The organism is Rhodococcus sp. FG69, assembly GCF_057808915.1.
Window position 1 is genome coordinate 1 of record NZ_JBMDIX010000045.1, and the last position, 42,953, is coordinate 42,953.

At 63.1% G+C, this 42,953-nt stretch carries 44 protein-coding genes, 4 tRNA genes and 1 pseudogene; 12 read left to right on the top strand and 37 right to left on the bottom strand.

Going from position 1 to position 42,953, the window contains the following annotated elements:
* Positions 1–37 precede the first annotated feature (37 nt).
* From ACODSO_RS25490 to ACODSO_RS25565, 16 genes are all read right to left on the bottom strand, one after another.
* Positions 38–1,285, bottom strand: coding sequence for an MCE family protein (locus tag ACODSO_RS25490; RefSeq protein WP_489039493.1), 1,248 nt, complete (start codon positions 1,283–1,285; stop codon positions 38–40).
* The gene (locus ACODSO_RS25495; RefSeq protein ID WP_197481024.1) at positions 1,282–2,574 is read right to left on the bottom strand and encodes an MCE family protein; all 1,293 of its coding nucleotides are present in this window, start codon (positions 2,572–2,574) and stop codon (positions 1,282–1,284) included. Before ACODSO_RS25495 ends, ACODSO_RS25490 begins: the two co-directional genes overlap by 4 nt.
* Before the next feature lie 8 nt (positions 2,575–2,582).
* The gene (locus tag ACODSO_RS25500) at positions 2,583–3,863 is read right to left on the bottom strand and encodes an MCE family protein (protein ID WP_489039494.1); all 1,281 of its coding nucleotides are present in this window, start codon (positions 3,861–3,863) and stop codon (positions 2,583–2,585) included.
* Complete coding sequence (locus tag ACODSO_RS25505; protein ID WP_068381492.1) at positions 3,863–4,855, bottom strand: MCE family protein; 993 nt, start codon at positions 4,853–4,855, stop codon at positions 3,863–3,865. Before ACODSO_RS25505 ends, ACODSO_RS25500 begins: the two co-directional genes overlap by 1 nt.
* Positions 4,852–5,919, bottom strand: a complete 1,068-nt coding sequence (locus ACODSO_RS25510; RefSeq protein WP_068381490.1) for an MCE family protein — start codon at positions 5,917–5,919, stop codon at positions 4,852–4,854. Before ACODSO_RS25510 ends, ACODSO_RS25505 begins: the two co-directional genes overlap by 4 nt.
* On the bottom strand, positions 5,916–7,277 hold the full coding sequence (locus ACODSO_RS25515) for an MCE family protein (protein ID WP_489039495.1): 1,362 nt from the start codon (positions 7,275–7,277) through the stop codon (positions 5,916–5,918). Before ACODSO_RS25515 ends, ACODSO_RS25510 begins: the two co-directional genes overlap by 4 nt.
* Positions 7,274–8,134: an MlaE family ABC transporter permease gene (locus tag ACODSO_RS25520; RefSeq protein ID WP_068376692.1), complete on the bottom strand. Its 861-nt coding sequence runs from the start codon at positions 8,132–8,134 to the stop codon at positions 7,274–7,276. The genes ACODSO_RS25515 and ACODSO_RS25520 overlap by 4 nt, the downstream gene beginning before the upstream one ends.
* A gap of 6 nt (positions 8,135–8,140) precedes the next feature.
* Positions 8,141–8,935, bottom strand: a complete 795-nt coding sequence (locus tag ACODSO_RS25525) for an MlaE family ABC transporter permease (protein ID WP_068376689.1) — start codon at positions 8,933–8,935, stop codon at positions 8,141–8,143.
* Positions 8,936–8,940: 5 nt separating this feature from the next.
* Entirely contained in the window at positions 8,941–10,149 is a 1,209-nt protein-coding gene (locus ACODSO_RS25530; protein WP_489039496.1) for an ABC transporter ATP-binding protein, read from the bottom strand.
* Positions 10,150–10,463: 314 nt separating this feature from the next.
* Positions 10,464–10,850 carry a 50S ribosomal protein L7/L12 gene (rplL, locus tag ACODSO_RS25535; protein ID WP_032380460.1) on the bottom strand — a complete coding sequence of 129 codons (387 nt, stop codon included), beginning with the start codon at positions 10,848–10,850 and terminating at the stop codon, positions 10,464–10,466.
* Between the two features lie 83 nt (positions 10,851–10,933).
* Positions 10,934–11,518 (bottom strand): 50S ribosomal protein L10, encoded by a 585-nt coding sequence (gene rplJ / locus ACODSO_RS25540; protein WP_068376682.1) that lies wholly within the window; start codon positions 11,516–11,518, stop codon positions 10,934–10,936.
* A gap of 389 nt (positions 11,519–11,907) precedes the next feature.
* On the bottom strand, positions 11,908–14,166 hold the full coding sequence (locus ACODSO_RS25545) for an MMPL family transporter (RefSeq protein ID WP_489039497.1): 2,259 nt from the start codon (positions 14,164–14,166) through the stop codon (positions 11,908–11,910).
* Complete coding sequence (locus ACODSO_RS25550) at positions 14,163–15,335, bottom strand: GNAT family N-acetyltransferase (RefSeq protein ID WP_068376676.1); 1,173 nt, start codon at positions 15,333–15,335, stop codon at positions 14,163–14,165. Before ACODSO_RS25550 ends, ACODSO_RS25545 begins: the two co-directional genes overlap by 4 nt.
* Entirely contained in the window at positions 15,332–16,075 is a 744-nt protein-coding gene (locus ACODSO_RS25555; RefSeq protein WP_068376674.1) for a phosphatidylserine decarboxylase, read from the bottom strand. The genes ACODSO_RS25550 and ACODSO_RS25555 overlap by 4 nt, the downstream gene beginning before the upstream one ends.
* On the bottom strand, positions 16,072–16,269 hold the full coding sequence (locus tag ACODSO_RS25560; RefSeq protein ID WP_068376671.1) for a serine/threonine protein phosphatase: 198 nt from the start codon (positions 16,267–16,269) through the stop codon (positions 16,072–16,074). The genes ACODSO_RS25555 and ACODSO_RS25560 overlap by 4 nt, the downstream gene beginning before the upstream one ends.
* A gap of 1 nt (position 16,270) precedes the next feature.
* Positions 16,271–17,509 carry an SDR family oxidoreductase gene (locus ACODSO_RS25565; RefSeq protein WP_068376668.1) on the bottom strand — a complete coding sequence of 413 codons (1,239 nt, stop codon included), beginning with the start codon at positions 17,507–17,509 and terminating at the stop codon, positions 16,271–16,273.
* A gap of 250 nt (positions 17,510–17,759) precedes the next feature.
* On the opposite strand from ACODSO_RS25565, the gene ACODSO_RS25570 reads away from it, so the two are divergent.
* Together ACODSO_RS25570 and ACODSO_RS25575 are read left to right on the top strand one after the other, a co-directional pair.
* Positions 17,760–19,706: a CocE/NonD family hydrolase gene (locus ACODSO_RS25570; RefSeq protein WP_489039498.1), complete on the top strand. Its 1,947-nt coding sequence runs from the start codon at positions 17,760–17,762 to the stop codon at positions 19,704–19,706.
* A 9-nt stretch (positions 19,707–19,715) separates the two neighbouring features.
* Positions 19,716–20,618: an alpha/beta fold hydrolase gene (locus ACODSO_RS25575; protein ID WP_068376660.1), complete on the top strand. Its 903-nt coding sequence runs from the start codon at positions 19,716–19,718 to the stop codon at positions 20,616–20,618.
* Between the two features lie 163 nt (positions 20,619–20,781).
* On the opposite strand, the gene rplA is transcribed toward ACODSO_RS25575, so the two are convergent.
* The 11 genes from rplA to ACODSO_RS25630 form a co-directional block, all read right to left on the bottom strand.
* The gene (rplA, locus tag ACODSO_RS25580) at positions 20,782–21,498 is read right to left on the bottom strand and encodes a 50S ribosomal protein L1 (RefSeq protein ID WP_068376657.1); all 717 of its coding nucleotides are present in this window, start codon (positions 21,496–21,498) and stop codon (positions 20,782–20,784) included.
* Between the two features lie 78 nt (positions 21,499–21,576).
* Entirely contained in the window at positions 21,577–22,011 is a 435-nt protein-coding gene (rplK, locus tag ACODSO_RS25585; protein WP_338886368.1) for a 50S ribosomal protein L11, read from the bottom strand.
* Between the two features lie 63 nt (positions 22,012–22,074).
* Positions 22,075–22,929 (bottom strand): transcription termination/antitermination protein NusG, encoded by an 855-nt coding sequence (gene nusG, locus ACODSO_RS25590; protein ID WP_489039499.1) that lies wholly within the window; start codon positions 22,927–22,929, stop codon positions 22,075–22,077.
* Between the two features lie 67 nt (positions 22,930–22,996).
* A complete protein-coding gene (gene secE / locus ACODSO_RS25595; protein ID WP_068376652.1) occupies positions 22,997–23,461 on the bottom strand; it encodes a preprotein translocase subunit SecE in 465 nt (154 codons plus the stop codon).
* Between the two features lie 69 nt (positions 23,462–23,530).
* Positions 23,531–23,603: transfer RNA gene (locus ACODSO_RS25600), tRNA-Trp, on the bottom strand.
* A 198-nt stretch (positions 23,604–23,801) separates the two neighbouring features.
* A complete protein-coding gene (hadB, locus tag ACODSO_RS25605) occupies positions 23,802–24,227 on the bottom strand; it encodes a (3R)-hydroxyacyl-ACP dehydratase subunit HadB (protein ID WP_068376649.1) in 426 nt (141 codons plus the stop codon).
* Positions 24,214–24,699 carry a (3R)-hydroxyacyl-ACP dehydratase subunit HadA gene (gene hadA, locus ACODSO_RS25610; protein ID WP_231912597.1) on the bottom strand — a complete coding sequence of 162 codons (486 nt, stop codon included), beginning with the start codon at positions 24,697–24,699 and terminating at the stop codon, positions 24,214–24,216. The genes hadB and hadA overlap by 14 nt, the downstream gene beginning before the upstream one ends.
* Positions 24,700–24,869: 170 nt before the next feature.
* Positions 24,870–25,037, bottom strand: coding sequence for a 50S ribosomal protein L33 (gene rpmG / locus ACODSO_RS25615; RefSeq protein WP_068376643.1), 168 nt, complete (start codon positions 25,035–25,037; stop codon positions 24,870–24,872).
* A gap of 60 nt (positions 25,038–25,097) precedes the next feature.
* A tRNA-Met gene (locus tag ACODSO_RS25620) sits at positions 25,098–25,170 on the bottom strand.
* 81 nt (positions 25,171–25,251) lie between these two features.
* Positions 25,252–25,324, bottom strand: a tRNA-Thr gene (locus ACODSO_RS25625).
* Between the two features lie 187 nt (positions 25,325–25,511).
* Positions 25,512–25,594: transfer RNA gene (locus ACODSO_RS25630), tRNA-Tyr, on the bottom strand.
* 151 nt (positions 25,595–25,745) lie between these two features.
* Here ACODSO_RS25630 and ACODSO_RS25635 point away from each other — a divergent pair.
* Complete coding sequence (locus ACODSO_RS25635) at positions 25,746–26,246, top strand: YajQ family cyclic di-GMP-binding protein (RefSeq protein ID WP_068376640.1); 501 nt, start codon at positions 25,746–25,748, stop codon at positions 26,244–26,246.
* A gap of 104 nt (positions 26,247–26,350) precedes the next feature.
* Here the strand turns inward: ACODSO_RS25635 and htpX are convergent, their stop codons facing one another.
* A complete protein-coding gene (gene htpX / locus ACODSO_RS25640) occupies positions 26,351–27,211 on the bottom strand; it encodes a zinc metalloprotease HtpX (RefSeq protein WP_068376637.1) in 861 nt (286 codons plus the stop codon).
* Positions 27,212–27,297: 86 nt separating this feature from the next.
* Positions 27,298–28,317, bottom strand: a complete 1,020-nt coding sequence (locus ACODSO_RS25645; RefSeq protein WP_068376634.1) for a polyprenyl synthetase family protein — start codon at positions 28,315–28,317, stop codon at positions 27,298–27,300.
* A gap of 162 nt (positions 28,318–28,479) precedes the next feature.
* Here ACODSO_RS25645 and ACODSO_RS25650 point away from each other — a divergent pair, with 162 nt between their 5' ends.
* Positions 28,480–29,715, top strand: a complete 1,236-nt coding sequence (locus ACODSO_RS25650; protein WP_489039500.1) for a geranylgeranyl reductase family protein — start codon at positions 28,480–28,482, stop codon at positions 29,713–29,715.
* 13 nt (positions 29,716–29,728) lie between these two features.
* Here ACODSO_RS25650 and ACODSO_RS25655 read toward each other — a convergent pair whose 3' ends face one another.
* The 3 genes from ACODSO_RS25655 to ACODSO_RS25665 all read right to left on the bottom strand — a co-directional run bounded on the left by ACODSO_RS25655 (position 29,729) and on the right by ACODSO_RS25665 (position 32,156).
* Complete coding sequence (locus tag ACODSO_RS25655) at positions 29,729–30,421, bottom strand: demethylmenaquinone methyltransferase (RefSeq protein ID WP_068376629.1); 693 nt, start codon at positions 30,419–30,421, stop codon at positions 29,729–29,731.
* 15 nt (positions 30,422–30,436) lie between these two features.
* The gene (locus ACODSO_RS25660; RefSeq protein WP_197480848.1) at positions 30,437–31,579 is read right to left on the bottom strand and encodes a glycosyltransferase family 4 protein; all 1,143 of its coding nucleotides are present in this window, start codon (positions 31,577–31,579) and stop codon (positions 30,437–30,439) included.
* A gap of 145 nt (positions 31,580–31,724) precedes the next feature.
* A complete protein-coding gene (locus ACODSO_RS25665) occupies positions 31,725–32,156 on the bottom strand; it encodes a DUF3592 domain-containing protein (protein WP_489039501.1) in 432 nt (143 codons plus the stop codon).
* A 58-nt stretch (positions 32,157–32,214) separates the two neighbouring features.
* Between ACODSO_RS25665 and ACODSO_RS25670 the strand changes: the two genes are divergently transcribed.
* On the top strand, positions 32,215–32,727 hold the full coding sequence (locus tag ACODSO_RS25670) for a DUF2505 domain-containing protein (RefSeq protein ID WP_068376623.1): 513 nt from the start codon (positions 32,215–32,217) through the stop codon (positions 32,725–32,727).
* On the opposite strand, the gene menD is transcribed toward ACODSO_RS25670, so the two are convergent.
* Positions 32,724–34,334, bottom strand: a complete 1,611-nt coding sequence (gene menD / locus ACODSO_RS25675; protein ID WP_489039502.1) for a 2-succinyl-5-enolpyruvyl-6-hydroxy-3-cyclohexene-1-carboxylic-acid synthase — start codon at positions 34,332–34,334, stop codon at positions 32,724–32,726. The two genes, ACODSO_RS25670 and menD, sit on opposite strands and share 4 nt — an antisense overlap.
* A gap of 73 nt (positions 34,335–34,407) precedes the next feature.
* On the opposite strand from menD, the gene ACODSO_RS25680 reads away from it, so the two are divergent.
* The 3 genes from ACODSO_RS25680 to ACODSO_RS25690 are packed head-to-tail and all read left to right on the top strand — an operon-like array spanning position 34,408 to position 37,518.
* Positions 34,408–35,004, top strand: coding sequence for a flavin reductase family protein (locus ACODSO_RS25680; protein ID WP_068376617.1), 597 nt, complete (start codon positions 34,408–34,410; stop codon positions 35,002–35,004).
* Entirely contained in the window at positions 35,001–36,041 is a 1,041-nt protein-coding gene (locus ACODSO_RS25685) for an AbrB family transcriptional regulator (protein WP_156520448.1), read from the top strand. Before ACODSO_RS25680 ends, ACODSO_RS25685 begins: the two co-directional genes overlap by 4 nt.
* 58 nt (positions 36,042–36,099) lie before the next feature.
* Positions 36,100–37,518 (top strand): DUF2252 domain-containing protein, encoded by a 1,419-nt coding sequence (locus tag ACODSO_RS25690; RefSeq protein WP_068376612.1) that lies wholly within the window; start codon positions 36,100–36,102, stop codon positions 37,516–37,518.
* A gap of 74 nt (positions 37,519–37,592) precedes the next feature.
* Here ACODSO_RS25690 and ACODSO_RS25695 read toward each other — a convergent pair whose 3' ends face one another.
* From ACODSO_RS25695 to ACODSO_RS25705, 3 genes are all read right to left on the bottom strand, one after another.
* Positions 37,593–38,039, bottom strand: a complete 447-nt coding sequence (locus tag ACODSO_RS25695; RefSeq protein ID WP_068376609.1) for a DUF6918 family protein — start codon at positions 38,037–38,039, stop codon at positions 37,593–37,595.
* A gap of 90 nt (positions 38,040–38,129) precedes the next feature.
* Complete coding sequence (locus ACODSO_RS25700) at positions 38,130–39,101, bottom strand: o-succinylbenzoate synthase (RefSeq protein ID WP_068376606.1); 972 nt, start codon at positions 39,099–39,101, stop codon at positions 38,130–38,132.
* Positions 39,098–39,727, bottom strand: a complete 630-nt coding sequence (locus tag ACODSO_RS25705; protein WP_068376709.1) for a PaaI family thioesterase — start codon at positions 39,725–39,727, stop codon at positions 39,098–39,100. The genes ACODSO_RS25700 and ACODSO_RS25705 overlap by 4 nt, the downstream gene beginning before the upstream one ends.
* 73 nt (positions 39,728–39,800) lie before the next feature.
* Here ACODSO_RS25705 and ACODSO_RS25710 point away from each other — a divergent pair, with 73 nt between their 5' ends.
* From ACODSO_RS25710 to ACODSO_RS25725, 4 genes are all read left to right on the top strand, one after another.
* The gene (locus ACODSO_RS25710) at positions 39,801–40,694 is read left to right on the top strand and encodes a 1,4-dihydroxy-2-naphthoyl-CoA synthase (protein WP_068376602.1); all 894 of its coding nucleotides are present in this window, start codon (positions 39,801–39,803) and stop codon (positions 40,692–40,694) included.
* A 107-nt stretch (positions 40,695–40,801) separates the two neighbouring features.
* Positions 40,802–41,836, top strand: coding sequence for a GGDEF domain-containing protein (locus ACODSO_RS25715; RefSeq protein WP_068376707.1), 1,035 nt, complete (start codon positions 40,802–40,804; stop codon positions 41,834–41,836).
* Positions 41,837–41,892: 56 nt separating this feature from the next.
* A complete protein-coding gene (locus ACODSO_RS25720) occupies positions 41,893–42,345 on the top strand; it encodes a hypothetical protein (protein WP_068376599.1) in 453 nt (150 codons plus the stop codon).
* 28 nt (positions 42,346–42,373) lie between these two features.
* On the top strand, positions 42,374–42,757 hold the full coding sequence (locus ACODSO_RS25725) for a VOC family protein (protein ID WP_068376597.1): 384 nt from the start codon (positions 42,374–42,376) through the stop codon (positions 42,755–42,757).
* On the opposite strand, the pseudogene ACODSO_RS25730 reads toward ACODSO_RS25725, so the two are convergent.
* Positions 42,754–42,953: pseudogene (locus ACODSO_RS25730) on the bottom strand (hypothetical protein); the annotation flags it as partial. The gene ACODSO_RS25725 and the pseudogene ACODSO_RS25730 overlap by 4 nt on opposite strands.

The window sequence follows — 42,953 nt, forward strand, 5'->3', positions numbered from 1 at the left end:
CCCCCCCCCCCCCCCCCCCCCCGCCACACGCACACGACTACGTGGGGGAGACCCCGATGAGCGGAGCGAGCTGAGAAGCGATCGGGTTCAGGTTCAGCTTGTCCGGATCGACCTTCGGCTTGTCATCCCACGGCTGCGGGATCTCCGGGTCCGCATAGACAATGCGGTTCGAGCTACGGACACCGGTCACACTGCCCTGCGGAGTCGTGCAGTTCGCCTGCAGGTTCAGCGGGTAGTTCTCCTCGGTGAGGTCGAAGTTGGGATTCTTCGCCTTCTCTTCGTCGAGGATCGCCTGCGAACCCTCGTACCCCTGGGTGCAGGGCGGAGGATTGTTCGTCTCCAGCAACAGACCCTGATGGATCGTGCCGTCGCCCGGTACGAGCGTGCCCGCGCCAGCAGCCAGTGCCGGCAGGAAGATCAGTAGAGGCTTGAGTGCCAGCGTGCGCGGAGCCGCCAACTCGGTGACCGAGTTGATGTTGGCCAAGTCCGTTGTCAGCGAATCTCCGCCTTCGGCGATGAGTGCGCCGATCTGATCGCTGGCAGCGGTGCCAGTGTTGATCAGCCGCCTGATATCCGGATCACTGCTGCGCAGCTGTGCGGTCACCGAGTTCAGATCTGCACTGAACTGACGGATGGCCGAGGACTGCTCGGACTGTGTGTCCAGCACGGTCCGGCTGTCGCGAATCAAGGCAAGCGTCTGCGGAAGCGCCTCGTCCCCCGTCTGAGACAGGGTGCCGAGTGAATCGACAAGAATCTGGAGATCCTCGCCCTTGCCGTCGAACGCCGCACCGAGCTCCTGGACCACCGTCGTCAAGTTCTCGAGCGGAACTGTGCGCACCAGTTGATCGGTACTGGCGAGCACGTCCTCGACCGGCACCGGAGTCTGTGTATCCGCGGTCGCGATCTGAGAACCGTCTTCCAGGTACGGACCTTCGTCGCTCGTCGGTTGCAGGTCGACATACTGCTCGCCGATCGCAGACCGGTTGGCGACGATTGCTCTGGCCGAGGACGGAATTTCCGGTCCACCGTCGTCCAACAGCAGCTCGACGTCGATGCCGTCGGATGTCAACGACAGCGCGCCGACGGTACCCACCGGCACACCCCGGTAGGTGACCTCGGCGTTGGTGAAGATGCCGCCGGAATCGGCGAACTGCGCATTGACGCTGTACTGACCGAAACCCAGCAGGTTGTCGAGTCGAACGTACTTGCCGCCGACATAGACGATGCCGACAACGGCAACGACGATGAACGCGATGAGCTGAAACTTGACCAGCCGCGATCTCACAGCCCACCTCCGAGTTGTTCGATCAGAGCATTCAGCGGAGCGAACGGCGTCGGTGCGCCGGTTTCACCCTCGTCGGGCTCGGTTCCCGGCGCGACCGGAACTCCCGGCGCCGGCGTCGGAGCCGGAATGATCGGCGGCAGCGGCAACAGCGAAATCGTCGGCCAGCCCGGACGAGGACCGTTGCCGTTGTAATACGGGTTGCTGGGATCGACCGAGGGAAGGTGGCTACCGTACTTGGGCGGGATGTAAACCGGATCCCCTTCTCCTACACCGAAGTTGCGCAGTGCAGTGCCGATCGAGAGATCGAGCGACAGGTAGAGGTTGGCCGAGTTGCCCTGGGTGATCTTCTCGATACCGTCCGGGAAGGGCAGCGTCGGGATGAGCGGCAACGTCGTCACGATGTCGTCTGCAGACGCCGCGAGCGCCTGCAGAGTCGGCCGCAGGGCACGTAGGTCGGCGATCAGATCGTCCTTCGACTGGTTGATCACGTCGGTGCCCACTGTGCCGAGGCGGTCGAGTTGGCCGAGCATCTGCGTCAGCTGCGGACGTTGTTGCTCGAGAACCTCGGTCGCGATCGGCAGGTCCTGCAGCACCCGATCGATCTTCTCCGTTTGCGCACTCACCTGGGTGGTGAGAACGTCGAGACCGTCGAGTGCACGGGTGATATCGTCGCGCTGCTGCTCGAGTCCGGTGATCAACGTGTTGGCCTCTTCGAGCAAACTCCGAGTGGTGCCCTCGCGCCCGTCGAACGCCGCGTTGAGCTCTTTGACGATCGGAGCGAGCTGCCCGACGCCACCGCCGTTGAGGAGCAGCGAGAGCGCACCGAGGACCTGCTCGATGTTGGTCGTGACCCTGGTTCGATCGAGCGGGATGGTGTCACCATCGGCAAGCTTCTGGGGATCCGCGTCACCCTCCGGAACGGTCAGCTGGATGAACTTCTCACCGAGGATGGATGTCTGTTCCACCGCGGCAGTGGCGTTCGCCGGCAACTCGATCGAGTCGTTGACGATGACGCCGACGTTCGCTGTCCATTCGTTGTCGGCAACGGTGATGGAATCGACCCTGCCGACCTCGACACCGTCGACCTTCACCGTCGACTGCGGAACCAGGTCGAGGACGTCCTGGAACTGGATGGTCAGGCGGATCGGGTTGCTGCCGACGTCGGCACCGCCGGGTAGCGGAATGCCGTACACACCTTGAGAACACGCGGTGGCGGACATGACGACCACTGTCGCGCCGAGAAGCGCCGTCAACGGCCGGGCGCCCTTTCCTGCGATCCACGTTTTCATCGGCGTGCTCACTGTCCCCCTCCAATCGATTCCTGCAGACCGGGCAGTGTGTTGCCCTCGCTGAGGCGCGGTGACACGACACCGGGCACGGTTCCTGGCACTACGTTGTTCTGCTGTGTCTCGTTCGTGAGCACTCCGAACGGTAGAACCAGACCGGAGTCGCGCACCGGTCCCTGGATCAGGGTCGTGATTTCGGCACACCGGTCGATGACGGGTTGAATCTGTGCGCCGAGCTGCTCGAACCGTGGGTCGCCGGGAACCAGCTTGCCGAGGTCGATCAGTTTGCAGACAGTTCCGAGCGGATCCTGAGTCTCGTTCTGCAGATTGGCGCGCAATGCGAGCGTGCCCGATTCCGCGTCGTACGAGTTGACGAGGTTGCTGATCGCCAACGGCAGGATCGTCAGGGTCTCGACGAGGGACGACCGCTGATCCGACAGGGTCTGCGTCGGTTGCACGAGACCATCGGCGGCCTGCACCAATTGGTCACGATTGTCCGCCACGAAGCCCGCGACGTCGCCGAGCGCGATCGACAGCTGGTTCAGAGCCGCACCCAGATCGTCACGTTCTCCGTTGAGGAAGCTCGTCAGGTCCGAGAGCTGGTTGTTGAACTGGCGCACCTGTTCGTCGTTGGCCGCGAGTGCGGAGACGAACGTCTGCAGGTTCTTGACCGTGTCGAACAGGTCCCCGCGGGAATCACTGAGGGTGCGAGCGGCATCGGACAACTGGGTGATGCTCTCGCCCAACGCCTCGCCGTTACCGTCGAGGTTGGCCGCGCCCGTATTGACCAGATCGGTGAGCGCACCGTTCGCATTTGCCCCGTTGGGACCGAGTGCGTTCGAGAGCTCGTCGATGCTTGCATAGATCTGGTCGACCTCGACGGGAGTCGCAGTGCGTTCGCGAGGAATCACGGCATCGTTCGACATAATGTCGCCGCCGGAGTAGGCCGGTGCGAGCTGCACATAACGATCGGAGACCAACGACGGGGTGATCTGCGCGGCTCGTGCATCGGCGGGGATGTCCACGCCACGCTGAACACGCATCTTGACCTCGACCTGATCGCCCTGCGGGACCACCGAGGTGACGTCGCCGACTATGACGCCGAGGACACGCACGTCCGAACCTTCGTAGATACCGACCGACTTGTCGAAGTAGGCGGTGATGTTCGTGGTACCCGCTCGAGTGAACAGCCACCACAGTCCGCCTGCGACAACAAGTGCGGCGATGACGACGCCAGCGACGACGGCACGGCTACCGCCGCTCTTCTTCACGTTCTCTCCGGAATCGGTCATCAGTTCCCTCCCAGGTCTCGCGCAGGCTCGCGGTAGCCCGGAATCAGCGGCAGTCCAGGAGGTGTGAGGTTGGCCAGAGTGATGTCGAGCCACCGTCCGTTACCGACGACGTTGGCGTACAGACGGACGAACGGTGCATACAGCTCGAGTCCACGCGCAAGTGCGTCGTTGTTCTCGTTGAGAATGTCGATGACACCGTTCAACTGCTCGAGCATCGGCGTGATCTGCTCTTCGTTGTCCCGAACCAGTCCGGTGAGTTGCTGCGAGAGACGCTGCACGCCCGTCAACAGTTGAGAGATCGACTGCTGACGGTTGTTCAGCTCTTCCAGCAACGGTCCGGCATCCGAGATGAGGCGGTTGAACTCATCGTTCCGGTCCGCGAGCACCTTCGACGTCCTACCGGTCGCTTCGAACAGCTTCTGCAGTTCAGCGTCACGGCTCGCGATCGTCTCCGACAACCGGCTCACGCCGTCGAGCGACGCACGAATATCCGCCGGCGTCTCCGAGAACGCCTGCGACAGCGTCTCGAAGCTTGTCGCGAGCTGCGCAGTGTCGATGTCCTCGATGGTCGACGCAGCGTCCGAGAACGCGTCGATCACGTCGTAGGGAGATGTGGTGCGCTCGACCGGAATCGGATCCTTCGGCTTGAGCACGTCATCCCCGCGTGGGTCGACGGCGAGGTACTTGCTGCCCAGCAGGGTCTTGATCTGAATGGACGCCGACGAGTTGTTTCCCACCCAGGCGTCCTGCACTCGAAAGTCGACGTTGACCTTGTCGCCGTCGAGCTCGACCGCACTGACTTGACCGACCTTCACTCCGGCAATACGAACTTCGTTGCCGGGTTTGAGGCCTGCTGCCTCCGTGAACTGTGCCGTGTAGGTGGACCCGGCACCGAGGATCGGCAGTTTGTCGAGAAAGAACACCGACACGGTCGCGAGCAGCACTATCGCGATGCCCAGCGCGCCGAGGACAAGCGGACTGCGCTTCTTCATTCCTTGATCCCCCCAGCTTTGCAACGCTCGGCCGCGTTCGTGTACAGCGGTTGATTCACGGTCGGCAGTCCTGTCGGGAGATTCAGATTCGGCGATGTTCCAGGGCCTGCCTGGATGTCGATACCGCACAAATAGAAGGTGAACCACGAACCCTGCTGGGCAGTACGAACAAGCTTGTCCAGCTTGACCGGCAGAGTCTGAATGACCTTGGTCAGGTCGTCCTCGCGGGCGTTCAACGTCGTCGCCAGCGTGTTCAATGCAGCCACTGATCCCTGAATCGACGGCCGCGTCGGTTCGAGGAGATCGGCCGTGGCATCGGTGAGACCCGCCAACGATGTGACTGCCGATCCGACCACGTCACGGTCCGCCGACAGACCGGACACCAGCTGCTGGGTGTTGACGATGAGCTTGTCGAGCTGATCGTCGTTCTGATTCACCGTCTGCAGCACCGTGTTCAGGTTGGTGATGACCGCACCGATCACAGCGTCCTTGTCGGCGACCGTGTTGGTCAGACTCGCTGTACTGCGGACGAGCTCCGAGATCGTGCCGGACTCACCCTGGAACACCTGGATGATCTGGTACGACAGCTTGTTCACGTCGTCGGCGCTCAGAGTCTGGAAGAGAGGCCGAAAGCCGTCGAACAACGTGGTGAGGTTGACGGCAGGCTTGGTCTGCGACAACGGGATAGTCTCACCCGGATTGATTTTGCCGCCCTGGTCCCCGGCACCCTGTTCGATTGCGATGTAGCGCTGCCCGACGAGGTTGCGGTAGCGCAGATTCGCGGTCACCGTCGACGGCAGGTAGTCACGACCGTCGACCGTGAACTCGACCTTGGCCTCACGCTCGTTGACGATCTCGATCTTCTTGACGTCACCCACACGAACACCCGCGATGCGCACCTCGTCACCCTTGTTGAGCGACGCGACGTCGCTGAAGATGGCGCTGTAGGTCTCGCCACCCCCACCGGAGATGTTCGCGATGGAGAACGCCAGTGTTGCGGTGGCCAGAATGGTCACCACCGCGAACACGATCAGCTTGACGAGCGGTGCGAGAAGCCCCCTCATTTGATGGTCACCTCCACACCCCTCAGTGCCGGCGCCCCCGCCGATGTCACCCATGAGGGAACGTCCCCCGGTGATGTTCCTGTCGCCTCGCCGTAGATCACGGCCAACGTGTCACGCTCGAAATCCGAACCTTCGTAGCTGGCCGGAGCAGCCTGGCCGGTACCGGCGTCGGCGCCGGGCAGAATCGAGTACTGCGGTGCCGGAAGCTCCGGGATATCCTGCGGCCCCGGGTTTCTCGACGGTACCTGGTAGGACCCGTCGTTGGCAGAACCACCCGGATACTGCGGGAAGAACTCCCCCGCTGCGGTATCGGCCGGCGTGTAGCAGCGCGGACCACGATCGTCGAACAACCGCGGCTCGTCCTGATTGGGAAGGTATCGACCCTTCGGATTGACGAACGCCGCGGACACGTTGATGCCTGGGTATTCGTCGCCGGCGCCGATAACGGCCTGTGCACGCTCGACCACGGGCACGAACTGACTGAACGTGCATCCGAAGGACGGCGAGTACTGAGCCAACAGCTCCAATGCCTGTCGTGAATCAGCGGAGATCCGAATCAGGTTGTTCGCGTTCGCTTCCAGGAAGTCCGCCGTCGACGCACTCGTCGCGGTCAGCGACGAGATCAACGTATCGACCGCAGGACGCTGCTCGACCAACGTGTTACCCGTGACCGTCAGATTGTCCAGCGCGTCGATCAATTGCGGACCGGCATCTGCGTACGTCTGCGAGAAATCGGCAAGACCGCGCAGGTCTTCCTGAATGTTCGGCAGTTCGGTGTTCAGACCCTTGAAGATGTTCTCCAGCCGATCGATCGTCATCCCGAGTTCTTGTCCACGACCGGACAAGCCCTGCGCCAACGCACCGAGCGTGCTCGCCAGATCCTGCGGCGGGATCGCCTCGAGCAACGGCAGCAGGTTGTCCAGTAGCTGCCCGACCTCGATCGCGCTTCCACTGGTGTCCTGCCGGAGCACGGTGCCGTCGGTGATCGGCGACGCGGTGTCGTTCTCGGGAATCATCAGTGCCACATACCGTTCGCCGAACAGAGTCTTCGGCAGCAACCGAGCGGTGGTGTTCGACGGAATAAGCTCCGCTTTGTCCGGATCGATCGCCAGCTTCGCGGTGACGACGCCGTCGACCGAGGTCGCGGACCTGACCTCGCCCACGATCAGACCGCGCACTTTCACATCGGCGTTCGACGGCAACGCATTTCCGACGGAATCGGTCACCAGATCGATACTGACGACCTTCTTGAACGTCTTGTTGTACGAGGTGATCGACCATCCTAGGAAGAGAATGAGCACCAGGAAGAACGCAAGACCCAACAGGAGTCGCCTCAAGCGCGACGGCGAGTCGATCATCCGGCAACCCTCACTGTGGTGGTGGTTCCCCAGATAGCGAGACTGAGGAAGAAGTCCAGAACAGCAACCGTCACGATAGCGGTCCGCACGGCCCGGCCCACTGCGACACCGACACCCGCCGGTCCGCCCGAAGCGTGGAAGCCGTAGTAGCAGTGGATCATGATCAACACGAACGCGAAGATCAACACCTTGAGGAACGAGTAGAGAACGTCCTCCGGTGGCAAGAAGAGATTGAAGTAGTGGTCGTACGATCCGCCCGACTGACCGTTGAAGATCGTACTGATTCCGCGTGACGCGATGTACGACGCGAGCAGACCCACGATGTACAGCGGAATCACCGCCACGAATCCGGCGATCATGCGCGTCGTCACCAGGAACGGCACGCTGGGTACGGCCATGACCTCGAGCGCGTCGATCTCCTCGGAGATACGCATGGCGCCGAGCTGTGCCGTGAATCCTGCTCCGACCGTCGCGGACAAGGCGAGACCGGCCACGACGGGCGCGATCTCACGAGTGTTGACGTAAGCGGACAGGAAGCCTGTCAATACGGAACTTCCGAGCTGCTCCAGCGCCGCGTAACCCTGCAGGCCGACGACGACACCCGTGGCGCCGGACATCATGACGATGACACCGATGGTTCCACCGATGACGGCCAGCGCTCCCGTGCCGAAAGTGACCTCGGCGAGCAGGCGCAGAACTTCCTTCTTGTAGTGAACCAGCGTGCGCGGGATCCACCCGATGGCGCGCGCATAAAACGACATCTGCTCGCCCGCTTTGTCCAACACGGTGAGCGGCGCGCCCGCGATTCGCTTCGCGCGCATGAGAGTACGGTCGCCACGACCTTTGGCGATGGTCATTGCGGGTCAGCTTCCCTTCGCCGGCACGACCTGGAGGTACACCAGGGTAAGAATGAGATTGGCGAAGAACAGCAGCAGGAAGGTGATGACCACCGTCTGATTCACTGCTTCACCGACGCCCTTGGGTCCCGGGTTGGGGTTCAGTCCCTTGTAGCAGGCGATGATTCCGGCGATGAGGCCGAAGATGGCTGCCTTGAATTCCGCCACGTACAGATCCGGCAGCTGCGCGAGAGCCGAGAACGAGGAGAGATAGGCGCCGGGTGTGCCGCCCTGAAGGATCACGTTGAAGAAGTAGCCGCCCGCAATGCCGACCACGGACACAAGTCCGTTGAGCAGCAGCGCGACGAGAATCATCGCGAGGACACGCGGGACGACGAGGCGATGCACCGGATCGATGCCGAGCACCTTCATCGCGTCGATCTCTTCTCGGATGGTCCGCGATCCGAGGTCGGCGGTGACTGCGGACCCAGCGGCACCGGCGATCAGCAGCGCAGTCACGATCGGACTGCCCTGCTGGATGACGGCGAGCACGCTGGCTGCGCCGGTGAACGACTCGGCACCGAGCTGCTTGATCAACGAGCCGGTCTGCAACGAGACCACCGCGCCGAACGGGATAGCCACCAGAGCCGTCGGCAAAATCGTGACGCTCGCGATGAACCACGCCTGTTCGATGAATTCACGGAACTGGAAGGGCCGCCTGAACGTATTGCGTGCAACCTCCACCAGTAGTTCGACGATGTTTCCGGCTTGCGTGAGTGCTGCGCCCGCCGGAGCTAGAGCGGACTTCTTCGATCCCCCCATAGTTCTTACTGTCCCCGCCCCTGCGCAGGGCCGCGGCCCTGATCGTTGTGTCCGGTCTCGTAACCCGAGTTGTCGTAGCCGGCGTTGTCGTAGCCCGAGTTGTCGTAGCCCGAGTTGTCGTAGCCGGGGCTGTAGCCGGGGGTGTCACGACCGGAAGTGTCGTAGCCCGCGTTGTCGTGGCCGGAGTTGTCGTAGGTCTGGCTGCCCGCGTACGCCGGTGTCTGCTGACCTGGGTCCGTCGTGTCGAGGCTTTCCTGAATGGCTACCTGGGCGCTGTGCGGCAGAGTGTGCATGATCTGACGAACCCGTTCCTGACGGCGCCCCACCGCCTGCCGAACCGGAGTCCCCGGCGTCGCTTTCATCTGCGGCACAATACCTTCGACATCATCGACACCACCAGCATGGTGACCGGCGTCGACGAGCGCCTGCTCGTGCGCCATCTGCGCCTCGTCCTTCTCCTCCGACATACCGATCGGCCCGATCATCGTCCCGTTCAGGAACTGCTTCACTACTGGCTCATCGGAAGTCAACAACACCTCACGCGGACCGAACATCACCAGCTGACGACGGAACAACATACCGATGTTGTCCGGCACCGTACGAGCCAGATTGATGTTGTGCGACACGATCAGAATGGTCGCATCGATCTCGGCATTGATATCGATCAACGTCTGCGAGATGTACGTCGTACGCACCGGATCGAGACCCGAGTCCGGCTCGTCCACCAGGATGATCTCCGGATCGAGAACGAGCGCCCGAGCGAGGCCGGCACGCTTACGCATACCACCCGAGATCTCACCGGGCAGCTTGTCCTCGGCACCGATCAGACCCGTCAGCTCGAGCTTCTCCATCACGATCGCCCGAATGTCGGACTCGGACTTCTTGGTGTGCTCACGCAGCGGGAACGCGACGTTGTCATACAGATTCATCGAACCGAACAGCGCACCGTCCTGAAACAGCACACCGAACAACTTGCGGATCTCGTAGAGCTCACGCGAGGAGCACTGCAGGATGTCCGTTCCGTCGACGAAGATCTTGCCCTCTTCCGGACGCAGCAGTCCGATCAGCGACTTCAAGAACACGGACTTACCCGTGCCCGAGGGGCCGAGGAGTGCACTGACTTCGCCGGACGGCAACGTCAAAGAGACGTCCTGCCAAATCTTCTGGACCCCGAAAGACTTGGTCAATCCCTCGACCGAAACCTCGACTCCCACGCTGACCTCCACAGTTCGTACACATCAACCCGGTTGTGGGTTGGGTCACTCTATCGCACACGAGTGTCCGCTCCGACACAGGATCTTACTGCCCAGTAATAACTTCTCCGAGTCGGGCCGTGATCCTGGTGACAGTGTGACCTATATCACGACGACACGCGTACGACTCGCCCGATTTGTGAGATGACCCAATATCTGCCGACTGTGAAGTCACACAGAACCGGACCGGTTGAACGGGACCCTTATATGCACATGACACAACGAAGGGCCACCCCCGAGTGGGGATGGCCCTTCGTAAGAGAATTCCGGCAGAACTACTTGACGGAGATCTTGGCGCCAGCTGCTTCCAGCTTCTCCTTGGCAGCCTCGGCTGCATCCTTGGCGACCTTCTCCAGGATTGCCTTCGGAGCACTCTCGACGAGGTCCTTGGCTTCCTTCAGGCCGAGGCCGGAGACGACCTCACGAACGACCTTGATGACCTGGATCTTCTTGTCGCCGGCCGACTCGAGGACGACGTCGAACTCGTCCTGCTCTTCGGCAGCCTCAGCCGGAGCACCGGCTGCGCCTGCGGCTGCAACTGCGACGGGGGCAGCTGCGGTGACCTCGAAGGTCTCCTCGAATGCCTTCACGAACTCGCTGAGCTCGAGGAGGGTGAGCTCCTTGAACTGGTCGAGCAATTCTTCGGTGCTGAGCTTCGCCATGGTGGCGGTCCTTCCTGTAAGTACTCCAGTCGCTGATCCGCGACCAAAAGTGTTTCGGGTGGAGCTGTTCGCTTGTGTGCGGATCAGCTTTCGGCGGGAGCTTCTGCTTCAGCCGGTGCTTCGGCAGCGGGTGCCTCTGCGGCAGCCGGAGCTTCTGCGGCCTTCTTGTCTGCCAATGCCTGGGCCAGACGTGCAATCTGCGACGCGGGAGCGTTGAACAGACCTGCAGCCTTCGACAAGTTGCCCTTCATGGCACCTGCGAGCTTTGCAAGCAAGATTTCGCGGGACTCGAGGTCCGCGATCTTGTTGATCTCGTCCACGGTCAGCGTTGCGCCGTCCATGTAGCCGCCCTTGACGACCAAGGCCTTGTTGTCCTTAGCGAAAGCCTTGATGGCCTTCGCAGCGTCGACCGGTTCGCCCTTGATGAATGCAATGGCGGTCGGTCCGACGAACAACTCGTCCAGCCCGGTGATGCCGGCTTCGGCAGCAGCGCGCTTGACCAGGGTGTTCTTGGCGACGGAGTAGGTGGCACTCTCGCCGAGCGCACGCCGGAGCTGAGTCAGACCGGATACCGACAGTCCACGGTATTCCGTGACGACGGCAGCCGTCGAACCCTTGAACTGTTCGGTGATCTCGGAAACTGCCGAGACTTTTTCGGGCTTTGCCATACTTCGCCTCCTCTCGTGGGAAGTAATGTCGATCGCGAGAGGGTCCTTCGGAAACGAAGAACGCCCCGGCGCAAGAAGCACACGGGGCGTAGACAGGCGGACGGTGACGGATTCGAAAACCCACTACCATCGAACAGGTCCCTTACCTCGTCCTCCTGCGTGGGCCGTCCGAGTCGCCTCGAACCTTCAACCGCACATCCGTCGTGAAAGTCCTGAAAAAGGACCGACCTTCGAAAACGCGGTGACCAACGGTCTTGGGTAGAACTTGATTGGGCGGATCCGAGCTGGCCACCCGCGCAAGCGGAACCTGGTTCGAAGCCGTCGCCCAGACTACAACAGCCCTGACCGCATCTGCAAAACGAGTCAGGTAAGACGCTGACGCTCGCGAGCTAACGCGAGGCGGTCTCCTTCTCCAGGACAGAGTTCATGCTCGACTCGATGCGCGAGCCCGGCCACCAATTGCGAGCACCGAACAGTTTCATCATCGCGGGTACCAACATCATTCTCACCAGGACCGCATCGAAGAGCACGGCGACGGCGAGTGCAAACCCGAATTGCTGCAGTTCCAACACGTTCGCAGTGAGGAAGCTGGCAAACACGGCAATCATGATCGCGGCGGCGGCTGTGATGGGCCTGGCCGTGTGCTCGATTCCATCGGCGATGGCAGCGTCGTTGTCGCCTGTCTTGGAGAAGACCTCGCGCATTCGGCCGATGAGAAATACCTCGTAGTCCATCGACAGACCGAACACCACAGCGAACACCGTCACCGGTAGGTACACCTGGATGTAGCCGGAGCTCTCGAATCCGAGAATCTCCGACGCCCAGCCCCACTGGAACACCGCAACGGTCAGGCCCAGGGCTGCGCCGGTGACGAGGACATTCATCGCCACTGCTTTGACCGGAATCACCAGAGAACGAAACACGAACGCCAAGTAGACGAACGAGAATGTCAACACGGCGAGGACAACCCACAGCAATGTACTCGAGATCTCCTGCGACGCATCCGCGGCGAGCGCCGTGGTTCCTCCGACCGACACACTCGTACCGTCTGCGTCACCCGCCATCACTGCCTGCGCTCGCACTTCCCCGACGAGGTCCGATGCGGCAGTGGAGTCGATAGGAACCGAGGGCACCACGATGAGCATCGAACGCCCGTCACTCTGCTGAGCCAGTGCATAGGCAACACGGTCGTCGGCGCGGACTCGCGCAGCGAAGTCCTCGACTGTGCCGAGTTGGCTCGGCGTCAGCTGCTGGTCGTCCGCGCCGGTGAACACCACGGTGAGCGGAGAGATCGTGCCGGGAGCGAACTTCTCGGTCAAGACGGCGTTCGCCCGTCCACTCGGCTCCGCACTCAGGGCGTTGGTGCCGAGATCGACGCCGTACTGGATCGAGCCGATCGGAACCATGCAGGCGACCAGAACGAGAGTGGCCAAAGCTGTATACCGCCATGCCCGCTTCATGACGTGGCGGGCCCATCGCGACCACCACGTGCCACCGGTTGCCCCCTCTGCCATGACGGTTGCCGGACGGAGTCGCTTCGGGTTGGGAAGCGTATCGACCGACGGTCCGAGTATCGCGAGAATTGCAGGCAGTAGCGTCCACGCCACGATCACGACGCACGTGACCGTCAGGGCTACCACCAGTGAGATGCTGCGTACCGCAGGAACTTCGACGATGGTCAACGCACCGAGAGCGATCAGCACCACCAGACCCGAGATGACGATCGTGTGGCCGGCTGTGCCCATCGCCGCCCCGACCGCCCGGTCGATGGGCGCTCGGTCACGCCGCGACGTCACCCCCGCGCGCGCGAGCTCTTCGCGAAAGCGGCTGACGATGAACAGCGAGTAGTCGATTCCGAGCCCGAGCCCGATCATCGATGCGACGGTGGTGACCAACACGTCGAACGTCATCACGTTCGAGAGCAACGAGAACACTCCGAACGCCGCCAGCAGACCGACCCCCGTGGACACCAGCGGGATGATCCCGGCAACGACCGAACCGAGCGCGAGAATCAGCACCACGAATGCGATCGGCAGGCCGATGCTTTCGGCACGGAGGGCGTCGTCGGATTCGACTCGAGTGAGATCGACGGTCATCGGCGAGTAACCGGTGATCGCCACGTCGATTCCGTCTTGTGACGCCAACGACAGCAAGTCCTGCAATCGCTCCGCGACGGCCACTCGATCACGCGCGTCACCCGTGACACCGACCAGAGCCACTGCCGACGTCCGATCTTCGGAAATCTGTGGAACGAAACCTGCCGACTCGTACGGATCGACTACCCGTACCACGTCGGGCGACTGCCGAAGTGACGAGACCACCTCGGTTACCCGATCGCGAAAGTTGCTGTCCTGCACGGTCACCGACTCCGACTCCGACGAGAACGTGACGACCACTTGTTCGGAACCGAACGACGCGAAGTGACGCTCGACCAATTCGTCGGCGCGGCTCGAATCGGTTCCTGGAACGGAGAAGTTGACACCGACGAGGCCGTTCTGCAACGACGGGTACATCAATGCGGATGCAAGGGCCAACAGCACCCATACCGCTGCCACGATCCATCGCTGGCGGGCGATCAGCCGGCCCCACCGATCACCGATCCTTGCCGAGCCGGTGTCCGGGCTCCCGATGTCGGTCGTATCGATCATCTTGTTGCTCTCACGATTTCGGTGAGGTCACGTCGGTAGATCCGATAGACGCGATGCGGCGACTGCTCCACACGAGTGAGCAGCGACCCTTTCATCCACGGACTGTCGTCGAGCACAGGTGCCGCTTCCACTCGCGTGTATCCACGATCCTTCATCCGCTGCGACATTTCCATGATCAATAGCGACGCCACCGCGCGGTCGGGACAATCCGGATCGACGAAGAGCATGTCCACGCGCACCCCGTCGACCACATCTCGACGTCGACGCTTCACATGCCACAGCGTCACGAGGTCACGCATCCATCTCGACGAATACCGAGAGGCCCGCAGCGCCGCGGTGTTCGCGTCCGGAATGGCCATCAGGAACCCGACGGGTTTGCCGTCCAATTCGGCCAGCAGGGTGAGCTTTCGATCGAGGATGGGAAGCATCATCTTCAGCAACTCGAGAAACTCGGCGTACGACAGCGGCGAGAATCCCCAGAAGTTCGTGAATGTGCGGTTGTACAGAGTCTGCACGATACGCGCGTCACTACGCAGGTTCCGATACTTCATCGTGCGAAAAGTGACTTCCGAACGCGCCTTCACCTTCTCGAATATCTGCAGGTGGCGCTTGTACTCGGGACGTTTGTAGAGCATGTACGGGTCGTCGAACAGGTAACTGTAGAAGTCCTTGACGCCGACCAACCCCCACTTCTCGAAATGCTCCGCGTAATAGAGCGGGTTATGCGGCATACCGACCAGTGGCAGCTTGGGAGCCTCGTCGACGACAATGCCCGCGCTGTAGAACATCGATGGACTGAACGGCCCGGACATCGATGTCAGACCTCGGTCCGCGAGCCACCCGGATGCCGCGTCCAACAGCGCGTTCGCTACGTCCTGATCGTCGATCGCTTCGTAGAATCCGAAGAATCCGATGGACTCGTCGGTGTATTCGGTGAAGCTCAGGTCATGTATGGCGACCACGCGACCGACCGGTACGTCACCGTCGCGCGCAACGAACGCCCTGATGGCACGTGTAGCGGCAACGACGGCCGGCGGCTTCGTCAACACGCGATCGATGTCCATCGATTCGTCTGGCAGACCGTAGGGATCGGATCGGTAGATCTCCGTCGAGACCGAGCGAAACTCCGACCATTGCGCCGGTGTGGTGACTTCTCTGACTGTGATCATCGTTCCTCTTCGGGGGGTGAGATTTCGTCGACAGAGATCGGTGACCTCGCCACCACCGTGTGTCCCGCCAAGACATACTGCCCTGGCACCGCTTCGATTTCGGTGACGAGTTCGTCGGGCAGGAAGACATCGCACTGCGAACCGAAGCGGATCATTCCGTACTGCTCGCCACGGGAAACCACGTCACCGACGTCGACGTGTGCGACGATCCTGTCGACCCACAGGTCGGCAATCTGGGTCACGGTGACCACCGCTCCCGACACATGTTCGATAGCGATGGTCAGTCGCTCGTTGGTGAACAAGTAGTCACAACCGTCGTCGTACGGGGTATGTCTGGTGATGAAGTTGGCGCCGACGCGTGCCATCGATCGATTGACCGGGGCCGCAGATCGGTGTTGTCGCAACGAGATCGTTCCCGAAATGGGAATTCGGTTGCGGTGAACGGAGTACTCGGTCATGTAGATTCCCACCAGGTATCCGCTCGCCGTGCTGCTCACACTGGTGAACTCCTCGAGAGGAATGGTCCGCCCCTTCTTCACCGCGTGCGGAATGTCGCCCTTTTCGATCCGCTTCACGTACGTGACGAGTCCGTCGGCGGGCGCAACGATCGACTTCGTATCGGCAGGTGGCGACCTGTCCGGATCTCGAAAGAAGAAGCGAAGACGCCAGTACAGAAAGAGCCCGAAGAATCCTAGAAGGGCAGCGGCCGAACCGACCGCGCCTCTGCCTACTGCGTTCATGAGTAGCGCTGTTCGTCGACGGCCTCGGACCAGCTGACGAATGCATTCGTCAGCTGGTGGCGGAGCGGACGAGGGCACAGACCGATCACTCCGCATACCGCGTAGAAGCCGAGGGAAAGAACAGCATTGACGGACTCGGCCCGGACGTCGATGTCGCGCAATCGAACCGACGATGGTTCATGTCTCTCGATCACGTCATTCCACGGCTACGGGAGTAAGAGTCTTCAGCTCTGCCTTTCTGAAGTACAGCTCGAAGAGCTTTCGGTGATCACACCAGGAACTGTCGTGATCGACAGGGAATATCGCTTCCGGCTTGTGCACCAACCTCATCAGCTTGTCGATGTTGTCGGCCAGCATCGTCTCGGCGAACTTGGGCGAGATCCGCACGCTCACCCGGTCGACGAACTCCTCCCAGCTGACGAGATCGAGACCGAGCAATTCGGCGTACAGGTCGTGGCCGTACCCCGTGGTGTTGCTCGGGAGCAGGCGGGCCAGAGGATGACTGTGGAGTGCGTTGCCTGCCATCACGTCGCAGATCACGTCCACCGGTACGTAATTCATGCCAGGACCGTCCCAGATCGCGCCGCATGCGATAGCGACCTCGACGATACGCCAAAAGCTGTACGCCCGACCGGGATCGAGACCGAGTTCGGTACTCCCGAGGATGTACGGCGCCTCGCAGAGCGTCACAGAATAGGTATCGGATACGGACAACCAACCGAGAAGTGCCGCGTTCACCCACTTCATCTGCGCATAGCCGGAGTACCACCAGGAGTCGGGTCGACGAAAGTCATCCGGCCTCTGATAGAGGTGCCCGCCGATGCTCCCGACATAGGTGAGGTGCTTGCGTGCAGAAACGACGGTGAACTCGAGAATGCGCAGAACACTGATGAACCAGTCTTCACGCAGCTCTACGTAGCTTTCGGTGTAGTCGGTCGAACTGGCACAGTTGAACACCTGTCCGACGTCCGCGGCCAACTCGAAGTAGCGTTGCTTGTCCAGACCGAACCGAAACTTCGTCGGAGTGCCTTCGACGATGCGAATCTTGTGCGCGTCGACCTCGATCGAATACATGTCGAAGGTGCGCTGCAATCGCTCTTCGGCAGTCTCCTCCTCGGTGGGACGGACAACGGCCCACACCGTCTCGACCCGCGAGTCCCGGGTCAATCGCCCGATCAGGTGAGCGCCGAGAAATCCGTTGGCGCCGAACACCATTGCGGTGTCGGTACGAGGTGGGGGCATCTCGGCCACGCGGCGACGCGTCTGCTCGTCGATGTACGGGCGCAGTGCGGTCGGGTCACCGTTGCTGAGCGCAACGATGTCCGCGTATTTCCCGTCGAAGCGCAACCCTGGACATTCCGAGGTGATCAATGCGTCCGCATGCGGCCACTTGGGCCTGAGAGAACCGTCCCCGAGTAGTTCGTCGAAGTACACTTGGCCTCCACACAGTTGGACTTCCGGTGATGGAAGCAACGGAATGGTAAGCACCGAGAAAACGCTCCCGATTCCTTTCCTTCGATGTTTATGACTACTGATACATCCACCGGCGAACGGATGGGGATCTTCACAATTTCGACGGCTGCCGGGCTCGGACCGACGCGACGCAAAGTGGACAAAGCATCGAATTCGGGCGCGGCACAACAAAAAGGTGACACCAACCGATCAGAGAGGTTCAATCGGACTCATGACGGCAGCGCAGCCACACCCACTCTTGCAACCGGGTCGTGATCCGAGCGGCGGTGACGCGGCGCTGACGTGGAGCAGAATCGCCAAAGAAGAGCCGCGCTACCCGAAGGTCTCGGTCTCGGCCGACGTCCGGATCCCGATGAGCGACGGCGTCGTACTCCGCGCCTACGTCTTTCGGCCGGCCGATGCGTCGGGGCGCGCCGTCGCGGGCGACTTTCCCACCGTCCTCACCCTCACCCCGTACAACAAGTTGCTGATCAAGGGCATCGACACTGTCCTCAATGCACCCGTCTTCGGCCCGCTGATCCGCTCGGTGTCGCGACGATTCGATCTCACCGGCACCCCGTTCGACGGCATCACCGAGATCACTCGGGTTGTCGCGGGCGGAGCCGCGGATGTCTCCACGGTCAACAGGCATCTGGTCCGGAGCGGCTACGTGCACGTGATCGTCGACGTCCGAGGAACCGGATCGTCCACCGGCGCGTGGGACGTTCTCGGTGCACGGGAGCAGGAGGATTCGCTGGAGACCATCGACTGGGTCGGCGCACAGTCGTGGTGCAACGGGCGCATCGGAATGGCGGGCATCTCGTACTCGGCAATCAATGCGCTTCAGGCCGCCGCGAAACGCCCCGCTGGACTGCAGGCCGTGTTCGCAGTCGAAGGATCGGTCGACATGTTCCGCGAAATCTTCGCGACAGGTGGGGCACCGTCGCTGTTCATCCCGCTGTGGCTGGCGACCGTCAACGGGCTCAAATGGGTGCCGTCCGTCCGCGACCTCGATGTCGCCACGTGGTTGCGCGATCGGCTCTCCTCACCCGCGACCGATCTCCTCGACCTCGCCAGGGGTTTCGTCACGGGCGGCGATCGAAGGATCTACGACGACCCCTACTTCGACACGATCGATGCGAACATCGAGGACATCGAAGCCCCGACCTTCGTCTACGGATGCTGGCACGACATTTTCGGAGGCGCGGCACCTGATATCTACAACCGCCTCTCGCTCGAGCGAGGGCACAAGCAACTCCTCGTCGGCGACGGCTACCACGCCAATCCAGGGATCGGATTCGGAGAACCTCGCTTTCCCCCGCGGCTGGACGTGCTGGAGCGCGCGTGGTTCGACCGATGGCTGCGAGACGAGGACAACGGTATCGAGAAGTACGGTCCCGTCACCCTCCGGCAGCAAGGTGGTGGCTGGACGGCGCACGGGAGGTTTCCTGCGCCACATGCCGAGCCGAGGCGGTTGTACTTGTCCGCTGCAGCGTCCGGGAGCGCACCGCAAGCGGTGGCCGACGGAAGTCTGCACGCCGACGCCCGCCCGTCCGCCGGAACGATGTCCGTCCGACCGAACCTGCGGTCGGCGATCTCACGGGACACCACACAGGTTCTCGCCGGTCTGACGGCCGTACTCGGCGGCGGATTCACCTACGACAACCGGTTCGCCGAGAAAAGTGCACTCACCTTCACAACTGGAATTGCCCACGCGGACACCGTGATCTCGGGGCCGATGAACCTCCACTTGCGTGTGGTGTGCCACGCACCTGAGGCGCTCTGGGCGATCATGGTGTGCGATGTCGACCCGAGCGGCCGATCGACGGTTCTGACCAACGGCGCGCTCCTCGCCTCCCGCCGTGCCGTCGACGACGAGCTCTCACTGTTCGCACCGAACGGCGACTACACCCGGCCCCACCACCCGTTGACCGAGGGCACATTGCTGCCGGTGCCGGTCGGTGAGGCCATCGAGCTCGACATCGACCTGCTCACCACGGAGGCCAGAATCGAGACCGGGCATCGGCTTCGCGTCGACGTCTTCGCAACCGACGCCCCGCGTTTCATGCCGATCTTGCCCGACCTCCTCCGCACACGGGCCCGAGCACAGGATTTGGTGATCGACGCCGAGAGACCCAGCTTTCTCGTCGTCCCCTTACTCGGTGAGCCAGGCTGGTAGAGAGGACACATGCAGTCGCGTACCGGCTTCGCGCCGTCGAACGATATCGAGATCGCCTACGAGGACATGGGCAACCCCGACGATCCCGTCGTGTTGATGATCATGGGTCTGAGTGCCCAGATGACGCTGTGGCCGACCGAGTTCTGCGAACGTATCGTCGAACAGGGCTTTCGGGTCATTCGGTTCGACAACCGTGACATCGGCCTGTCGACCAAGATGGACGGTCAACGCATCGAAGGATCTGCTCTGCTGCGACTCCTCCGCACCCAGCTCGGTGCGTCGAGCAGAGTCCCGTACACGCTGCAAGACATGGCCCTCGATGCGAAGGGCCTCCTCGACTACCTCGAGATCCAGCACGTCCACGTCGTCGGCGCATCCATGGGTGGAATGATTGCTCAGGTATTCGCTGGGCTGTACCCCGATCGGGTACTCAGCACCGGCATCATCTTCTCCAGCACCAACGAAGCCTTCCTACCACCACCGGATCCCCGCGCGCTTCTCCCCCTGATGAAGGGTCCCGGCCCGGGCGCAACCCGCGAGCAGATCATCGCGCATTCGGCCAACACCCGGCGCATCATCGGCAGTCCGGCCTACCCGACGCCGATGGACGAACTCCTCGTCACCGCAGGCGAAATGTACGACCGCAATTACAATCCTGCCGGAGCACTACGACATATGGCTGCCGTGACCGGGACTGGAAGCCTTCGCCGGATCGCGGCGGAAATCGCGTCACCGACCGTCGTGATCCACGGTCGCGCAGACCGACTCATGCGTCCGAGCGGCGGCAAAGCCATCTCCCGGGCCGTGAAAGGGTCGTCACTCCACCTCATCGGCGGTATGGGCCACGATCTGCCTCGGCCGTTGTGGGACGAGATCCTCGGTGAGCTGGGGGCGAACTTCGGGCGGGTGTGAGCTGGCCGCGTCGGGTCCGCAGGGACCGACTGTCTGTTTCAGTCACTCAGAGTGTGCGAATGTCTGTTTCGGTCACCAAACCACCCGCCAAACCCCGCCCCGCCCAAACACGAACAAGGCCGGCACCCCGAGGGGATGCCGGCCTTGTGGAGTTCGAGCAGACTCAGCTCTCGTCGAGCTCGAGCAGGTTGCGCGTACGAGTCGGATCGACGGGGATTCCCGGTCCGGTCGTGGTCGAGACGACGATCTTCTTGACGTAGCGGCCCTTCGCGGAGGACGGCTTGACGCGAAGGATCTCGTCGAGTGCAGCGCCGTAGTTCTCCACCAGCTTGGTGTCGTCGAACGACGCCTTGCCGATGACGAAGTGCAGGTTGGCCTGCTTGTCGACGCGGAAGTTGATCTTTCCGCCCTTGATGTCGTTGACAGCCTTGGTCACGTCGTTGGTGACCGTGCCCGTCTTCGGGTTCGGCATCAGGCCACGCGGTCCGAGGACGCGGGCGATGCGGCCTACCTTGGCCATCTGATCGGGGGTGGCGATCGCAGCGTCGAAGTCCAGGAATCCGCCCTGGATGCGCTCGATCAGATCCTCTGCGCCGACGACGTCGGCTCCTGCTGCCTCTGCTTCAGCAGCCTTCTCACCAGCGGCGAAAACAATAACCCGAGCGGTCTTGCCGGTGCCGTGGGGAAGGTTGACGGTGCCACGCACCATCTGGTCGGCCTTACGAGGGTCGACGCCGAGACGAACGGCTACCTCGACGGTCGCGTCGAACTTGCTCGACGCGGTTTCCCGGGCCAACTTTGCTGCCTGGAGCGGCGAGTACAGGTTGTCTGCATTCACCTTTGCGGCCTGCTCGAGGTAGGCCTTGCTGCGCTTTGCCATGTCTTACTGTCCTTTGTTTCGAGTTCAGTGTGGTTGACGGGCCTGGCCGGCCCTCCCACGTTGTCGCAAAAGGCTGAATCAGCCTTCGACGGTGATGCCCATCGACCGAGCAGTGCCGGCGATGATCTTCGCGGCCTGATCGATGTCGTTGGCGTTGAGGTCTTCTGCCTTGGTCTTGGCGATCTCGCGCACCTGTTCCATGGTCACCTTGGCAACCTTGGTCTTGTGTGGCTCGCCGGAGCCCTTTGCGACGCCAGCAGCCTTGAGCAGCAGCTTGGCGGCGGGAGGAGTCTTCAGCTTGAAGTCGAACGTGCGGTCTTCGTAGACCGAGATCTCGACCGGCACGACGTTTCCGCGCTGCGACTCGGTCGCTGCGTTGTACGCCTTGCAGAACTCCATGATGTTGACGCCGTGCTGGCCCAGTGCGGGGCCGACGGGAGGAGCGGGGTTTGCCGCTCCAGCCTGGATCTGAAGCTTGATGATCCCGGCTAGCTTCTTCTTCTTCGGGGGCATTTCTTTTTCCTTGTATTCGCTCGGGTTTCTTGCGGTTACTACTGCAAGTGTGTGCGGCTCGCGCTAGATCTTGGCGACCTGCGTGAAGCCGAGTTCGACCGGAGTCTCGCGGCCGAAGATCGAGACCAGCACCTTGAGCTTCTGCTGCTCGGCGTTGACCTCGCTGATGCTGGCCGGGAGGGTCGCGAAGGGGCCATCCATGACGGTGACCGACTCGCCGACCTCGAAATCGACCTCGATGGTCGGCTTCGACGTGCTCTCGGTTGCGCTGCCGTCCGCTGCGCCTCCGGCCTTCGCGTCCTTCTTCTGACCCTGCTGAGGCATCAGGAACTTGACGACCTCGTTGATCGTCAGCGGCGACGGACGCGACGTGGCACCGACGAAACCGGTGACGCCGGGAGTGTTGCGGACCGCTCCCCAGGACTCGTCGTTCAGTTCCATTCGGACCAGGATGTAGCCGGGAAGTACCTTGCGGTTGACCTGCTTGCGCTGGCCGTTCTTGATCTCGGTGACCTCTTCGGTCGGAACTTCGACCTGGAAGATGTAGTCGCCGACGTCGAGGTTCTGAACACGGGTCTCGAGGTTTGCCTTCACCTTGTTCTCGTATCCGGCGTACGAGTGGATGACGTACCAGTCACCGGGGGCGCGGCGAAGCGCGGCCTTCATCTCGGCGACGGGATCCTCGGGCTCGGCTGAGATGTCCGCGGTCTCGTCGACGGCGACATCGTCGCCCTCGGCCGTGACATCGCCGCCTTCGGCGGGGACATCCTCACCTGTGGCCGCGGCGACATCGGCCTTGATAGCCTCGTCGGTCTCGCGGTCCTGAGCCGCCTGCTCCGCTTCGAGGCCCTGTTTGGTCGCCTCGACATCGGCGTCGAATGCGGCCACTTCGGTGGCGTCGTTGTGCGGCGTGCTCACAGCAGGCACCCTTTCTGTCGTTTCGTGCATGTCGTAAAGATCATCGAACGTATCCGAGCGCGCAGCGTCAGCCGAACACCCATTCGATCCCTTGAGTGAACGCCAGGTCCATACCGCTGATGTACGCGACCATGAACGTCACGAATACGAGCACGACGCTGGTATAGGTGACCATCTGCTTGCGGTTGGGCCAGATGACCTTGCGCAACTCCGCGATGACCTCGCGAAGGAACTGAATCAGCCGCTTGAACACATTCGGACGCTTGGGTTCGCGGGACTTCTCGGCGCGGGTTGCGACCGACGTCCTCGCTGTAGCCGACTTGGAGACCGACACCTTCTCGGTCGGTTCACCTGCGGTGCGTGAGCGACGGGCAGTCCGCTTTCCGGACGGCCTGGCTGCGGCGGCCGGCGATGCGCCGGCTGAGTCCGACTTGCCGGAAGAGCTCTCGGTCGACGACGCATCAGGCGTCGACGAGTCGGGCGCCGACAAGTCCTCGGACTGGTCGTCGCGCTTACCGCGCTCCTCGGTCACCCGTCGTTCCTCTCAGTAGCTGACACCGTCGCTACCCTCACCGACATCGCGATGAGGGAGCCACATGGGCAGGGGCGACAGGACTTGAACCTGCAACCTACGGTTTTGGAGACCGTTGCTCTACCAATTGAGCTACGCCCCTTCGGCTCCGTCCGCCATCGGACGAAGTCGTTCTGGAATCGAACCATGCTCGATCGACGCGAACGCCGTCTCACATGACGTACGCGCTACCTTCGGCCTTCGAACCAGCACCTCGGCAGCGCGCAGCGCTGAACAACCCCAGAAATCTCAGTGTACTGCACGGGCTGTGGAACTTAGAAATCCGATCCCACGCGGTCGATCAAGCAAGGCGGACTGTCGCGGTCGCTCGACCGAAGATCTTCTTGCCTTCGGACTTCGCGGTGATAGCGATGACCGCCGACTTCGAATCGGGATCGACCGATTTCACCTTGCCGGTGTATTCGACAGATGCCGCCGAATCGGCGGGCACATAGACGGAGCTGGTGAATCGCACGTTGTACTCGGTGACAGCACCGGGATCACCCAGCCAGGATGTGACGAAACCGGCGCCGAGCCCCATCGTCAACATTCCGTGGGCGATGACATTGTCGAGCCCGGCGAGCTTGACGACTTCGTCGCTCCAGTGAATCGGGTTGGGATCACCTGACACGCCCGCGTAGTTGACCAGATCGCCGCGAGTGAGTTTGACGATGCGCTCAGGCAGCTCGTCGCCGACCGCGACATCCGCGAAACTACGAAGCGCCATGCATGATCACATCCTTGACTGCGTGGGCTATGTTCTCGTCTACTTCGCCACCGGTCCGGGCGACAAGGGTGGTCCACGTCGTCTGAACCAATTCGTCGTTCTGATCGGTCACGATGTTCTTGGTAGTGATGATGTCACTACCACTCATCTGACGGAACGATTCGAGGTAGACCTCGCACGACAGTTCGTCACCGACCGAAATGGCCTTGTGGAACTGCAGTCGCTGGTCGGTCTGCAAAATTTGGCTGGGATCGTAGCCGGAGATGAACTCCTTGAACATCCGAGATTGCGCGATGATGCCGACCAGAGAAATGAACGTGAGTGGCGCAAGAAGGCCGTCGTATCCGAGGCTCTTGGCGGCAGCCTCGTCGTGGTGAGCCGGATGCCAGTCCTGGACAGCACGGGCGTACTCGCGCACCTTCTCGCGACCGACCTCGTACGGGTGCTCGACGCGATAGTGGTGTCCCACCATCGCCGCCGCGTGCGCCGCCGGATCTTGAACCTCTGGATCCTGCACTGACTCAGTCACGCTGTTAAGTGAACCTTTTCTACCCAGGACGCAAGTGCGGTTAGGGCACGAAAAGTAAGCCTAACGCGTGGCGTCGACTCCGAACGAAGACCAGCAGCCGAGAAGGCTCGCGACTAGCGAGACTCGCGGTGCGAACGATGCGTACCGCAGTTCGAGCAGAACTTCTTCAGCTCGAGGCGGTCGGGATCGTTGCGACGGTTCTTCTTCGTGATGTAGTTACGGTGCTTGCAAACCTCGCAGGCCAAGGTGATCTTGGGCCGCACATCGGTGGAGGAGGCCACTGGATGCCTACTTTCGGGTAAATCTGATCCGGTTAATCAGGACTGTGCAATCTTCTTGTGTAGCGGTGACCGGACTTGAACCGGCGACGCAACGATTATGAGTCGTTTGCTCTACCAACTGAGCTACACCGCCTCAGGTGCTCACCACTACATCATCTCACTGCCGAGGATTTCCCCGGCGATGAGGGTGTCTGGCGAACCATCCAATCCAGCGAGCCCCCTAACGGAATCGAACCGTTGACCTTTTCCTTACCATGGAAACGCTCTACCGACTGAGCTAAGGGGGCGTTGCGACTGCGGATCTGTTCGTTCCGCATGTTGCACTCCTGACGCATGAACAAGTCGTGCGCCGAAGCCTTCAAGAGGTTACACAGTCCGAGCACCGAGTACCAAATTGCATGCTCAGCGACCTTCGTGCGTTCTCTCTTAACAGTAGAAACCCCAGCGAGAATCATCTCGCTGGGGCGCTACGGGTGGCAGATGTAGGATTCGAACCTACGTAGGCATAAGCCGACGGATTTACAGTCCGCTCCCATTGGCCGCTCGGGCAATCTGCCTGGATGCACCGAAAAGTTTCACTCTCCGACGCGGAGAGAAGAATACAACGAACGTGCCCCTCCAACGCAAACCGGGTGGATAGCGGGGGTGCGGACGGGCTAACGTCGGGGCCGACGACCGACACAGACGATTCGACTTCAGGAGTTGCACGTGGCTGATTCTTCCTTCGACGTAGTGAGCAAAGTTGACCGCCAGGAGGTGGACAACGCTCTCGGACAAGCTGCGAAGGAGCTGGCGACCCGGTTCGATTTCCGCGGGTCCGGCACCGTGATCGAGTGGTCCGGCAGCGGAGACGCAGAGGTGATCACGATCACCTCGGAAAGCGAAGAGAAGGTCAAGGCCGCGCTCGACGTCTTCAAGGAGAAGCTGATCCGCCGCGACGTGTCGCTGAAGGCCTTCGAGACTAACGATCCCGCAGCGTCGGGCAAGGTCTACAAGGTGACGGGCAAGTTGGTGCAGGGCATCTCCACCGAGAACGCCAAGAAGCTCACCAAGAAAATCCGCGATGAGGGCCCGAAGGGCGTCAAGGCGCAAATTCAGGGTGACGAGCTTCGCATCAGCAGCAAGAAGCGCGACGATCTCCAGGCCGTTCAGCAGCTCCTCAAGTCCGAGGACTTCGGTCTCGCGCTGCAGTTCGTCAACTACCGGTAGAACTCGGGGGGCTCCGCCCCAGTGGCGCGGTCAAGTGCCCTGGCGTGCACTCAACCGCGCCACTGCGGCGGAGCCGCATCAGGTGCATACCCGGCGGAGGCCGCCTACTCCCCGCGCGCCATCCGTTCGAGCCGGGCAATCCGTTCCGCCATCGGTGGGTGGGTGGAGAACAGCCTGCTGGCCTTCTCCCCCACTCGGAACGGGTTGGCGATCATCAGATGCGACTCCGCGGCGATGCGTGGCTCCGGAGGCAGCGGGGCCGCCTGCACGCCCCGCTCCAACTTGCGCAGCGCCGACGCCAGAGCGAGCGGATCCCCGGTGAGCTCGGCTCCCGATTGATCGGCCTGATACTCACGCGACCGCGAGATCGCCAGCTTGACGACGGTGGCCGCGATGGGCCCGAGGAGTGCGACCAGCAGTAGCGCTATCGGATTCGCACCGTTGTTGCCTCGTCCGCCGAACATCGACGCGAACATTGCAAAGTTCGCGAGGCCCGAAATGACGGCTGCCATCGCGCCCGCCACCGAGGAGATGAGGATGTCGCGGTTGTAGACGTGCGACAGTTCGTGGCCGAGCACTGCGCGGAGTTCCCGCTCGTCGAGGATCTGCAGGATGCCGGTGGTGCAGCACACGGCGGCGTTGCGCGGATTCCGGCCGGTGGCGAACGCATTGGGATTGTTGGTCGGGCTGATGTACAGCGACGGCATGGGCTGATGTGCCGTGGTCGCCAGCTCGCGCACGATCCTGTACATGACCGGCGCCTGTACCTCGGTGACCGGCTGAGCGTGCATCGACCGCAGCGCCAGCTTGGCACTGTTGAAGTACACGTATCCGTTGACTCCGACCGCGAGCGCAACGGACAGCAGGAGAATGGTCGAGCTGTTGAACAGTGAGCCGATGAAGACGATGAGCGCCGACATTCCCACCAGTAGGCCGAATGTCTTTGCGCCGTTCGCGTAACTCATTGGTCGCCTCTTCCGAAGAAAACTCGTTCTCTCTCGAAAGATAGAACGACCGCGAGAGCAGACAAGGTTCCCGGACCCGTCCGAGCTCAGCCGACGCGCTCGACCGTGTAGTTCACCAATCGTCCGAGGGCGTCGTTGGCCTCACCCTGCGGAAGGGTGGCCAGCTCTGCGTGTGCCTTCGCGGCGAAGTCACCGAGCGTTGCCTTGGCCTTCGCCATTCCCGGCGAACGCCCGAGCAGCTCGAGGGCTTCGGCGACTGCGGCATCCTCGGTGACCGGGCCGTCGAGAAGAACGCGCAGGCGGTCCCCGTCCGGGCCGTCCTCGGTGAGTGCGTACAGAACAGGAAGCGTGTGGACACCTTCACGAAGGTCGGTCCCTGGTGTCTTACCCGACTGCTCGGATGCCGACGAGATGTCGATGATGTCGTCGGAGATCTGGAAGGCCGTTCCGACTGCATCGCCGAGACGCTCCAGCGAGGCGACATGGTCGATACTGCCGCCGGAGAACGTCCCGCCGAACCGGCCGCACGCCGCAATCAGTGACCCGGTCTTCTCCCACACGACCCGCAGGTAGTGCGCGATGGGGTCCTCGTCCGCCTTGACACCGATGGTCTCACGCATCTGTCCGGTGACCAGTTCGGCGAACGTCTCGGCGATGATGCGGACGGCTTCGGGACCGAGCGTCGACACCAGCCGCGACGCGTGTGCGAAGAGGTAGTCACCGGCGAGGATCGCGATGCTGTTTCCCCAGCGCGAGTTGGCGGACTCCGCACCTCGACGCATCGACGCCTCGTCCATGACGTCATCGTGATACAGCGTCGCAAGGTGAACCAACTCGACGACGGTCGCCGCTGTGACGATGGACTCGTCGGTCGGGTTGGGGCCGAGCTGTGCGGTCAGAACGGTGAACAGCGGGCGGAAGCGTTTGCCTCCTGCCTTCGCGAGGTGCAGTGCGGCTTCGGTGAGGAAGTCCTCCCCGTCGGACAGCTCGGCGATCATGAGCTTCTCGACGCTCGAAAGCCCAGCGGCGACGGTTCGTGCAAGCTCCGGATCGACGAGATCCACCCCGGCAACGACCGTCGATCCGGTCGTGTCGTCTGTGCTCACGATTGTTCGTCCTGTCCTCTTCGTGTTCAGCGGTTCGCTGTTTCTCTCGCGACGTACCCCGCCTATACCGTAGTGAACCTCGAGTACGGCAGCGCCGGAAGGTGCCGTAGACCACGCCCCTGGCGTGTGGGGTGCCCCTGATGCCACTGCGATACTGGATCGGTGACGTCCGCATCGCAGTTACCCATCGAAGCCGACGTGCTGGTGGTCGGCGCAGGTCCCGCCGGGTCGGCGGCCGCCGCCTGGGCCGCGCGTGCAGGTAGAGACGTCGTGCTCGCAGATTCGGCGACGTTCCCGCGCGACAAGACCTGCGGCGACGGCCTCACTCCCCGCGCGATAGCCGAGCTCGACCGGCTCGGCATCGGTGAGTGGGTGCGCGGGCGTACCGAGAACAGAGGGTTGCGACTGTCGGGCTTCGGTCAGGAACTGCAACTCGAATGGCCGGGTGGGTCACTCCCGTCGGTGGGCAGCGCCGTACCCCGAACCGAGTTGGACGACCGAATACGCAGCACCGCAATCGAATCCGGTGCGACGATGATCCAGGGCGCCAAGGCTGTCGACATCCGACTCGACAACGCGAAGGTCGTGTCGGTCACGTTCTCGAACGGTCACGAGATCACGTGCAACCGACTGATCGTCGCGGACGGTGTTCGCTCGACGCTCGGCAAGAAGCTCGGCAGGCAATGGCATCGCGACACCACGTTCGGCGTCGCGGCGCGCGCATACATCTCCTCCGAGCGATCGTCGGATCCGTGGATCTCCTCGCACCTCGAACTCCGCGACGCCGCTGGAACGGTGCAACCCGGTTACGGCTGGATCTTCCCGCTCGGCACCGGCGAAGTGAACATCGGTGTCGGGACACTGGCCACAGCCAAACGCCCGGGCCCCGGTGCGTTGCGTCCGCTGCTGGACCTGTACACCTCGCAGCGGCGTGACGACTGGTCGTTGTCGGGCGATCTACGCGCCGTTGCGTCGGCGCTGCTGCCGATGGGCGGGGCGGTCTCGAATGTCGCGGGCGCGAACTGGGCCATCATCGGCGACGCCGCAGCGTGTGTGAATCCACTCAACGGCGAAGGCATCGACTACGGCCTCGAGGGCGGCCGGATGATCGCAGACCTGCTCGACGAGAAAGACCTCACCGAGGCCTGGCCGTCGCTGCTGCGCGAGCACTACGGGCAGGCGTTCTCCATTGCCCGACGGCTCGCCGGCCTCCTCACGGTGCCGCGCTTCCTGCCTGCGACCGGGCCGGTCGGGATGCGTTCGCGGGCGTTGATGACGGTGGCCGTGCGGGTGATGGGCAATCTCGTCACCGAGGCGGATTCGGATCTGGTCGCACGTGCCTGGAGGGCGTCGGGAAGTGCGTCGCTCAGGATCGACGCACGACCGCCGTTCAGCTAGAACAACCTGTAAGTCAGCGGACCGCTCGGTGCAGCGCGACGATTCCGCCCGAGAGGTTGCGCCACTGGACGTTCGACCACCCGTTGCCGGCGATCATGGTGGCCAACTTCTCCTGCGTCGGCCAGGCGCGGATCGACTCGGCGAGGTACACGTACGCGTCGGGGTTGCTGGAGACCGCACGGGCGACGGCCGGCAGGGCCTTCATCAGGTACTCCATGTAGACCGTTCGAAACGGCGCGAACACCGGCGTCGAGAATTCACACACGACGAGCCGGCCGCCAGGCTTGGTGACACGGGCAATCTCGCGGAGTCCGGCCTCGAAATCGGAGACGTTGCGTAGGCCGAAGGAAATGGTCGCTGCGTCGAAGCTCGCGTCTGCGTACGGCAGGTGCATCGCGTCGCCGGCAACCATGGGCACGGGCCGATCGGCGCCTGCCTGCAGCATGCCTTTCGAGAAGTCCGTCGCAACGCACCATGCTCCGCTTCGCGCGAGTTCGACGGTGGACACCCCGGTCCCTGCCGCCAGGTCGAGAACCTTCTCCCCTGGCTTCAGGTTCAGCGCGGCACGGGTCAGTTTCCGCCAGCTGCGGTCCTGCCCGAAGGACAGAACCGTGTTGGTCAGGTCGTACCGACGAGCGACTCCGTCGAACATCGACGCGACCTCGTGGGGTTCCTTCTCGAGCGTTGCACGCGAACTTGTAGCCACTGCTCGAGCTTAGCCTCAAGCCGTTCTGAGCGACCTGTGGCGTTCGTGGCCGAGGACGTCACCGTAGTGCCCGAGCAGCTCGTCGCAGATCGCGGGCCAGGTGCGGTGCAGGACCGATCGGCGTGCGGCTTCGCCGAACCGTGCGCGCATCGTCGGGGCCTCGAGTGCCGCCACCGCACTGGGAAGAAGTTCGGTGAAGCGGTCGACGGGCAGCAGATAACCGTTGCGGCAGTGTGAGACGAGATCGCGCGGGCCACCTGCGTCGGGTCCGATGACCGGGACGCCACTCGCGAGCGCTTCTTGCACCGCCTGGCAGAACGTTTCGTGCTCGCCCGGGTGGACGAAGACGTCGAAGCTCGCGTATGCCTGCGCCAGCTCGTCCCCGCCGAGCTGCCCGGTGAATATCGCCGACGGCATCAGCTTCTCCAGCGACGCCCGGTCGGGTCCGTCTCCGACGATCACGACCTGGATCGCAGGATCCTGTGCGATCACCGCAAGTCTTTCGACGTGCTTCTCCGGTGCGAGCCTGCCGACGAACCCGACGATCAGAGAACCGTCGGGAGTCCACTGCCGACGCAGAGTTTCACGCCGGGACGATGGTGCGAACCGGACGGCGTCGACGCCACGGGCCCACCGGTGGACGCGCGGAACCCCGTGCAGTTCGAGTGCTTCGACCGCCGAGGTCGACGGCGCAAGCGTCCGTGCGGCGCCGCGATGCACCCGTCGCGTCCACCGCCATGCTGCCCGCGATGTCAGACCGAGCCCGTAGCTTTCGGCGAAACCCGCGACATCGGTCTGATAGACGGCCACTGCGGGCACATCGAGCCGGTTTGCCGCGGCGAGACCACCGGCTCCGAGTAGGAAGGGCGACGCCAGATGTACGACGTCGGGCGCGAAGTCACGCAGCGTTGCCGTCAGACCGGGTCCGGGAACTCCGACCGGGAGCGAACTGACTTTGGGCACCATGACGGCGGGCACGCGGTGCACTGGGATGCGACCGTGTTCGACGGCGGCGCGGGGTTTGCCCGACGGATTGTCCGGAGCGACGACCATGGCGTCATGGCCTGTTCTTTCGAGATGCTCGAGAACCCGGAGAACCGAGTTGGTGACGCCGTTCATGTTGGGTAGGAACGATTCCGCAACGATGGCTACTCGCACGATCCTCAGTGTGGGCAGCGCTTCGGGCCACCGGGAAGCGCAGACGTTACGGGCGAGCGAAGTTCACGCTAATGGTTCTGCTCTGCCACCCACGCCGGACTTGGTTGGTGCAGTGTTCGGCGCCGAAGAAGGACCGTCTCAGCACTTAGCCATGAACAAGATCTTGCCGGTCTCGACGGCGGATCACCAAGAGGGCCGGCGCAGCGATCAACCACGTCACGAAGACGACCGAGGCGGCAGGGATGATCGCGACACTCGCGTTGCGGCCGGACACCCGCACGAGGTCGGGATCGGACTTCGCGAATTCGACGTCGATGCGCTGGCCCGCGATCAAATTGGTCGGGTACAGAACGCCGAGCTGCGGGTTATGGGTGACGCCGTCCGGAGTCACGAAGCTCACTGCCGACCTCAACTTGCCCGCAGAAAGCACCTCGGCAGTCGCCCGGCCCTCGTCGGAGGTGATCGCGCGGTCGTTCTGCCAGGCGGCGACCACCAACAGGAACGCGAGAACAGAAATCCCGGTCGCGACGATCAGGATCGCGATTCTCGTTCGGCGCCGGGCTTTCGGGGTACTCACGCCGATAGACGTTACTGTGCGTCCCTCGAAGACCATTGTCGTAGTAGCGTCTGCTGGCATGTCTCGCGACTTCGAGTTCACGATCGTCTCTGTACACACCACCGCCGATGTGCACCAGGCACTGACCAGTGAGGAGCAATGGCTCGCCCGCTTCGCGACCGCCGAGAAAACCGACGGATACGAGCTGATCACTCACGCGGACGGTGCATTCACCGTCGACATCTCGGAAGAAGTCGGAACGTCGGAACTGCCGGGATTCGTCAAGAAAGTCATCAGGGGCAAACTGCTGATCACCCGCACCGACCACTGGGGACCACTCGTCGGAGATATCGCCGACGGCACCCTGGCGGGCGGGTCCTCCGCGGTGTCGGCCAGAGTCGAAGGCTCGATGGCCCTGCGTCCGGACGGGGAAGGTTCGATCCTCACAGTGCGAGGCACGTCGACCGTCAAGATCCCACTGATCGGCGGCAAGATCGAGTCGCTCATCATCGACATGATCAAGGACATGGTCGATCGAGAAACCCGCGAAACAATCGAGTGGGCACAGAAAGTGAACGAGGAAGAAGGCTAGAGGCGCGCACGAATTCCGGCGTGAAGTTCGCGTAGGCCCGAGCGTTCCGTCGTCACCTCGAGAACACGGATCCCGTCCGCACCACCCTCGAGCGCAACGGCCAACTCTGCGCCGTCCACGCTGCGGTGTGTGATGCGGTAAGCCGCGCACAGTGCCGCCAGATCCATCCCGTGCGGCGTCCCGAAGACTCGCTCGAACGCGCCGGCGTACTGCGGATCCCCCTGTTCCAGCAGCTCGAAGATGCCGCCGCCATCGTCGTTGGCGACCACGATCGTCAGATCCATCGGGCGAGGCTCGCCGGTGCCGATGAGCAGGCCCGCCGCGTCATGGAGAAACGTCAGATCACCCATCAGAGCGATCGTCCGCCCCTCTCTCGCGAGCGCCGCGCCGACGGCTGTGGACACCGTCCCGTCGATGCCCGCCACGCCACGATTCGACAGCACCCGAACACCCGATGTCGGATAGCTGACGAGCGCAGCGTCACGGACAGGGTTCGATGCCCCGAGCAACAGCTGGTCGCCGTCGCGGAGCGAGGACATGACTGTGGCAGCGACATGTAGCCCCGTCGGCTTGGGGTGCGCGGCCAACTGATCACGTACGGCGAGGTCGGCTCGGGCGGACAGGTGGGTGCACCTGGACAGCCACTCGGGTCGAGGACTACCCGAGACAACGGCGCGGGTTCCGGTCGCCAGCACGTTTCCGGAGACATCGGGCCAGCGGGGACCCGTCGTGAGTGCGAAGACGTCGACCGCAGGATCGGCAAGCAGGGATGACACCGGTCGATGCAGCGTCGGACGGCCGGTGATGATCGCCTGACGCGGCTTCAGTTGCGACAACGCGAGTGGATGCAACGGAACGCCGTGCAGCGGCGCCGTCGGCTCCGCGACCGTCGGTAGGCCTGCCAACTCGGGGCGCAGGGCGGCGCCGTGACCGGAGACGACGATGGTGTCGATCGACAGATCTATGTCGACCGGAACGTCGAGCGTCGCCTGCTGCGTCGTCGTCCAGGCGGCGCCACCTGCCCGTCCAGCAGGGGCGGGGATGACGTCGGCGAGATCGGGAACCAGCGGTTCACGGAGCGGGATGTCGAAATGCACCGGACCGGCGTTCCCGGAGCGAGTTCCGCGGGCCGCAGCAAGCACCCGGCATACGGCACTGCGCCACTGACTGTTCTGGCCTTCGCCGTCCTCGGCGAGACCGAGGCTGATCGTCGCCCGGACCTGACTGCCGAACAGTCCGAGCTGCTCGACGGTCTGGTTCGCACCGGTGCCGAGCATCTCGTACGGGCGATTGGCGCTCAGCACGACCAATGGCATGCGTGCGTAGTTCGCTTCGAGAACCGCAGGTCCGAGATTCGCGACAGCAGTCCCCGACGTCATGACCACCGGGACCGGGCGGCCCCCGCCCAAGATCAAACCGATTGCCAAGAAGCCTGCAGTGCGCTCGTCGATGCGCATGTGCAGCCGTAGCCGTCCGGCGGCGTCGGCCTCCTGCAATGCGAACGCGAGCGGCGCATTCCGCGAACCCGGACACAGAACCACATCTCGTACACCGCCGCGGACGAGTTCATCGACGACGGCTGCGGCCTGGGCGCTGGACGGGTTCACTCCTTCAGGTTGTCAGATTCCTGCCGCGCGCCACTATTCGGCCCGGCTGCAGATCGTTTGACACGATGGTGGTGTGCGAACTGTCTTCGATCCGTCCGAGATGCCGCCTGGCGGCTTCTATCCCCTGCTCACGTCGTCTGTCGTGCCGCGTCCCATCGCCTGGGTATCGACCGTATCCGCCGACGGCGTGGCCAATCTCGCGCCGTACAGCTTCTTTTCGGTGTCCTCGTCGAACCCACCTGTAGTGCAATTCACGTCTGTCGGCCGCAAGGACAGCCTGCGGAACATCGAGGCGACGGGCGAGTTCGTCATCAACCTGGCAACCGAACACCTGGCCGAACAGGTCAACGCTTCGTCGGCGGTGTACGAGCACGGCGTCAGCGAATGGGCAGAACTCGGAATCGTCAGTGAACCGAGCGAGAAGGTCGCCCCTCCTCGCGTCGCGGAATCTCCTATCGCCATCGAGGCGACGTTGCATCGCATCATCGAGGTCGGTAATTCGTTCGTCGTCATGGGACGCGTCGTCGCCCTCGCTGTGCGCGAGGAGTTCATCGCCGACGACGGGCTTCCGTCGTTCGAGAAGATCGCGCCTCTGAGCCGTCTCGGTCGCAACGAATGGGGTCTGCCGCCGCAGGTGCGCTTGATCGACCGGCCCGGCACTCCTTCTTGACCCGCTGGCTCTCCCTGATCGTTGTCACCGTCGTCCTGACGCTCGGTGCGTCGCAGCTCGGGGTGCCCTCGGCGGGCCTCTTCGTCGCCCTGTTCGTCGCCGTCGTCTTCGCGCTCGCAGGATGGGCGCCGTCCTCCGGCGTACCCAGGAAGATCGGTATCGCCGCGCAGGCGATTCTCGGCGTCGAGATCGGCACCCTCGTGCAGCGCGACACCTTGTCCACACTCGGCGACAACTGGGTCCCTGTCGTACTCGCGTGCATCGGAACCCTGGTGCTGTCGCTCGCAGCGGGCGCTCTGCTCGGACTCCGACGTGACGTCGATACGATCACCGGTTCCCTCGCCCTCGTCGCGGGCGGTGCGTCGGGTCTGGTTGCCATCGCGCAGGAACTCGGCGGCGACGAACGGGTCGTCGCGGTGGTGCAGTACCTCAGGGTCGTTCTTGTGACGACCACGATGCCGATCGTCGCAACGGTGGTGTTCTCGGCGCGAGGAACCGACGCCGTGATCGTCGACGCCGTGAAAGCACCGTGGCTCGTCGATCTGCTGTTCGTGGTGGTCTGCGGTGCTGTCGGGTACGCCGTCGCAGTGCTCGTCAGGCTTCCGGCGCCGGGTCTGCTCGGTCCGCTGATCGTTGCGACCGCGGCTGATCTGCTCGGTTTCTCGTTCGGCGCGGGCGTTCCGTCGCTGCTGTTGGCTGCGGCGTACATCGGGATCGGTTGGCAGGCCGGTATGCGCTTCACGATGGACAGTCTGCGATCGATCTCCAGGGTGCTGCCGACCGCGCTGCTCCTGATCATCGGCATCACCGTCGGGTGTGCACTTCTGGGTCTGTGGCTCACCGCGTCGACGTCCATCACCGCTTACGAGGGCTATCTCGCCACGACGCCGGGAGGGGTGTATGCAGTCCTCGCCATCGCAGCGTCGACGGGCGCCAACGTCACCTTCGTCGTCGCGGCCCAGGTGATCAGGGTGTTCATGATGCTCTTCGCCGTCCCTGTCGGTACGAAAATCGTTCGGCACTATCGGGAGAAGTGAGTGGGGGTCCTCGCGAGGCGCACGAAAACCCCCCGCACGTCCGACATAGAGTTCTTCCATGCCCGATGCCCATGCAGGCCATGCCGTAGTCCCCCAGGTCGGCAATGTGGACAGTAAGTCCTACGCCACACTGCGGGCGAGGACGACTCCCCGCGCCGAGCGCTACGAGCTGGGCAAGAGCCTCCGCCAGCACGTGTCGCGTGAGTCGATGGGCGACTGGACTCCCCCGGCGAACCGTCTGGACCCCATCAGGCAGATCGAACACTCGCACGACGGTCGGATCGATTGGCTCATTCCGGTCCGGGTCGAGCGGATGGCCGAGTCACCCTACGGTTTCCTCCGGGGAACGGCCATCGTCATGGCCCGCGACGTCGCCCTCCTCCCGTCGACCGGCATCACCCCCGTCATCAGCGGTGATTCGCACCTCGGAAATTTCGGTTTCTACGCGTCCCCCGAACGGGACCTCGTCATCGATCTCAACGACTTCGACGAGGCACACCCCGGCGCCTGGGAGTGGGACCTACGACGCCTCGCCGCAAGCATCTGGGTGGCAGGCCGGCAGAACGGACGGACCGAAGACCAGTGCGAGGAAGCCGTCGCAGCGTGCGTTCGGGCGTATCGGATCGAGGTGTCCCGCTTGGCCGACGAGCCGCTGATGTCACGCTCGTTCCAGCGCCTCACTGCAGAGAAGCTGCAGGCCGACGCGACCGAGGGCTCGTTGCGCAAGGAGATCAAGAGGGCGACCAAGAAAGCACGCAGGCGCACGAGCGACCGCGTGTTGCCGCGGTTCACCGAAGAGCACGAGGGCACCCGGCGGATCGTGGAGGAACCTCCCATCACTACGCGCCTTCCGGCTCGTGACGAGGAACTGTTGGCCCAGGGACTGGACGATTACCTGCAGACGCTGTCGCCGCATTGGCGTCGAGTGCTCGGCGGCTACACGCTGATCGACGTGGCCCACCGGGTCGTCGGCGTCGGAAGTGTCGGTCTGCGCGCCTACGTGGCTCTGCTCGAGGGCAGTAGTCCGGACGATGTGGTGTTCCTTCAGCTCAAGCAGGCGCGACGCTCGGTGCTGGCGCCGTACGTGCACGGCGAGTCGGCGTGGCACGCACACCAGGGGCAACGCGTCGTCGAGTACCAGCAGGATCTGCAGACCGTCAGCGATCCGCTTCTCGGGTGGACGACGATCGACGGTCGTCAGTACTACGTCCGGCAGTTCCGGAACATGAAGGGCACGATCGACCTCGGCTCGATCGATGCCCCCGCGCTCGTGGACTACGCAGGCGTCGTCGGCCGGTTGCTCGCCAAGGGACACGCACGCACGAGTGGGGCGTCGATGATCGCGGGGTACACAGGCGATTCCGACATCCTCGATATCGCGCTGTGCCGGTTCGCGCGGCTGTACGCCGATCAGACCGAATCCGACCATGCATTGCTGGTGGAAGCTGTGAGGAATGGCCGCTTCGATCAGCCGTGACCTGGCGCTCCACGCCAGTGGCACGGTTAAGTGTCACAGGGTGCACTCAACCGCACCACTGGCGACGGAGTCGCCTACGCGGCGTACTTGGTGACCAGATCGCCCAGACGCGGCAGTGCCTCGGCGACGTTCTTCTGAGCCGACCCCCGCAGGCTGCCGTAGAACTTCTTCACCACGCTCTTGTCCGTGTCCTCGATCCGCGAATCGGTGACCGACAGCAACGCGTTCGACACCTGATCCGAGTTCGCGACGAGGTAGTCCGCGAACGAACCGGCCGGCGCCGCGTTGTACGACTGCCAGAACGGCTCGAGCTGGTCGACGAAGTCAGGCCACAGCGCCTCGACGGCCTTTTCGATGTACGACGGTCCGACCTTCTTGACCGCGCCGTACCCGCCCTTGACCGCGAGGCCGCTGGCTCCCTTCTTGTCCGAGACCTCGGCGTCGATCAGCGCCAGAACGTCGGACAGTAGAACATCGCGCTTCGACTCGTCGAGCAACGATTCCTTCAGTGCAGCAACCACTTCGAAATTCCTCCCAAGATTCTTCGGTTTCCGCGCACATCAACGTCGGCGTGCGGCCGTCGGAAGATTACCGCAGCTACAGCAGGTAGGTCAGTTCAGGAACGCGTACGTCCGCCGAACTCGCTCGTGCCACCACCGGACACGCTCGTCCGATGCTGCCAACGCTTCCAACCTGGACGAGTCCGGTTCGACCGAGCCGGCGAGCAGAGTTCCGTCGACGAGTTCCTGGCCCGGACAGACGTCGTCGACGAACAAGCTGCCGGTTCCGAGTCCGCACGCGAACTCGAGCTTCGGGATCGCCGCGGCGGCAGCGATTCCGGCCGAGATTCCGACCGCAGAATCCAGCGCACTCGACACGACGACGGGCACGCCGTATTCACCGAGTTCACCCGCCAGTTCCAGCAGAGCTCGCATCCCGCCGAGCGGTGCGACCTTGACGACAGCGACGTCCGCGCCCCCAGCCCGCACGACGCGCAGCGGATCCTCGGCGCGCCGAATGCTCTCGTCGGCTGCCACCCGCAGTCCCGGTAGTCGGCGACGCACCTCGACGAGCTCGGGAACCGTCGCACACGGTTGTTCGGCGTATTCGAGTTCGCCGTCCTCCAGAAGCAACGACAGGGCCTCGACGGCCTCGTCGACGGTCCAGCCGCCGTTCGCATCGACCCGCACCCGCGGCACGACGGCACGAACGGCCCGAACCCGCTCGACGTCGTCGGCGACCGTCTGTCCCTTTTCGGCCACCTTGACCTTCGCGGTGTCGACGCCCGGGTATCGCGCGAGGATGCCCGGAACTTCCGTCGCTGGGACTGCGGGGACGGTCGCGTTGATACGGACTCGTTCGCGGTGCGGCTCGGGGGGTCCATCCCATGCCGCTTCTATCCCGGAACGCAACCACGCGGAGGATTCCTGATCGTCGTACTCGGTGAACGGCGAGAATTCACCCCACCCTGCGGGACCGCGGACGAGCATCACTTCGCGCGTGGTGATGCCGCGGAACTTGGTGCGCATCGGCAGCGAGAGAACGTGCGATCCGTCGAGGACTTCATCGAGCGACGGGATCACGGCTGACCTTTCAACAGCTGGACCATCAGTGCGTCGCAGTCAGCGAGGACGTTCCCTTCCGTGTCCTTCAACACCGCGCTGATGAACGTCTTGCGACCTTCGACGCGGTCGACGTTGCCCTCGATCACGAGTTCGGTGTCGAGCGGGGTGATCTTGCGATAGTTGATGTGCAGGTACGCGGTACGGCTGATCGGCCGGCCGTAGGCGTGCTGGATCATTCCGAACATGTCGTCGAACAGCAGCGGCAGCGTGCCTCCATGCGCGGCCCCGTTGCCGCCGAGATGGAACCGGCGGAACACACCCCGGCTTCGCACTCCCTCGGCGTCGAACTTCTCGACGGTCCACGGCAGCATCAGCAGAGATCCGCGGCCGGGCAGTGTGATGACGCGTCCCGCGGGCGACTGCCCCTCGGGTACCTGGAACGACTTCAGCTCCTCGTTGATCGCTTCGACCCGTTCGGCGAGGTCGAGGGTCACTTCCGGTGTCGGCGCGGTGCTGACCGCGAGATCCTGCAACGTGCGCAGCGCTTCGACCAGGCGACCGAATTCTGGCCCGACGTCGGCGGGGACGTACTTGGGGAACCCGCCGTGGTGCTCGTACTCGTCCTGGCCTGCCTGTTCGCTCATCCCAGCACCGTAACCTGCGGCAGCTTCTCGGGTATTCGCGACCGGGAGAACCCCACGATCTATCGTGGCGCAGGTGACCTTCACTCCTTCGCTCTGGCAGACCGTTCCCGGGTTCGACGACCTCACCGACATCACCTATCACCGACACGTCACCGACGACACTGTGCGTATCGCGTTCGATCGACCGGACATTCGAAATGCGTTCCGCCCGCACACGGTCGACGAGCTCTACCGGACGCTCGAGCATGCTCGAGTCAGTTCCGACGTCGGAACGGTGTTGCTGACCGGCAACGGCCCCAGCTCCAAAGACGGGGGGTGGGCCTTCTGTTCGGGCGGTGACCAGCGAATTCGTGGCCGCAGTGGCTACCAGTATGCGGGTGGCGAAACCGCAGACACCGTCGACAAGGCGCGCGCAGGCCGACTTCATATCCTCGAAGTGCAACGCCTCATCCGGTTCATGCCGAAGGTAGTGATCTGCCTGGTCAACGGCTGGGCAGCGGGCGGCGGTCACAGCCTGCACGTCGTCTGCGATCTGACTCTGGCCAGTCGCGAGCACGCTCGGTTCAAGCAGACCGACGCGGACGTCGGCAGTTTCGACGGAGGTTACGGAAGCGCTTACCTCGCGAAGATGGTGGGACAGAAGTTCGCTCGCGAGATATTCTTCCTCGGCGATACGTACACCGCCGAGGAGATGCATCGAATGGGCGCCGTCAACCGCGTCGTCGATCATGACGAACTCGAGAACGTGGCCATCGAATGGGCAGCGAAGATCAACGCCAAGTCGCCACAGGCTCAGCGGATGTTGAAGTACGCGTTCAATCTGCAGGACGACGGTTTGGTCGGCCAGCAGTTGTTCGCCGGCGAGGCCACTCGGCTGGCGTACATGACCGACGAAGCAGTCGAAGGCCGTGACTCGTTCCTCGAGAAGCGCGACCCGGACTGGTCCCCTTTCCCCAGATACTTCTGAGGAAGAGGTCCGTTTCCCGTTCGCCACGCCCGCGTCACGGTCGCGCGCCCGACAGTGCTGCGGCGGCGATCGCCTTGTGGTTCGTCCAGCCGCACGACTACGAGTGGATGAAGGAGTTTCAGAACTCCCACGCGTCGGGAAAGATCATCGGGATCATCGTGGCTTTGTCGGTGATCAATGTCAGCGGCATGTCGCTCGTGTCGTTGTTCGCGGACGGCGGCCCGACCGGAGCTGCTGCGACGGCACTGACGCTGACGCTGTGCACAGTCAACCTCGTCATCGCGGCACTGTGGATCGTCCGACCGTTTCCCGGACGCCTCGGCGTCGTCGCCTTCGCCATCTACGCGGACGTCGGCGTCGCGGCCACACTGTCGGTGTTCGATCTGCAGTACGCACTGATCGGCTGTGTCCTGTTCGCAGTGATCGGCGCGTTCGTCACGTTCTTCCTGAGCCCTCGGTGGGTGGTGACCCACCTCGTGTTCACCTCCGCCGTCGCTCTGACGTTCACCGCAGCGCTGTACCTCCGAGGCGAGATGGAGACGCTTACTCTTTTCGTCCAGGCCGACGTGGTCCTGATCGCCATCATGAGTGTTCCGGTCACCACGCACATCTTCCTCACCACGCTGTCTGCCGACGCGCGCAGTTCCGTTCTCGATCCGCTGACGGGACTGCTCAATCGCCGAGGTCTCGACGCCGCGCTCGAGGACCTGTGGGCGCAGGGTCGACGAGAGGGTCAGTGCGCAGCCGTCGTGGTGGTCGACATCGACAACTTCAAGTCCGTCAACGACATTCACGGGCACGACGCCGGAGACGCCGTCATCTGCTCCGTCGCCGAGCGTCTGACCTCGCATGTCGCACGATACGGCGTTCTCGGACGCACCGGCGGCGAGGAATACCTGGCCGCCGTCGTCACCTCCAGACTGCACATCGACGCGTTGATCCACGGCATCCGACGAGCACTACATGGAGAAAACGACACCATCCCGGTGACGGTGAGTGTCGGGGCAGCCATTCTCTACGCGGAGTCGAGTCTGTGGAACACCAGTACCGACACGGTGCGCGTCGCCGCTCGGGTGGCGGACTCCAAGATGTACGAGGCGAAAGCCGCGGGCGGGAATCGCGTCGTCACGACGTTGATCTAGAACCGTCATTGGATCCACAGGTTTTCGACAACACACATTTCGGCAATACCCATTCGATGAGCAACAACCGAACGAGCACAGACCGTCAGACCCCGTCGCCCGATCACCGTCGACCTCCGACGGTGTCGGACGAATCGATTTCCGCCGTCGGCAAAGTCTCGGAAGCGTTGGAAACCATCGAACGCGCCCGCGGCCACCTCTACTCGTTTCATCAGCTGATCGGGCACGCAGATCTACAACTCGGGGAGGCTGTCGATGCGCTGCGAAACGCCGGCCACGCCGAGCAGGCCGATCGATTGAACTCCGAGCTGATCGGACGCAATGTCGTCGACGGACGCTGGTCCTTTCAGATCGTCGAGGAGTTCGACGACCTGTACTGGTCGGAGTTCCGCAGCCACGAGCAACAGGTCCGTGAGGAACTGCAGGATGGAAAACGACACGTCTTCGAGGCCGAAATGAAAGAGTCGCGGCGCACCCACGGTAAGCCTGGGCACGAGGCGACACCCTGACCCACGGAACGTGTGGTATCGATGAGCCGTGGAAATACTGAGCGGCCGAACGATTCTGCGTCCCGTCGACTACCAACGGACCCTCGCCTTCTATCGAGACGGTCTCGGGCTCGCCGTACACCGCGAATACGGCGCTGGAACGGTCTTCTTCGCCGGCCAAGCCTTGCTCGAGATAGCCGCGCACGGAGGATCGGAGTCACCGCAGCGGTTCGACGGCGCTCTGTGGTTGCAAGTCCGCGACATCGAATCTGCCTCGGCGGAATTGCGGAGCCGCGATGTAGTGATCGAACGCGAAGCGAAACAGGAATCCTGGGGGCTGATCGAGTTGTGGCTTCGAGACCCGGACGGCGTGCCGATCGTCTTGGTCGAGATCCCCGCCGACCATCCCCTGCGGTGCGACGTGCGCGGCTAGCCGACGCCGCTCACGAGCCTTCGGACAGCCGAGGCCGATTGCGGGCGAGACCACAGAAATCCTTGCGCGAGAGTGCAGCCGAGTTCGAGCGCGATCTCGGCTTGCTTGGGGGTCTCGATGCCCTCCATGACCATGACCAACTGGTTGGGTCCCCAGGTAGAAGTCCAGTGTCTGTGTGAGTTTCGTGTCCGAGAAT

Excerpts from the sequence above, each read along its gene's own strand:
- hadB (WP_068376649.1), bottom strand. The coding sequence starts at position 24,227 with ATGGCGCTTCGTAGTTTCGCGGATGTCGCGGTCGGCGACGAGCTGCCT.
- rplJ (WP_068376682.1), bottom strand. The coding sequence starts at position 11,518 with ATGGCAAAGCCCGAAAAAGTCTCGGCAGTTTCCGAGATCACCGAACAG.
- ACODSO_RS25515 (WP_489039495.1), bottom strand. The coding sequence starts at position 7,277 with ATGATCGACTCGCCGTCGCGCTTGAGGCGACTCCTGTTGGGTCTTGCG.
- ACODSO_RS25715 (WP_068376707.1), top strand. The coding sequence starts at position 40,802 with ATGAAGGAGTTTCAGAACTCCCACGCGTCGGGAAAGATCATCGGGATC.
- ACODSO_RS25525 (WP_068376689.1), bottom strand. The coding sequence starts at position 8,935 with ATGGGGGGATCGAAGAAGTCCGCTCTAGCTCCGGCGGGCGCAGCACTC.
- rplL (WP_032380460.1), bottom strand. The coding sequence starts at position 10,850 with ATGGCGAAGCTCAGCACCGAAGAATTGCTCGACCAGTTCAAGGAGCTC.
- hadA (WP_231912597.1), bottom strand. The coding sequence starts at position 24,699 with ATGGTGGGACACCACTATCGCGTCGAGCACCCGTACGAGGTCGGTCGC.
- ACODSO_RS25705 (WP_068376709.1), bottom strand. The coding sequence starts at position 39,727 with ATGAGCGAACAGGCAGGCCAGGACGAGTACGAGCACCACGGCGGGTTC.
- ACODSO_RS25545 (WP_489039497.1), bottom strand. The coding sequence starts at position 14,166 with ATGATCGATACGACCGACATCGGGAGCCCGGACACCGGCTCGGCAAGG.
- rplK (WP_338886368.1), bottom strand. The coding sequence starts at position 22,011 with ATGCCCCCGAAGAAGAAGAAGCTAGCCGGGATCATCAAGCTTCAGATC.
- ACODSO_RS25495 (WP_197481024.1), bottom strand. The coding sequence starts at position 2,574 with ATGAAAACGTGGATCGCAGGAAAGGGCGCCCGGCCGTTGACGGCGCTT.
- ACODSO_RS25550 (WP_068376676.1), bottom strand. The coding sequence starts at position 15,335 with ATGATCACAGTCAGAGAAGTCACCACACCGGCGCAATGGTCGGAGTTT.
- htpX (WP_068376637.1), bottom strand. The coding sequence starts at position 27,211 with ATGAGTTACGCGAACGGCGCAAAGACATTCGGCCTACTGGTGGGAATG.
- ACODSO_RS25510 (WP_068381490.1), bottom strand. The coding sequence starts at position 5,919 with ATGAGGGGGCTTCTCGCACCGCTCGTCAAGCTGATCGTGTTCGCGGTG.
- ACODSO_RS25500 (WP_489039494.1), bottom strand. The coding sequence starts at position 3,863 with ATGACCGATTCCGGAGAGAACGTGAAGAAGAGCGGCGGTAGCCGTGCC.
- ACODSO_RS25570 (WP_489039498.1), top strand. The coding sequence starts at position 17,760 with ATGACGGCAGCGCAGCCACACCCACTCTTGCAACCGGGTCGTGATCCG.
- ACODSO_RS25575 (WP_068376660.1), top strand. The coding sequence starts at position 19,716 with ATGCAGTCGCGTACCGGCTTCGCGCCGTCGAACGATATCGAGATCGCC.
- ACODSO_RS25520 (WP_068376692.1), bottom strand. The coding sequence starts at position 8,134 with ATGACCATCGCCAAAGGTCGTGGCGACCGTACTCTCATGCGCGCGAAG.
- rplA (WP_068376657.1), bottom strand. The coding sequence starts at position 21,498 with ATGGCAAAGCGCAGCAAGGCCTACCTCGAGCAGGCCGCAAAGGTGAAT.
- ACODSO_RS25505 (WP_068381492.1), bottom strand. The coding sequence starts at position 4,855 with ATGAAGAAGCGCAGTCCGCTTGTCCTCGGCGCGCTGGGCATCGCGATA.
- ACODSO_RS25670 (WP_068376623.1), top strand. The coding sequence starts at position 32,215 with ATGTCTCGCGACTTCGAGTTCACGATCGTCTCTGTACACACCACCGCC.
- ACODSO_RS25555 (WP_068376674.1), bottom strand. The coding sequence starts at position 16,075 with ATGAACGCAGTAGGCAGAGGCGCGGTCGGTTCGGCCGCTGCCCTTCTA.
- ACODSO_RS25690 (WP_068376612.1), top strand. The coding sequence starts at position 36,100 with ATGCCCGATGCCCATGCAGGCCATGCCGTAGTCCCCCAGGTCGGCAAT.
- ACODSO_RS25720 (WP_068376599.1), top strand. The coding sequence starts at position 41,893 with ATGAGCAACAACCGAACGAGCACAGACCGTCAGACCCCGTCGCCCGAT.